The organism is Nonomuraea turkmeniaca (assembly GCF_005889735.1).
GTDB classification, from domain to species: Bacteria; Actinomycetota; Actinomycetes; order Streptosporangiales; family Streptosporangiaceae; genus Nonomuraea; species Nonomuraea turkmeniaca.
Window position 1 is genome coordinate 1 of record NZ_VCKY01000019.1, and the last position, 55,590, is coordinate 55,590.

Sequence of the window (55,590 nt, forward strand, 5' to 3'; positions counted from 1 at the left end):
GGCACAACTCACACGATCACGGACATCCTGCGCTGGTCAGACTGGCGCCGCCGCCACCAGGCCACAGCCCGGCATTGCCACTACCAGCGCAGATCCGCACCATGATCGCGAAGTGTCACTGGAGTACTAGACCACAAGGAGCTCGCCACGGCGCTGGGCCTGTCGCGCAACGTCGTACGCGTCAGGCTCCACCGCGCCCGTCGGCGCTTTTCCCGCGCCCTGGCCCAAGCGGGCATGCATTCAACGCCGGAAAGCCGGCTTGCGCCGGCGGAGAGGCCGCTGTGAAGAACACCGACAAGATCGACGCCATGACCAGAGCACTGGCCCGGGTCACACCCGGCCAGCCGGGAGGCCACCCCTCCGACGCGGAGGCACAAACGCTACTGACTTTGATCACCGCCGAGGATCCCACCACAGCCGCCCCCGAAACGCGCCCTGCCCGTCCCCACGGTGTCCGGCGCCTCCTGCTGGGCGTGACCGCCACGACCGCGACCGGCAGCAGGTCCGCACACCGGTTCCGGCCTCCTCGCGTGAGCATACGCATGATTACCGCCAGCGCACTTGCCGCCGCGATCACCGCGGGCGCGCTCGTCATGGGAAACCCCGATGGAGACGACGGAAACGACGCCCCCCGCCATCTCGTTCCTGGCCTGTCTATCCCCGCCGCCAACGCGCAGACGGTCCTGCACAGCGCGGCGCAGGCTGCCCTGCACCGAAAGTTCACCGCCCCCCGGCCAGACCAGTGGGTCTACATCGAGACGCGCGTGCAGGGCGTCGGGAAGCCCGCCCCGGGCGAGGTGCAAACCCCGCGAACGCCGCTGGAGACCCACGTGGACCGGTCATGGACCCGGGCCGACGGCAAAGAGGTAGCCCTCTTCGAGGACGGCAAACTGGTTCGCTCGCCGACCGGCGGCGGCATGCCTCCAGTGGACTATGCCACGGTGGCGGCACTCCCCACGGATCCCGATGCGCTGCTGGCGTGGATGTACGCAAATATGGGCGATCTGCACAATTCCGAGGAGGACCGGCACAACTGGGCCTACTTGCTGCTTGGCTCATTGCTCGCCCAAAACCTCGTGCCTCCGGCACAGGAGGCGGCCGTCTACCGGACCATGGCCAAGATCCCCGGGGTGACGGTGGCCCCGGACGCGGTCGACGTCGATGGGCGCCCGGCGGTGGCGGTGGCTCGTGTCGAAGACGGTTGGGTGAGCCATGAACTGCTGCTCGACCGCTCCACCTACACCTACCTGGGCGAGCGTGCGGTCGCCAGCGCGGACTACACCGCTCCAGAACCGGGCGTCCGCATGGAAGAGGGCCGGAAGATCATCCACAAGGGGCACTCCTACACGATCAAGAAGGGGACGATCATGACACTCGCTTCCCGTCTGGACATTGGGGTCACCGATCGGCCTGGGGCAAGGATCTGAGCGGTGGTCGCCGACGCCGGTGGGTGCTGGCTGCGGCGTCGCTACTGCTGGCGCTCCCCTCGGCCGCCAACCTGGCCGGCGGGCTTAGCTGGATCTGGACGCCGTGGCTCCCGTTGCCACTGCTCGACCTACTGGCGCGGGTGGGGCTTCTCGACGCGTGGCTGGTAGCTGATCTCCTCGCCGCCTCGGGCACCCTGGCGGCGGCCGGAGTGGCAGCGCAAATCGCGCAGGAGCGGACCGTCAGCGCGCTGATACTCGCCGCGGTTTCGGCGATCAGCCTCGCCGTCGCCATGATCGGAGGCGGCTGGCTCCCCACACAATACGGCGTGGCATACGCCGCGGCGCTGATCCTGCTGCGAACCTTCCCAGGCGGCACGGCTCTGATCAAGTGTTAGACGACGTTTGATGTGACGACGATCTGGGGTATCGGCGTCACGGTCATAAGTATCGCCTGAGAGGACAAGGCCGGTCTTGTCCTCTTTCGTGTGGGCGACAACGTACGCAGGTCCGGGACGGAGGCGGCCCTCCCTATGACGACCTCGACAGTACGCGTAACCGCATCCTCGTGTTGCCTTGGTGGGTGACTATGCCCAAGATCGCCTAGAGGTTCGAAGACACTCTCTAAGCGTTATCCGGGCCGTAGAGCGCGGCGATGTCCTTGGCAGTGGCCCACCGGCTGTAGGTGGGCGACTGCGGCCAGCCGTCGGGCGAGTCTTGCCACTCCTCCTGCCGCCCGTACGGGAGCAGGTCGATCAGCGCGAAGGTGTGGCTGAGCTGCTCGGTGCCCCGGCCGTTGGTGTGCCAGGTGCGATACACGGTGTCGCCATCGCGCAGGAACACGTTGACGGCGAAGCCTTCGCCGGGCGGTGCGCCGACGTCGGTGCCGAACGGGCTGTTCGCGGTGGAATACCAGGGCATCTTGTTCCCGACCCGCCGCTTGTAGGCGAGTGCCTCGTCGATCGGGCCCTGCGTGACGATGACGAACCGGGCATCGTAGTTGTCCAGGAACTCCAGCCGGGTGAACTGCGAGGTGAACCCCGTGCAGCCCGGGCACTGCCATTCCTTGCCCGGGAACCACATGTGGTTGTAGACGATCAGCTGTCTCCTGCCTTCGAAGACGTCCGCCAGTCGAACCGGTCCGTCCTCGCCCTCGAGGGTGTAGTCCGGCATCCTCACCATTGGCAGGCGGCGGCGCTGGGCGGCGATGGCGTCGAGTTCCCGGGTCGCGGCCTTCTCCCGGGCACGCAGTGCTTCGAGCTGACGCTGCCAGGTGTCGGCGTCGACGACCGGCGGTAGTGCGTTTGTGCTCATGGTCCCTCACTGATCAGGTGCGCAGCTTGCAGTGTGTAGGGGTAGACCTGCCCCGTTCGCCGAATTCATCGGTGGCCGGCCGATCCGATCGGAAAAGCCACGGAACGTCGATTACCGCGGCAGCTATGCCGTTCCCAGCGACTGCCCGCGCCGGATGCCCGCGCCACGCCCTGTCGCCCCGCCAGCGCCTTCCCTCCGCAAGGTCACCGGCTGAATCGCCACCCATCCCGATGGGGTCAATCTCGGAAGTGGTGAAGGTCGTGGTGAGAGAGCATGTCGCATCCGGCGGTCCGCACCGCTTTCGTCGCAAGGATCGGCGGAATCGCCCCCGGCGTCCATTAACCGTGCTCCACTCCGACGGACGGGCGCGGTCAGCGCGGGTAGCAGACGTCCTCCCGGCTGGACTGCGGTGGTGCAGGGAAGGGGTCTGATGGCTATCCGCAGTTGGCCGTGGTGGCCTGCTGATACAAGGGTGTGCGCCGTCGGCGTGTCTGCCGGTGGGCTGCGTAGCAGGATACGGGCCAGGCCGAGGGCCGCCGCTACCTCGGCGTCGACGTCCTGGCCCGCAGCCGCATGACGCTGATCAACACCACCGAGCAGAGCGCGGAGGCCATCACCAGTGACACCGCCGGCGCGATCAGCGCCTAACCAGCACACGATGAAGGATCAACCGCCGTACACCACGCCGCGGGACTTGGCCGTTGACGATTTCGCACGAGCGGTGATTCTGTCGGTACGACGCGGGCTGTAGAAGTGCCTGTCTCGGTGCGGGATGCGTGTCGTTCGCCAGGGCGAATTTTGCTTGACCGAGACGGTGCTCTCGCCGTCAATCACGCGGACTCGCAGATGCAGAGTTGAAGCGGCGTATCCACGGCAAATGGCCGGCCGGACCAGTCGCCGAAGCGCTCGACGAGCCGAAGGCCGCCGAGCGAGACGAGCAGCGGCAGCTCCTGCGGGAAGATGCTCCTTATTTCGAGCGGTGCGACGACGAAGTCGGGCTCGGAGTCAGTCGAGAGGTACCACGTCCCGCGTGTAACTTGCGCGGGCGCATCGTAGATCTCAGCGACATCGACGCTAACGTTGCCACGGCCAGGATCCATGAACGACAACGACTCCCGGGTGCGCCGCACGCCATCGGCTTCGGCAAGGAGGCGCACGCTCGGGTTGAATACATCGAAGACGAACCGTGCTCCAGGTGCCAGGTGCCTTCGAACCGACCGGAAGCAGCTCACCAGATCCTCAGCCTCATGCAGATGCAGCAGGGAATTGGCTGTGATGAACACGAAGTCGAATGTGCGGCCCAGATCGAAGGCCCGCATGTCGCCCTGCATCCATTCCACCGCCACACCGCGCTCGTTCGCCTTACGCTGAGCCTCAGCCAGCATGTCTGACGAGAAGTCCAGGCCGACGCACGGATGCCCGTCGGACGCGATGGGGATCAGCTTATGCCCGGTGCCGCATCCGAGTTCCAATACGCGCCCGCCTTGCCGATTGGCGTCGCCCCGGTAGAAGTCGACTGCGGGCCCGCCGCCCGGGAACATGAGGTCGTACAGCCTCGCGTGCGAGTAGAACGCTTCACTCATGAAGCGCCTCCTCCTTTCCGACTCATCCGCAGTTGGCCGTGGTGGCCTGCTGATTCAAGCGTGTGCGCTGGCGGTGTGTCTGCCGGTGGCTGCGTAGCAGGATACGGGCCTGGTAGTGCCGGTGGTTGCGGTACCCGCGTCCGGTGCGCTTGATGTGCTTGATCGCGGTGTTCGCGGCCTCGGTACGGGCGTTGGTGACCCGGGTTTCGATGAAGGTCTCGATCTCGTCCCACCAGTCGTTGATGGCCTCCCACAGTCGCCAGGCCTCGGGCAGGTCAGCAGCCACGACGGTGATGCCGAGCAGGCACCGGCCTGGACGCGGACGCGGTGGAGCTCCTGCTGACCAAGCCGGTCGAACCGCTCATCAACGTGCAGATCAGGCACCTGGGCGGGGCGCTCGCCGAGCCGGGCGTCGGGGCCGGTGCCAGCGGCGCGGTGGCTGAGCCGTACCTGCTCGGCCTGCTGGGTCTCGGCCTGCCGCACGCGGCCGACGCGACGCGCGCCAAGCAGGCCGAGGCCGTGGCCGACCTGGAGGCCTACATCAGCGGCCGCAAGCCGTACACCCTGCTGTCCCCCGGTGACACGGCGGCGAAGTCCTTCTCCAGCAGCGCGCTCGCGCGGCTGCGGGAGATCAAGCGGGCCCGTGACCCGCACAACGTGTTCCGCGAACTACCCGGTGCTCGGATAGATCGGTTCCCAGCAGGTCACGGCCCCTCCGCCCCACCGGGGCGGCGGGGGCCGCACCGAACCCGCGTGACGGATGTCGCCGCGAGCACTGTGAAGGGCACACCCACACAGGAGGGACTCGCACAATGAGGGGTTGCCAACCTGAATTGACTGGTCACTGGGGCTGGCCTGTCGGGGTTTGCGACCTCGAGATCGTCTGCCAGTGTCGGGGGTGCTCGCCAGAGAGAGCGGATGGCGTGGAGAGCTTGACGTCGTCTCCGAAGCCGACGCGTGTGGCCGGGGCGGCGATGGCCTGCCGCCAACCCCTACGTAACAGCAGCTCAGGGCCATATTCGACGGAAATTCCGGCTGGTTCTGATCTTTGACAGGTAAGCCGGGTCGCGAGCTTTCGAGGCGGCCGCCGTGAGCGAGCTATGCGAGGAGACCGGCATCCGCGACGTGGGGTCGCCCCAGGTCACCGCCGTCGTGCTGGACCATTGCGGGGGAGTGGTGCGGGTGACGGCGGCGGTGACCATGGAGTTGGGGGCGACGCAGCCCGCGCCTGAGCTGACGGAGCCGCAGGTGTTCCGCTCGTGGCGCTGGTTCGCGCCCGATGACCTGCCGTCGCCGCTGTTCCCGGCAACGGCGCAGGTCATGAACGGCTCAGGCGGCGGGTGCTACTCCGTGACCGGCTGACGTGAGCGCCCCGCGGGGTCTGCGACTCGATGTGCTCGGGTTCGCATTGTTGTCACCGGGGGCCTGGCCGCGCTGGTGTACGGATGGTCAGGGGCCGACGCGTTCGTGGTCCTGTACGCGTTCCACCATCGTCCCCGAGCTGCTCTGCAGCCGAGGCCGGCACGGCTGCGGCCTTACCAGGCGAAGGCGCTCGCATACTAACGGGCGAAACGCCCGCGGGCGACCAGTTCCACCGTCACCAGGATCGCCGTGGCCTCGCCCGCCAGCAACGCCACCAAAACCACGAGCTGCACGATCCCCGCCTCGATCGGGCTAGCCCCGCCGATCAGCATGCCCACGAACGCCCCCGGCAGGGTGACCAGCCCCACGGTCCTGGTCTGATCCAGGGCAGGCACCAGCGCTTGAGCCGCCGCGGGTCGGCAGATCTCCAGCGCGGCGTCGCGTGGCGTGAACCCCAGAGCCAGCGCCGCCTCCACCTCCCCTTTGCGCTGAACCAGATCGTCCATCGCCCGCCGGCCGGCCAGGGTCGTGGCCGTCAGGCAGCCGCCCAGCAGGATCCCCGCGACGGGGATGACGACGATCCCCTCCGTGGAGATCGTCCCGCTCGTCAGCAGGATGGCCAGTACCGGCACGGTGCCCGCGGCGATCGGCACACCGGCCCACCACAGCTCCCGGCCACCCGCGATGCGCCGGCCCGCGGTGAACGTGGCGACGCCGTACATCAACAGGATGAACGCTGCCACCGCCATGGAATAGGCCACGACCCAGGCGATCACCACCGATACCGCGCCAAGCTGCAGCGCCGCTCTGAGACACGCGGTCACCACGGCTTTGCCATGGCCTAACCGCCCGGCCCAGGCCATGAGCGCGCCGAGCGCCACCAGCAGGAGCAGGACGAGCGGCAACCACGATGTGAGGGAGATCAACGACGAGCTACGCACGGCAAGCAGTTTCCCGCGACCCCAGGCCAATTCCCACTCCACCCCAACGCAGCTCGCGTAGCGCGGCTCGACCACGGCCGTGAGCAGCTCCTCACGAGTGCGGAAGTGGTGGTGGACGGCCGCCTTGATGATGCCCGGCTCGGCGGCGATCACTGGTCCTCGTGCCCCTCACGGCACGCCTCATGATCTGGACGCCCTTCGCCCTTGCCTGCGGCGACGACCTGGCCATCGTCTCGCCTTACATCACCCCCATCATCCGTAGGTTCGGCAACTGAACGCTCAACCTCACCCGACCCGACCAAGCCCTACCACCCGGCTTGATGGGGAACCTCGCGTCCTGTTCGCTCCCACGGCCAACTGATCGAGGTCCGCGCGGCAAGGCCGGCCGGCCCGCCGCTCCCGGGTGCCCACTGCGTCGCGGCCCTGGGCCGTTCAAGGATTGGCTGCGTGCGGTTGATGCCCTGTAGGGTGACGATCATGGCTTGTCGCATTTCCGAGCTGGTGATCGAGTGCCGGGATCCGCAACGGCTGGCGGCGTTCTGGTGCGAGGTGCTGGACTTCATCGTGCTCGACACCGAGGACGACGGCGCGGTGGAGATCGGACCACGGGAAGGGTTCGGCGGATTGCAGCCGACTCTGGTCTTCAGCCCCACTACCGAGCCCAAGACGGGCAGGCCGCGGCTGCACTTCGACGTCAACGCCACCGACCGCGATCAGGACGCCGAGCTCGAACGCCTCCTGAAGCTCGGGGCGCGCCCGGCCGACATCGGCCAGACCGGTGAGGAGCCCTGGCACGTCCTGGCCGACCCCGAAGGCAACGAATTCTGCCTTCTGCGAGCCCGCCTGAGCTGAGCACCGGCCCGCACCGGCAAACGCCGGAACCACACCCTCAGAGCGTTGCTCCACGGGATGTCGTTATGGATCCCGGCGGAGTGCTGTTCCTGCTGAGCCCCTGGCTGGGCTTCTGCCAGGGGTCTATGGACGACGCCGACGGAGATTTCGACTCCGGCGGCGATGGTGTGGACGGATTCTCCGCGCTGGCGGCGGGCCAGGATCGCGGCTCGTTTGTCGTCGTCGACCACGGGGCTGCCCCCGCGCCCGCGGTGTTCCCCGCCGCCGGGAGCAGCGGCGGCAGCAGCGCCCACTGCTGCCCCGGCGTCCATCTGCCCGGTTGAGGGTTTCGGTACTTTCAGTGGATTTCATCGATCTCGGGGATGGAGCGGCGGGCCAGGCGTTCGGTGTGGGAGGAACGGGCCGTCGGCCGGTCAGTCGAAGGGGTCTTCTCCTGGGCCAGGCCGTTGAGCACGGCGCGGGCCACGCGCTCGGCCTGGAGCTCGACGGCCCGTGAGCCGTCGATGTGGACCAGCCCGTCGGCGAGCAGCACGGCGAGTCCGTGAACCGCCGACCAGAACACGAATTCGGCTCCGGGGCGTGCCGGAGCCGGCAGGCCGCCGGCTTCCACGAGCCGGTCGAACTCCGCGGCGAGCACGTCGTGCGGGTGGGGGGCAATGGAGGAGTCCGGGCCGGTGGCGCCGGCGCGCAGGACGAGCCGGGCGACGGCCGGGTCTTCCACCGTCCAGCTCACATACCCGCGGCCGATGGCGATCAGGCGCTGCTGGGGGTCGGTTCGCCGGCCGGGCGCCCGCTCGCAGTCCTGCCTCAGGCGGTCTCCGAGCCAGGCGAGTGTCCGTTCGGACAGGGCTCGGACCAGCGTGTCGCGTGAGGCGAAGTGATGGTAGGCGGCGCTGGGGCTGACGCCGACCCGCGCCGAGGCCTCCCGCAGCGACCAGTTGTCGGTCCCGCGCTCGCGTACGAGCGCCTCGGCTGCGTCCAGCAAAGCGCTGCGCAGGTCGCCGTGGTGATATCGCCCCTTGCTCACCCCCTGATCTTAACACCGCTCAGATCCCTGGTACGCTGCAGATCTCAACACTGTTCAGATTGGAGCCGAGTTCATGTGCGCCCCAGATTCCCCGCCGTCCGCCATCACCCCAACCGCGGGCAAGAGCACAGTCGCCGATGTGCGGACGAGCCCGCCGCCGATCGTGCGGGGGGAGCCGGTCGAGGTGTCCGACGGCGTGTACGTCATCCCCGACAACCGCGTCGAACTCGTCCCGAACGTCGGCATCGTCGTGGGCGAGCACGCCGCGCTGGTCATCGACACCGGCATCGGCCCCCGCAACGGCGCCTACGTCCTGGAGCGGGCCAGGCGCCTGGCCGGTGAGCGGCACCTGTACCTGACCGTCACGCACTTCCACCCCGAGCACGGGTTCGGGGCGCAGGTGTTCAAGGGTGCCGCCACGATCGTCTACAACGCCGCCCAGCGGGCCGAGCTGCACCGCAAGGGCGCCGCCTACATCGACATGTTCAAGGGTTTGAGCCCGGCCGTCGCGGCCGAGCTCGAGGATGTCGAGCTCGTCGATCCCGACCTGGTCTACGAGGGCGAGGCCGAGATCGACCTGGGTGGACGCAAGGTGGCCCTGCGTGCCGTCGGCCCGGCGCACACGGGCTCCGACCAGGTCATCGTCATCGACGATCGGGTGCTGTTCGGCGGCGACCTGTTCGAGACGCGTATCTTCCCGATCGCCCCGTACTTCCCGCCTCACGACGTGGACGTCGACGGCGAGCGCTGGATGGGCGTGCTCGACGAGCTGATCGCCCTTGGCGCCGAGGTCGTCGTCCCCGGCCACGGCGAGGTGACCGGCCCCGGGCTGCTCGGCGACGTGCGCGACTACCTCGACTACGTACGCGGGGAGGCCGGGCGGCTGCGGGCGGCCGGAGCCTCCGCCGACGAGGCGGCCGAGGTGATCGACAAGGAAGCCCGCGCCCGCTGGTCCACCTGGGAGCGGCCCGAGTGGATCGGCTTCGCCGCCCGCGCCTTCTACGACAGCGCCGGGCGGTGATGGCCGCGCCGGCCACCAAGGCCGACCAGGCCGTCGAGGCGCACTTCTCGCCGCCGCGCGGGACGATCGGCCAACTCCGCGTCGCTGCGCTCCACGCCGCCCTGGCGATGTCGATCCTTACCTCATGTCCTGCGCCGTTGACGATCGGGCGCGTTCACCGTTACTGAACGGCGGGATGTTGTGGTTGATACGGAAAAGGTGGTTCGGGTCGTACTCCGCCTTCAGCGCGGCCAGCCGCCGGTAGTCCGCCTCGGTGTAGGCCCGCCTGACCCGCTCGGGAGCCGAGTCGTGGTCGAACAGGAACCCCGGAAGCATGGCGCCGGTGTCCCACCGCCGGAGCCGTTCCAGCACCTCGTCGGAGGCCTGCTCGGCCGGAGCCGGCATCCGCATCCACAGGTGGAAGGCCGCGCCCTGGGTGCTGACCGCGTGCGAGCGGCCGGGCGACCGGTTCAGCGCCCCACCCAGGTGACGTAGCTCGATGCCGGGGAACGGCCCGCCGGGCGTCGACGGGTCGATGAACGAGACCAGCTCCTCCACGGCCTCGTCATCCAGTTCATGCAACAGCGCGCTGCGCAGGTGCGCTCTGACCGGGTTCTTGGGGTCCTGGTAGATCTCGGTGATCTGCGTGTACGGCATGGCGCCGCAGGTGTCCTTCTCCGGGCCGAGCGCGCGCAACGGCTCCACCAGCTGCGCACCCCGCTCCTCGTCCCCCGTGTAGACCACTCGGAACTGCACGAACGAACGGCCGCGGAACTCCTCGGGCAGCTGCGGCGCGTCAGGGAAGCGCAGCAGCGTCACCGAGGACGACATCTCCTCCGGCTGCTCCTTGACCCAGGCCAGGTAGGAGCCGAGCACGTGAGCGGCGTACCTGGGGTCCTCGCCCGGGTAGCAAAGCTCACCACCGTAGATGGTGCGCAGCGGCAGCAGCTCGATCTCGGCCGCGACCACGACACCGAAGTTGCTCTTGCCACCCCGCACCGCCCAGAACAGGTCGGGCTCCTGGGCCGGCGAGACGGTGCGGAGCAGGCCATCGGCGGTGACGATGTCGAGCGAGCGGACGTAGTCGGCGGCGAAGCCGTACGCACGGCAGGTCAGCGGGAGCCCGCCGCCGGTCAGGTAGCCCATCACTCCGACCTGGCCGGAGGAGCCGCACAGGGGCGCGAGGCCATGCTCGGCCGCTGCGGTGAGCACCTCACCCCACCGCAGCCCGGCTCCGATCCTTGCAGTGCCGGCGCGTGGGTCCACCGACAGCTCGCGCAGCTCCCCGGTGGCGATGAACACGGCTCCATCCGCAGGCACCGACTTGCCGTGCCCGGTCGACTGCACTGCAACCGGGCGTCCTGCCTTCGCCGCGAACCGGACGGCAGCGGCCACGTCATCGGCGTCGGCGGCGACCACGACCGCCGCGGGCCGGTGCTCGACCGTCAGCAACCAGCCGGAGCAGGCCTCCTCAAAACCTTCGTCACCGGGGTAGAGCGTGCGCCCCCGGATCGGCGCGCCCAAGCTCACCACGTCGTGCCAGGCCGCCTGCCCGCCGGCGAGGCGGTCGCCGGTGAACGCGGCCGAGGTGGTGGTGTGCACCAGCACGCCGTCGGGGGAGTACACCCTGACGGTGCCGATCCCGCGATATACGGCACCCTCGAGGTGGGCCTCGACGTGGATCTGCACGCGGCCCGAGCGATCTGCGGCCGGCGTGAAGATCTCGGTGAGCTCGTAGGCGAACCGGCCGGGCTGGTCTGCGCTCCAGACCCCTGTGCCCACGCTGCGGGGGGTGCGGAGCGCAACTGTGCCGTCGGGTGCGAACGAAATGGTGGAGGAGTCGGTCTGGTCGTCGTGGTGCACCAGACCAGTCCAGACCCCCGTAGGGATATGGAGCGCGTCGGCCACAGGGTTTGTATCCAGCATGTCAGCTATCCGCCTTTCCAGCATGTCAGTTATGCGCCTTCTCGAAGGACTTCGCCTGGTCGACCGCCCGTACTAAGGTCCTCAGCGGGCAGGTCGCCCCAGAGCCCCTGGATGATCGGGCCGAGGACGTTGCGGACCTTCGCCCACCGGGCCTGCCCCGCCTCGCGTGCCTGGGCGCTGCCGTCCCTCCGTCACGCAGGAGTCCCGCGGTGGTCAGCTCGGCGATGCGCTCGGCCACCGACTGGGGTTCGGTGATGCCGGTCCCGGCGAGGTGCCGCTCCAGGATCGTGTTGAGGGCCTTTTCGGGCTGGCCGATGAGCGCGGCGCCGAAGGCTTGGGTGGTGGTCATGGCGATGCCCAAATCCGTTCGCTGAATTAACGTTTACTTCACTAACGTTTTTGGCGAGAACGAACCTACATCGTTAGCCGGACTAACGCAACAGGTAGGATCGATGCCATGACCAGCAGAGCCGAAGCCGCCGACATGCCCCCCGGCGAGACGAAGACACCGGACAGGCTCCGCCGACGGGCGAGCCGACTGTTGTCACAGGTGGCCACCCAGTCCGATCGGCTGATCAACGAGGGGCTGGGCCAGGTCGACGCCCGCAAGTGGCACTACGCCGTGCTTGCCTCGTTGCAGGAGTACGGCCCGGGCAGCCAGGCGACGCTGAGCCAGCGCACCGGCATCTACCGCAGTGACATGGTCGGCGTGCTCAACGAACTGGCCGAGCGCGCGCTCGTCGAGCGGGCGCCTGACCCCGACGACCGTCGCCGGAACGTCATCACGATCACCACCCAAGGCCGCCGGCACCTGCGCCGACTCGACGAGGTCCTGGACGACCTCCACGACGAGCTGCTCGCACCGCTGACCCCTGCCGAACGCGACCAGCTCGTGCGGTTGCTCATCCGCCTGCTTGACCATCACGCGCAGCAGGCACCGCACTCCCCGATCTCCTGACTGACAGGGCCTCCAGGCGGGCGTATTCGGTGGGTAGTGCGTAGCGGCCGCCGCACTGCCGGCCCCCTTTCAGCCGGCACGGGCCTGGAGCCAGTCGGAAAGGGCTTGGCGTAGGGACGAACGGGCAGGTGGCGGATCTTGCCGCCGTCACGGCCCTTTGCCGCAGATGCGCAGATCACCCTTGCGGGCCGAGAGGCGCGCACGTCGGCCAGATCGAGGCCGACGACTTCGAGATGCGCAGCCAGTGCCTCACACCCGGAACGTGCGGCGGTAGGCGTCCGGCGGTACGCCGATCGTGCGGTGGAAGTGGCGGCGCAGTGTCGTCGCCGTGCCCATGCCCGCGGCCGAGGCGATGGTGTCGACGCTGTCGTCCGTGGTCTCCAGCAGCTCCTGCGCGCGGCGGATCCGCTGCGTCAGCAGCCACTGCAACGGGGTGGTGCCGGTTACCGAGCGGAAGTGGCGGGCCAGGTGGCGCGAGCTCATGTTCGCCTGGCGGGCGAGGTCCTCCACGGTGAGCGGCTGGTCCAGCCGCCGCATCACCCAAGGGAGCAGCTCGGCCAGGGGATGGCCGTCCTGGGCGGGCACCGGTGTGGTGACGAACTGGGCCTGGCCACCGGCCCGGTGCGGCGGCACGACCAGGCGGCGGGCGACCACGTTGGCGATCGCCGAGCCGTGGTCGCGGCGGACCAGATGCAGGCACAGGTCCATCGCTGCGGCCTTGCCCGCAGACGTGAGCACGCTGCCGTTGTCGACGTAGAGCACGTCCGGGTCGACCTTCACCCGGGGATGGCGCGCGGCCAGCTGCTCGGTGTGGGCCCAGTGCGTGGTCGCGCGCAGCCCGTCCAGCAGGCCGGCGGCGGCGAGCACGAACACGCCCGTGCACAGGGAGACCACCCGCGCGCCCGACTCGTGGGCTGCGCGCACCGCCTCGACCAGGTCGGCCGGCGGGTCCTCGTCGACGTCCGCCAAGGCGGGAACGATCACGGTGTCGGCGTGCGCCAACCGATCGAGCCCGCAGTCCGGCTCCACGAGGAACCGGCCGACCCGGACGGCGTGCGTGCCGCACACCCTGACGTCGTACCAGGGACCTGGCACGGCGTCCGGGGCGGAGCCGAAGACCTCATAAGCCAGGGCCAGCTCGAAGTGCAGCATCCCGTCGGTGGCGGCGACCGCGACGGAGCGCGGGAAAGAGCTCATGTCGGGAATTGTACGGGTCATGTCGTTTCAGACACTAGGCATCGATGGACCGACTGGGACAGGATTCACGCACTGAATCACTTCGAAGCACGCGGGAGCAGGCATGGGATCGAGTCGGAACGTGGCGGTGTTCGGCGCCTACGGACACACCGGGCGGTTCGTGGTCGCGGAGTTGTGCGAACGCGGATACGTCCCGTTGCTCCTCGGTCGCGACCAGGACAAGCTGCTGGCGCTGGTGGAGGCCCACCCCGGGCTGGAGGCGCGGCAGGCGTCGGTCGACGATCCGGCCTCGCTCGACCGTGCGCTGAACGGCGCGACCGCCGTGATCAACTGCGCCGGGCCCTTCGCCACGACCGCCGCCCCGCTGGTCGAGGCGGCGCTGCGCGCCGGCATCCCGTATGTCGACGTGGCGGCCGAGATCGAGGCGAACGTTGACACGTTCGCGCACTTCGCGGAGCGCGCCCGCGCCGCGGGCACCGTGGTGGTCCCGGCGATGGCCTTCTACGGCGGCCTCGGCGACCTGCTGGTCACCACCGCGATGGGCGACTGGACGGCGGCGGACGAGGCGCACATCGCCTACGGCCTGAGCAGTTGGCACCCCACTGCCGGAACGCTGGCTGCGGGCGCAGTCTCGGGGCAGCGACGGGGTGGCCGCCGTGTCCGCTACACGGGCGGCCGGCTGGAGTATCACGACGACGCTCTGCCGACCCTGGAGTGGCCCTTCCCGGCTCCGCTCGGCCCCCAGAGCGTCATCGGGGAGTTCACCATGGCCGATGTCGTCACCGTTCCCAGCCACGTCGCAGTCCCGGAGGTGCGCACCTACATGACCGCCAAGGCGGCCGAGGACCTGTCCGCGCCTGACGCCTCGGCACCGACCGCCGTCGACGAGCGCGGCCGCTCCGCGCAGACCTTCGTCGTCGACGTCCTCGTCCGCTCCGGCGGCACGGAACGCCGCGTATCCGCCGCCGGTCAGGACATCTACGCCATCAGCGCGCCACTCGCGGTGGAGGCCGTCGACCGCATCCTCACCGGCCGGACCAGGACCACCGGCGTCGCCTCCGCGGGCGCCATCTTCGACGCCCCGGACTTCCTTCGCGCGTTGTCCTCGCACCTCTCGCTGCACGTCCCGCTCGACACACGCGTTTGACCGGCGACCCATGCCGGGGATCCAGACCATGGTCGGTGCGGTCGATGGGCCGGCCGATCACTCGTGCGGGGCGGCCGTCCGGGCCGAATACGGAGGTCAGCCTTCCAGACGCGACGCACCACCCCGCATCACGGCGCGAAGCGGGCGAGGAACCCGATGTGGTTACCGTCGTCGAGCGTGAAACAGCAGAACCGACCGGTCCGAGCCGGTGGACACTGGTCCGCCCGGCGGCGAGTCGGCTGTTCCTGCCCTGCTACGCAGGCGAGGACGGTGTGCGGCCGGCATCCCGCCTCACGGCGTGGGTGCCGGGCCGACCAGGGGCTCGATGGAATCCCACGCGGGAGGCTCCGGCCACCCGCCCGCGGCGTCCGGCTCCGCCGAAGCCGAAGCCGAAGCCGGATCCGGATCCGGATCCGCTGCCTCCAGGCCGATGACCGCGCAGGCCAGAAGGTGCTCGCCGGGCGGCAGGTCGCCCTTCAGCGTGGGGATCGTGGTGCGCGGGGCGAGCACGTTGGTGCCGGGCAGGGCCGTGACGAGGGCTCCCTCCCGCCGGCCGGACAGGTCCTCGATCACGCACAGGCCGTCCGGCGAGTCGAGCCTGGCCCGGCCGGGGCCGATGTCGGCCCGGGTGGGCGGCCGGTCGCGGCTGACCGCGAAGGCGCCCTCGGCCGTGCGCAGGGCCCGCCCGGTTCTGATCCGGTGCACCCGCACGTGCCACGGGGGCAGCGCCACCAGCCAGGTCTCGATCTCCACGTCGTCCCAGGGCGTCCAGCGCGCGTGCAGCACACCGTCGGAGGCGGAGGCGTCGTGCGGCAGCTCGCACGGCCGCCAGTGCTCGCCGTCCTCGCTGAGCGCCAGCGTGCTGTCGAAGGCGCCCTGTTCGAGCCCCAGCGTCCCGGCGGGCACGCTGAAGCCGAAACGCGTGGAGTAAGCGAACTTGGCGTACTTGGCCGCACCATGCCGGGCCCACGGGTTGCGCTGCCCCGCGCTGAGCAGCACCACGTGCCGTCCCTCCTCGCAGCGCAGCAGCGCCACGCCGGCCTCCGGCTGGGTGCTGACCTCGGGCAGCGGGGGCGCGTCGGCCTCCTTGGCGGTCCAGAACGGGTGCTCCGCGGGCAGGGCGAGCGGCAGGAACGCCTTCATGGCCCAGTACGGCGAGCCGGGCGCGTTGTACTGCTCGGCCATGTGCGGCTGGGGGTAGCCGTAGCCGATGGTGAGCAGCCCGGCGGTGTCGCGGATGGGCTGGCGGTCCCACCAGCGCAGGTTCCGCAGCAGGTGCCCCTTGGTCACCTCCCAGGGCAGCGCCTCGACCTCGGCGAAGGCCAGCGCTCCCCAGAACGCCGACTGCGCGAAACGGTAGGTCAGGCTCCTGCCGAACGGGACGGCGACCCCCTCGCTGGTGAACCAGTGCTGGAAGTCCTGGGCGAACGCCGCGGCCCGCTCGCGGAAGCGCCCAGCCCTGGCCGGGTCGTCGCCGAGCGCCGCGTAGATGAGGCCGTAGTAGTGCATGGCGAACGGGATGTAGTAGTCGCGCTGCCACGTGGGCCCGTCGGAGTACCACCCGCGGCCGAGGTCGAACTGCTCCAGCCGGTCGAGCCTGGCCGTGTTGGCGTCGTGGTCGTGGGAGACCCCGACACGGTCGAGCCCGAGTCCCACCATGACCGGGAAGAACAGCCAGTTGTTGTTGTTCGGCTCCACGGTGACCGCGTGCCGCAGCCAGGCGGCCACCGTGTCACGCTGCCGGCCGGTCAGCGGGTCCCAGATCTGCTCGGGGGCCAGGGCGAGCGTCAGGCCGATGGCGGCGGTCTCGACCAGCCGCTGGTTCCGGTCGAAGACCGCGCCCCAGTAGTCGGGATGCTCGGGGTCGGTCCCGGCGGCGAGCCCGGCGCGCCAGAGCTCCCACTGATCGAACGCCCCGCCGCCGGCCGCCAGCGGCGCCAGCCCCCACAGCGGGCGTGCAAACGCTTCCAGCTCGGAGGCCGCCTGGTCGTAGTGCGCTGTGTTGAACCCCAGCCGCAGCCGCCCTCCGCCCGGGCTGAACCGGGAGATCAGCGGTGCGACCAGGTCGCGAACCTGATACCCCAGGTCGTCTCGATCACTGCCAGGCCGTGCTGCGCGGTCGTCGGTGTCCACAGGTCCTCTCTCGTTTCAGGAAAGCGCTTTCAGAGAAAGGGTTCCCGCCGCAGCCCCCACTTGTCAACAGCCCGGCCGTCCGGCCGTGGAGGGCGCGACCGTACGGTCACCCGGCCAGTTCCCTGGTCACCGGGGGTGGCGCGGTGCTGTCGCGGACGTGCAACTCCATCGGCAGGTACACCGGCTCCCCGTCGTGCCCCTCGGTCATGAGGGTCTCGAGCATCTCGGCCGCCTGCTTGCCGAGCTGCCCCCGGGGCGCCGACACCGTGGTCAGGCCCGTGTGCGCCACGTGGTCCAGCGCGATGTCGTCGAACCCGACCACCGACAGCTCCTCGGGAACCCGCACCCCGAGCTCGCGCATCCGGGTCACCGCCCCCAGGGCCACCAGGTCGTTGTAGGTGGTGACCGCGGTGGCGCCGGTGCCGGCCACCTCGGCGGCGGCCTCGTACCCGCAGCGGCTGGTGGACCCGCACGGCAGGATCGTGACGGACAGACCGAACGCCTTGGCCGCCTCCAGCGCCCTGATCCGCTCAGAGTTGGCCCAGGACACCTCGGGCCCGCTCAGGTAGGCGACCCGGCGATGGCCCAGTTGCGCCAGGTGGCCGCAGATCAGCATCATCCCGCCGAAGAAGTCGGCGGAGACGGCGGGCGCGGCGAGGCCGGGGACGATCCGGTCGAGCAGGACGAGCGGGTGATCCCGGGCGGTCAGGACTACCAGGTCCGAGCGCTCCATGCGGGGGGAGCAGAGCAGCACCCCGTCGCAGCTGCGCATCAGGTCCTCGACCAGGTCGTGCTCGAGCGAGGGGTCCTCGTCCGACTCCATGACCATGACGCGGCGCCCGTGGGAGCGGGCGACGGCCGAGACGGCCTTGAGCACGCCGGGAAAGTAGGGGTTGGCGAGGTTGGGGACCAGCACGCCGATGGTGCCCCATTCCCCGCGGGCGAGGCCCTGCGCCGCGGCGTTGGGCCGGTAGCCCAGCTGTCTGACCGCGTCGTGGACGCGCGCCGCCAACGAGGGGTCGACCTTGGCCGTGCCGTTGAGCACGCGGGAGACCGTCGAGGCCGACACCCCCGCCGCGGCCCCGACGTCGCTGATCGTCACCCGGGTCGGGCGGCCCTGCCGCAGATTACGCACCTGCTCCTCCTACCCCCGTGAAGCGCCCGTCAGCCGAGCAGCCCGCGCAGATGATCCAGATCCCTCCGTACGGCCGCCACCGGGTCGGCCGCCGGGTAATGGACGTGCAGCGACAGCGCTCCGGTGTAGCCGCGTGCGCGCAGCCCAGGGATGATCTCCGGCCAGCGGACCACGCCCCCGTCCGCAAGCGGTTGCCACTCGCACACCCAGCCGTCGGCGGTGGATCGCCAGACGGCGTTCTTCACTCCCATGCAAGCCATCCGATCGCCCAGCAGATCGACGTTGAGTGCCCATGCCTCGCTGCCCTCCTTGGCCTGGTTGCCGGGGTCGGCGTAGAAGCGTACGTCGTTCAGGTCGCCTGCGAGGGCGAGGGCGAGCGAGGCGGATGGATGGATCGTACCGTGATGCAGCTGGAGCGCCAGCTGTACGCCGTGCCTGGCGGCGAGGCCGGCCAGGCGGGCCAGCGCGGCCCTGGCCTCCTCCAGCTGGCGGCGGTATCCGGCGGCGGGGTCGTAGCGGTAGAAGCCCGCCCGCACGAGGGGGACGCCGGTCTCGCCGCAGGCTGCGATGATCCGTTCGGCGTCCGCACCGGCGTCGAGCAGGTCGGTGGTGACGACGTCGAGGGTGAGCCCGCGGCGCCCGAGCTCCGCGGCGACGACGGCGATGCCGCCGGGGTCGGCGGGACCGACCGTCTGTCCCTCGCGCACGACGAGGTCCGCCCCGTCGGCGCCCACCGAGGCCACGGCCTCGGCCAGCCGGGCGGCGTCGATGGGGCCGAAGGGCTTGGTGAAGGCGAGCAGGCGCACATGTACTCCCGAGGTAAGAAAACGCTTGTAGAGCTTCGCTCAAAGGACTGACTGCCGCAACACTCGTCGCGGCCTCACCGGTACCGATACTGTCGAAACACCCCTGGTAAAGCAGCTCATCGGAGGCATCGGCGGGCTGCGACAGCGGTCGTCGGACGGATCTTCGCAACCGAGCGTGGATCTGAAACCGCTTTCTCACAACCCTTGAATCGGATTATGAGCCGGGTTACTCTCGACGAACCCTCGGGCAAGCGCTTACCCGCTGTCCGTGCACCCCTCTGGCCTCCGCCTCTTAGGGAGGGCTCCATGAATCCTCATCGGCGTGGCACCGCCGTGATCATCACCGCAGCCATCGCATCACTGCTCTTGGCGGCCTGCGGCACATCGACCAACAGCAGCAGCAGCAGCGGCGGTGGTACGCAGACCACGCTAAAGATCTGGGACTTCTCCGCCGAACAGGTGCAATTCCACAAGGACATCGGCGCGCAGTTCACCAAGGAACATCCCAACATCAAGATCGAGTGGCGCTCGATCACCCAGGCCGACTACATGAAGACCCTGCCTTTGGCCTTCCAGAGCAACCAGGCGCCGGACATGTTCTACTGGAACGCCACCGGGCTGTCCGAACTGCTGGACCAGAAGTGGATCCGCCCGCTCAGCCCGGACGGGACCGTCCCCGCCGACTTCACCAAGCGCTGGCCGGACGGATCCTTCCTGGACGGCATCAACATGCAGGACGGGAAGACGTACGGTTTCCCGTTCACGGAGAACCTGTACTGGGGCTCCGGCTACATGTTCCTCAACAAGCAGGTCTTCCAGCAGGCCGGGCTGGACGTCAACAACCCGCCCAAGACCTGGACCGACCTCAAGAACGCCTGCGCGCAGATCAAGGCCAAGACCAAGGCTGAGTGCATCGCCGCCCCCACCAAGGGCGAGGACATGCAGCGGATCTGGTACGGGCTGGTCAGCAGCGTCTCGACCTCGTCGACCGACTTCTTCGACTACAAGACGGGCAAGTTCAACCTGACCGCGCCCGGGCAGCTGAAGACCTTCGCCTTCATCCAGGAGCTCAAGAAGGCCGGATACCTGGCGCCGGGCACCAACGACAAGAACTTCTCCCGCCAGCAGTTCGCCGCCGGACAGGCCGGCATCTACTTCGACGGCACCTGGATGCTGAGCGTGTGGGACAGCCAGGGCTTCAGCAGCGACAACTACGTGGTGGCGCCGCGCGTCGACCCGGACGAGGGGCAGACCGGCGCGGGCGGCCGCACGTACGACGGCAACAAGTACTGGGTCAGCTCGCAGACCAAGCATCCCGACGCCGCCTGGACCTTCATCCAATGGATGACCGACCCGAACGGCTACTTCGTCCAGCAGTACTACAAGAACGCCTTCGGCACCCTGTCCTACGTCGACAACCAGAAGATGGTCAGCCACCCGGTGCTCAAGCAGATCATGCAGATCGGCGCGAAGCCGGGCTACCGGGTCCAGCTCCCTGAGCCGCTGCTCAAGTGCCCCGACATCGCCAAATCCAAGGCGTACGTCAACGCGCTGACGAAGACCCCCGACGCGGAGTGGGAGGCCATGAACGAGGCGCTGGTCAGCGGCCAGCCTCTGGCGTCCGTGGGCGCCGCCATCGTCAAGCAGCGGCAGACCGCCCTGGAGGAAGGGCTCGAACAGGAGGCGGCCAGCGGCCTGAAGGTGTCGATGGACTGCTACACCTTCCCCGAGTGGGACAGCACCAAGGACTACACCTCGGACATGTACAAGAGCTAAGACCGGACGGCGCCGCCGGCCACGCGCGCCGGCGGCGCCCTTCCCCCTCGTGAGGACATCCATGACAACCATCGCCCCTGCCCCCGGCAGGGAGAGGGTGACGGAGAGCGACCGGTCGCCCGCCCAGCGTGCGCCCGAGCGCGTCGATCACTCCCGCGAGCGCGTCCGCGGCCTCGACAGGGTCTGGCTGCTCGTCTTCCTGGCCCCCTTCCTCCTGCTCTACCTCGGCTTCACCATCTGGCCGCTGATCGCGACGATCTACTACTCCTTCTTCGACTGGTCAGGCATCGGACCGATCGAAAACTTCGCCGGGGTCGACAATTACGGCTCGATCCTGGCCGACCCGCTGTTCTGGGTCTCAGTGGTCAACACGCTGATCTTCGCCCTCCTGACGACCGTCATCAAGCTCCCGATCTCGCTGGTGGCGGCGATCCTGCTCACCCGCAAGTGGCTGCGTGGCAAGCGGTTCTTCCGGACCGTATTCTTCGCGCCGCTCATCATCCCCGTCGCCATGGCAGGCCTGATCTTCACCTACCTGCTCAACCCGTCCAACGGCGCCCTGAATGCGATCCTGCGCGACCTCGGCCTGGTCGACGAGGGGTTCGACGTGTTCGCCAACCGGTGGAGCGCGCTGCTCGTGCTCGTGCTCGTCTCCATCTGGCAGATCTTCGGCCAGTACATGATCTACTGGATGGCGGCGCTGCAGAACGTGCCGGAGGAGCTCTACGAGGCGGCCGCCATCGACGGCGCGAGCGAGTGGAAAAAGCTCACCCGCATCACGCTGCCGATCATCAAGCCGGTCGCTGTGATCATCACCCTGCTCGGCCTGGTGAACGCCATGCACGTCTTCGGGCTGGTCGTCACGCTCACCGCGGGCGGGCCCGGCACCAGCACCTACGTGGTGTCCTACTTCATCTACCAGAACGCCTTCGGCAGGGTGCCGTTCGACTACGGCTACGCCTCGGCCGCGGCGCTGCTGTTCTCCGTCATCGCCTTCGTCCTGGTCTCCGCCCAGGGCCTCGCGGTCCGCCGGGCCCAGCGGCTCAGGAAGGAGTACGGCGTCTGATGACGACGACCACTCAGGCCACCCGGCGCAGCAACACCGTGCGGGCCAATCTCATCGCCCTGCCGATCCTGCTGGTCGTCGGGCTCGTGTGGGTCTATCCCTTCCTGTGGACGATCTCGGCCGCGTTCAAGACCCAGGCCGGGATGTTCACCAGCGGCTCGAGCCTGGTGCCCGACCAGCTGAACTTCGACAACTTCGTACGGGCCTGGGTCAACGCCGGGTTCTCCGGATACTTCTTCAACACGGTGCTCTACTCGGTCGTCTCGACCTTCATCGAGCTGGTCAAGGCGGCCCTGTGCGGCTATGTGCTGGCCAGGTACGAGTTCCCCGGGCGCACCCTGCTCTACCGGATGATCGTGGGGACCCTGTTCATCCCGGTCGCCTCGATCATCGTTCCGCAGTTCGTGCTGATCGAGAACCTTGGCCTGCTGAACACGCGGGCCGGGGTCATCCTGGCCATGTCCGGCGGCGCGGGCGCCCTCTACGTCCTGCTGTTCGTCGGGTTCTTCTCCAGCGTCCCCACCGACCTGTTCGAGGCGGCCAAGCTCGACGGGGCCGGCTTCCTCAAGACGTTCGGCCTCATCCTCCCGCTGGCCAAACCGGTCATCGCGGTGGTGGTCATCTTCCAGTTCATCAGCAGCTGGAACGAGTTCAACATCCCGCTGGTGTTCACGCTCGGCCAGCCCGAACTGCAGAACCTCGCCGTCGGGATGATGTCCTTCCAGGGCGAGTACGCCACCGACTGGACCGGGTTCGCCGCCGGGATGACGATCTCGTTCCTGCCGATGCTGATGATCTTCCTTTTCTTCCAGAACTACTTCACGCGCGGCCTGGCCGGCGCCACGAAGGGGTGACACTCCGCTTGAAGATCACCGCCGGTGATCCCTCGACGGTGAAGCACGGCGCGTTCGCCTACACCTGGGACATCGTGGGCGACCCCGCGGGGGCCGAGCGCATCGCCGGCCTCGGCGTGAGCACGGTGACCCTGCAGGCCGCGTACCACTCGGTCCGGGCCACCACCCCGTGGCATCCGCGCCACCGCATCGTGCAGGCCGACCACGCGGCGGCCTACTTCCGGCTGCGCCCCGAGCGCTGGCGCGGGCGGCTTCGGCCGTATCCGCCGAGCTGGGGGGTGCCCGACGAGGACAGGTTCGGCACGGCGCTGGCCGCGCTGGCGGGGGCCGGGCTGCGGGCCGAGGCCTGGCTGGTGCTCACGCACTCCTCGGTGCTGGGCCGCGAAGCACCCGACCTGACGGTCAGGAACGCCTACGGCGAGTCCTACTCCTACGCGCTCTGCCCGGCCCAGCCCGCCGTCCACGACTACGCGATCACCCTCGTGCGCGAGGTCTGCGAGCAGTACGACGTGCCCGCGCTGATGCTGGAGGCGTGCGGCTGGCTGGGCGCGGAGCACGCCGGCCACCACGAGAAGACCTCCGGCGCCCATCTGTCCGCCTGCGGCAGGGCGCTGCTGTCCCTCTGCCTCTGCCCTGCCTGCGGGGCCGGGCTGGCCGGGCGTGGCCTGGACGTCGAGGAGCTGGCGCGCGACGTGCGCGCCGCCGTGGACAGGGAGCTCCAGCAGGGCGTCCCGGCCGGGACGAGCCTGGACGAAGCGCTCGGCCGCGAGCGCGCCCGGGCCCTGTACGGTCACCGCGGCCAGGTCATCGCCGACCTGGTGCGCGATGTGGCGGCGGGGGCCGGTGGGCGCGAGCTGCTGCTCATGGCCACCGACGATCCGCAGGTCACCGGCCCCGACGTGGGGATCGACCTGGCCTCCTTCGACGCGCCGGTCGACGCGTACGTGCTCAAGTGCTGGGGCCAGGAGGAGGCGGCCCTGGCCCAGGTGAAGGCCGCGGCGAGCCGCACCGGGGTCCCCATCGTCGCCAACCTCACCGTGCTGGAAGACGGCCACGCCCGGATCCCGGCCCTGGCCGCCGACCTCGTCGCCGGGGGCGCGCGGCAGCTACGTTACTACCACGCCGGGCTCGGCTCGCCCGCCCGCCTGGCCAGCGTGCGAGCGGCGGCTCGCTTGAAGGAGAGGCAATGCTGAACGGCCTTTACGTGATGGATCCGAACCGCTTCGACGATGTCTACGGCCCGCAGGCCCGGGCCGCGATCGAGCGGCACCTCGCCATCGCCTCGCCCCCGCTCACCGCCGACCGGCTCACTCCCGACGTGCTGGCCCCCCTCGAGGTGCTGGTGACCGGGTGGGGGGCGCCCAGGCTGGACGCCGAGCTGCTCGCCGCCGCGCCCAAGCTCTCGCTGGTGCTGTACGGCGCGGGCTCCATCCGCCCGCTGGTCACCCCGGAGATGTGGGCCAGGGGAGTGCGGGTCACCTCGGCGGCCACCGCCAACGCCACCCCGGTCGCCGAGTTCGCGCTCTCGCAGATCCTGTACGCGCTCAAGCATGGCTGGCGCTACGTGCTGGCCGCGCGCGCCGCCGCCGCTCCCGCCCCGCGCGGGCCCGAGACCGGGGCCTACGGCGCGGTGGTCGGGCTGCTCTCGCTCGGCGCCACGGGCCGGGCCACGGCGCGGCTGCTCGCCCATCACAACCTCGTCGTGCAGGCCCACGACCCGTACGCCGACCCGGCGCAGGCGGAACAGCTCGGCGTACGCCTCGTCGGCCTGGCGGAGTTGTTCGCCACCTCAGACGTGGTGAGCCTGCACGCGCCGCTCACCCCTGAGACGCGCGGCATCGTCGGAACCGGGCTGCTGGAGTCGATGAAGCCCGACGCCACCCTGATCAACACGGCGCGCGGCGGCCTCGTCGACGAGACCGCGCTCGTGGACGTGCTGGGCCGGCGGACCGACCTGTTCGCCGTCCTCGACGTCACCGACCCGGAACCACCCGTCGCGGGCTCGCCGCTGTTCACGATGCCCAACATCGTCGTCACCCCGCACGTTGCGGGCAGCCTGGGCCACGAGCGGCGCCGCCATGGGGAGGCGATGGCCGAGGAGCTCGCCCGCTACGTCGCGGGCGAGCCGCTGCTGTACGAGATCACCGAGTCCGGCCTGGCGACGAGGGCATGAGCACCAGCAGTCGCCGCGGCCTACGCACCCTGGTGCTGCTGCCGCCGCACGATCCGGCCACCGCCGGCTGGCCGGATCGGCTGGAGCAGGCGGTGCCGGAGCTCGTCGTGCTCCAGCCGCGGACCAGCGAGGAGGCGGCGCACGCGCTGGCGGAGGCCGACGCCGCCTACGGCACGCTGCCCGCGGACCTGCTGGCGCACGCCGGGCGGCTGCGCTGGCTGCAGGCCCCGCAGGCCGGGCCGCCCCCGGGGTTCTACCATCCGGCCCTGGTCGCGCACCCCGTGCAGGTCACCAACATGCGTGACACCTACACCGACCACGTGGCCGCGCACACGCTGGCGCTGGTGCTCGCGCTGGCCAGGGGCCTGCCGAGATACGTCCGCGACCAGGCCCGCGCGCGCTGGGCGCCCGACTGGGACCCCGGCGCCGTGCTCCCCCTGGGCGAGGCCACCGCCCTGGTGGTCGGGGTGGGCGCGGTCGGGGCCGAGGTCGGCAGGCTGCTGGCGGCGTTCGGCACCAGGGTCGTGGGCGTGGACGCCCGGCGCGGCGGCCCCGTGCCGGGCTTCGCCGAGGTGCAGCCGGCCGACGCACTCGACCGGCTGCTGCCCGCGGCGGACCTGGTCATCCTGACCGTTCCGCACACCCCCGCCACCGAGGGCCTGCTGGACGCGCGGCGGCTGGCGCTCGCCAAGCCCGGGGCGTACGTCGTCAACATCGGCCGCGGGCCCACCGTCCGGCTCGACGACCTGGCCGCCGCCCTGTCCGCGGGACGCCTGGCCGGCGCGGCCCTGGACGTCTTCGAGACCGAACCGCTTCCCGCCGATCACTCGCTCTGGCGGCGTCCCGACGTGCTCATCACTCCGCACGTGGCCGGCGTGGGGCCGCATGCCGGCGAGCGGCGCTTCGCCGTCCTGCTGGAGAACGCCCGGCGCTTCGTGGCCGGGCGGGAACTGATCAATCTGGTCGACAAGTCTGAATGGTACTGACATGATCAAAAGACGAAACTTCCTGCTCGGCGGCACGTTAGTCGCCCTGGCTCCGCTCGTGCCCGACCTGCCCGCGCTCGCGAGCGCCGGCTCCGGCTTCGCCGTCCAGACCGTCGCCACCGGCGTGGCGGCCAAGAGCGACCGGCGCGCCATGGCCGGCGGCCTGTACGACCCGGTCGCGGGCAAGACGTTCATCTCCTGGACCGGGGAGAACACTCATCCCTACGTCGCCGCGTACGACCACGCCACCGGCACGTGGACCCAGCCGATCAAGGTCGGGCAGTCGCCGAAGGCCGACTCGCACCATTACCCGGTGATGATCCAGGCCGACGACGGCCGGCTCCTGGTCTTCTACGGTTCGCACAACAGCGTCCAGCGGCTGGCCATCTCCCCGCCGCACACCGTCGAGGGGAACTGGACCGACGGGACCATCGACGCCGCGCCGCGCTCGACGTACCCGATGCCCGTCAAGGCGAGCAACGGCGACATCTACCTCTTCTTCCGCTCGACCCCGCACAACGACGACCCCTCCCTCCCCACCGACTACCGGCCCATCCACTACGTCCTGTCCACCGACGACGGCCGTACCTGGACCCACTCCCAGGACCTGGAGGGCATCCCGTACGCCATCGGCTCCACGGACCGGCCCGACAACTGCAACGAGATCTACATCGGCGAGATCGAGGTCACCCCGGCGCAGGGAAACGTGCCGGAACGTTTCCACTTCGTCTGGACGCTCGCCGGCGGCGGACCCGGCCGCCACGAGCACGACTACTACCACCGCAACCTGTACTACGCGGCCTTCCAGCCCGGCGACCGGCATTTCTACAGCGCCGCCGGCGACGACCTGGGCGCCGGAGTGGACTGCGGCGCCGCCTCCCGGCTCCCGCTCGTCCTGGAGACCGAGCTGAAAAGGGCGAAGCCGCTGTCACGGGACGTCGGTTACACCCACCTGGTCGGGTCGATGGCGGGTAACCGTCCGGTGCTGCTGTTCATGCTCCAGGACGGCGACACCACCGTCGTGCACGCGGCCGCATGGCAGGGCCACGGCTGGCGCATCGCCGAGCTGACCAGGGAGGCGACCCTGTTCGACAAGGAGCAGATCTCCCCGACCGCGTTCCGCGTCTACGCCAACCCCGCCGACGGAACCTCGGCCGTCTACACCTACATCCTGGAGAACGGCAGCCACTGGCGGTCCGAGGCCAGGGTTCCCACTCCCACCAGGATCCAGCGTGCCAGCCTCATCGCCGGCTTCCGCGACCCCGCGCGCGTGGTCCTGACCGGCTCGGCCGCCAGCCCCACGGTCCCCGCAGGCGGCATGTTCGTCCTCGGGATGCCGGGCACGTGAACCGGATAGCACGCGTCGAGACCTTCACCGTGGCCCTGCCCTCGCTGCGCGACTTCTCCGTCGCGGGCGGATCCGTCGTCCAGGGCGGCCGCCCGGCCGTCAGAGTCCTGGTGAAGGTCACGGCCGACGACGGCGCCACCGGGTGGGGCGAGGCCACCCCGATCCCCTCCTGGACGTACGAGACCACCGAGTCCATCGTCTCCACGATCGAGGGCTACCTGGCCCCGGCGGCCGTCGGCCGCCCGCTGTGGGACCTCGACGGGCTCTGCCGCGCCTTCGACCGCACCATCAGCAAGGGCTTCTCGATCGGCATGCCGCTGGCGCGCGCGGCGGTCGACGTGGCCTGCCACGACGCCTTCGCCCGCAGCCTGGGCCTGTCCCTCGGCGAGCTGTGGGGCCGGCGCAGGCGCGACACCATCGAGCTGGCCTGGATCGTGGCCACCGAGTCGGCGGCCACGGCCGCCGACTCGGTGACCGAGGGCCGCGCGCACGGTTACCGCCACCTCAAGGTCAAGGTCGGTCTGCACGACGAGGACGAGGACATGGCCATCGTGGCCGCCGTACGCGCGGCCGCCCCCGACGCCGTGCTCTGGGTGGACGCCAACCAGGGCTACACGGCCGCCGCCGCGCTCCGGGTCGCCAGGCGACTGGCCGACCTGGACATCGCCGTCTTCGAGCAGCCGCTGCCGTCCAACGACATCGCCGGTCTGCGCCGCCTGCGGGACGCCAGCCCCGTCCCGGTGGCCGTGGACGAGAGCCTGCGCCACCCGAGCGACCTGGCGACGTTCGTCCGGCTCGACGCCATCGACGTCGCCGTCGCCAAGGTGCAGCGCTGCGGCGGGCTGACCCTGGCTCTGCGCCAGTGCCAGCTCGCCGAGGACTGCGGCCTGGCGATCATGGGCTCCGGCCTCACCGAGTCCGACGTCGGGCTGGCCGCTTCGCTCCACCTGTTCGCCGCGTTCGGCGTGGACACACCGGTCGACCTCAACGGCCGGCAGTTCATCGCCAGCCCCTACGCCACGGATCCGGTCATCACCGTCGCCGACGGCGTCGCCCACGTGCCCACCGGCCCCGGCCTGGGGATCGGCGTGGACGAGCAGGTGGTCCGCGCACTCGCTCTTTGACGCGTCCACACGCCGTCCCGGGGTGAGCAGCCGCGTCAGCCCGTCGTCCAAGGCCGGAGCTTCTCGGGGTTCCGTACTCCCCAGATGTGCGTGATCCGGTCGCCTGCGATGTCGAACGCCATCACCACCACGGTGACGCCATCCTGCTGAGCCACCAGACCGGGCTGGCCGTTGACCGTACGCTCCAGGAACATCAGGCCGGGTGCCTTGTCGGCGATCTCCACCAAACCGCGCGCGATCTGCTCGCCGCCTTGGACGGGGTGGAGCAGGGCGCTGGCGAGGCCGCCGCCGTCGGCGACCGCCGTGGCGTCGGGGGCGAGGACGCTGATGAGGGCGTCGATGTCCTTGGCTTCCCAGGCCTTCTTGAACTCCCTGACGATGCCGGCGCGCTGGGCTGCCGGAATCGCGGGGGCCTGCGAGGCGCGGATGCGGCGGCGGGCCGAGGAGGCCAGCTGGCGACATGCCGCCGGCGTACGGCTGACGATCTCGGCCACTTCTGCGAAGGAGTAGCGGAAGACGTCGTGCAGGATGAACGCCACGCGCTCGGCCGGCGTCATCGATTCGAGCACGACGAGGAAGGCCATGTTGATCGACTCGTCGAGGGTGACCCGGTCGGCCGGGTCGACCGTGGCGCCGCCTGAGCGTCCGTTGATCCACTCCGTACGGTCGGGCAGCGGCTCGGGGATCCATTCGCCCACGTAGCTCTCGCGCCGAGCCCGTGCCGAGCCGAGCAGGTCGAGGCAGATGCGACCGGCGACCTTCGTCAGCCAGGCGCCGGGCGACTCGATGGCCTCCTGTCGCTGCCGGGACATGGCGTACCAGCGGGCGTAGGTCTCCTGTACGACATCCTCGGCATCGGCCAGGGTGCCCAGGAGCCGGTAGGCGAGATTGATCAGGTGACGTCGCTCGCTCATGATCGCGCTCAGGCTCGGATCGAGCCGGCCGTCTCCTGGCTGGGATGGGGTCGTCATGGTGTCGCCGGCTTTCCTTTGTCGCATCTGCCTTCACCAGATCGACGAGACAACCCCCCGGAATGTGAGGTTGACGCGTCGCCTCACATTCCGAGGGGTTATGTCGTCGTACTGCTGAGACGAGCACCCATCCCGCGAACACGAAAGCTCAACGACATCATGACCGACGTCCCGTCCCGCGGACCGGACGCCCCGTGTACCACGACCGCTACCGACGCACCTCTCATGACCGGCTCGGAACTGAACGGCTGACGACCTCTTCCTTTCTAGGAGCGACCAAGCATGACCACCACGAGCATGCTCAGCGAGCTGACCGGCGACTACGTCCTCGACACCGCCCACACCCGGATCGGCTTCGTCGCCCGGCACAGGATGGCCACCAAGGTGCGCGGGCACTTCGAGGAGTTCGAGGGCAGCGCGCATCTGGACGGCGACGACCCGTCGAAGTCGAGCGCCGAGCTCACGATCCAGGCGGAGAGCATCCAGACCCGCAACCCGCGGCGGGACGACCCCCTGCGCAGCGAGTTCCTGGACATGCGCAACCACCCGACCATCACCTTCACCTCGATCGGGGTGAAGCAGGTCGACGAGACCAGCTTCAAGGTCACCGGTGACCTGACCATCCGCGGCGTGACCAAGCCGGTCACCGTGGACTTCAAGCTGACCGGCGCGGAGAACGGCCCGCGGGGCTCCTTCCGGGTCTGCTTCACCGGCAGCGTCACGATCAGCCGCAAGGACTGGGGTGTGAACTGGAACGCCGCGACCCAAGTCCTGGTCAGCGAGAAGGTGGCGCTGGAGTTCGACATCGCCGCGATCCGGCGGCCCTGACCTGGCCGGCTTCATATCGGACTCGCGGAGGCCGACGCGATCGGCCGACCGTCTTTCGGCGCGGGAGCGTCGGTTGCGGCGGCGGCGTAGCGGCGGGCCAGCTGTGCGAAGGCGTCCTTGAGCTCGGCCGGGCCGACGACCTCGATGTCGGCGTCGAACCTGCCGATGGTGGCGGCCAGGCCGGCCCATGACCATGAGCCCAGGACGAGCCGGCAGCGGTTCGGGCCGAGCTCCTCGACGACTCCGTCGCGGCTGTGGCGGGACGCGGTGGCGGCGGGCAGGTGGAGGATCACCTCGCCACGGCAGGGCCAGTCGCCGGACTCGTCGGAGCCGCGGAACCTGCCGGCCACGAAGGCGGCCACGTCACCTCCGGGCAGCTCGCGCGGGGTGAAACGGGGTCCTGCGGGGCTGCGCGGGGTGATCCGGTCGGCGCGGAAGGTGCGCCAGTCCTCGCGGTCGAGGTCCCAGGCGACGAGGTACCAGCGCCCGCCCCAGATGACGAGATGATGGGGCTGCACCCGGCGCGGGCCGTCGCCGTCCACCCCGGGCGAGGACGCGGGCGGGTAGTCGAAGCGCAGCACCTCGCGGGCGTGGACGGCGGCGCTGAGCGTCACGAGCACGCTGCTGTCGACCTGCGGGCCCGGCCGGTCTGCGGGCCGCTCGACGGCAGTGACGTGGAGGGTGTCGATCCGGCGGCGCAACCGTGCGGGCATGACCTGCCGGACGGTGTTCAGCGCGCGTGCCGCGGCTTCCTCGATGCCGGCGCCGCTGGCGGTGGCGCTCCGGAGCGCGACGGCCAGAGCGACGGCCTGCTCGTCGTCGAACAACAACGGGGGCAGCTCCGTGCCGGCGCCGAGCCGGTACCCGCCGTCGGGGCCTTTGGTGGCCACGATGGGGTAGCCGAGCTCGCGCAGGCGCTCGACATCGCGGCGCACGGTGCGCGGGCTGATGTCCAGCCGCTCGGCCAGCAGCGCCCCGGGCCAGTCCCGGCGTGCCTGGAGCAGCGACAGCAAGGCCAGCAGTCGCGCTGAAGTCTTCGGCATGATTTCCATTGTGCCCGGAGAAGCGGACACAACCTGGCCGCTTGTCCGGCGGCTGTTGTCGCGTGCCGGACAACGACGCCCGCGCGATCCGCCCTGACCGGCACGACGCGCGGGCGGCGTCCTGCGTTCTATTGCGGTCCTGCTGGGGGAGCGGTGGGCTCCGGCCGAGGGCGTGTGTCGTGCTGGGGCGCCGTCCAGTTGGAGAGCAGTTGGAGGGCCTGGGCGGTTGCGGAGCCCGGTTCGACGTTGTAGACGCACAGGGTCTGGTCGGGGTCGCCGGGGGGCTGGAAGGACTCGTACGAGAAGTGCAGGTCGCCGACGAGGGGGTGGTGGTAGTGCTTGGTGCCATACGTGCGGCGCAGCACGCGATGGTCGTTCCACCACGAGCTGAACTCGGGGACGCGCAGGGTGAGTTCGCCGACCAGGTCGGCGAGCTGGCGGTCGTGCGGGTAGCGGCCGGCCTCGAGGCGGAGGACGGCGACGGTTTCGGCGGCGATGCGCTCCCAGTCGCCGGTGCGGTCGCGGGCTTTGGGGTCCAACAGGTAGTAGCGGGCGAGATTGCGCTGCGGTGCGGGAAGGGCGTCGAAGTCCGTCAGGACCTCGCGGGCGAGGCGGTTGGAGGCCAGGACGTCCGTGCGGCGGCCGAGGACGAACGCGGGCACGTGGTCAAGGGTCTGCAACATCAGATGGAGCCCCGGCCGCACCCGCTGCGGGCTGATCGGGGCCCGGCGGGCGGGGCGTGCCAGCAGGTCGATGAGGTGTTCACGTTCGGCGGGGTCGAGCTGGAGGGCACGTGCGAGGGCCTCGGTGACCTCCGGCGAGGGGTTGCCGGCGCGGCCCTGTTCCAGGCGGGTGTAGTACTCGGTGCTGACACCGGCCAGCCGGGCGACCTCGTCGCGGCGCAGGCCGGGCACGCGGCGAGCCCGGCCGTCGGCGGGCAGCCCCGTCCGGTCCGGAGTGATCCGGGCACGGCGTGAGCGCAGGAAATCGGCGAGCTCGCGACTACGGTCCATACCTCCAGTGTGGCCAGACCGGATGCGCCGCACTCCCGGCAGGGTGGCCCTGCCAGTACCTCCCTCGCGGATACCTGCCTGGTCAGGGCACGTTCGGGCGCCCCAGGAGCGCACGGCAACTGGTGTTCTGGTGAGGGGCGGAACACGGCGACCGGCCGCGATCCCGTCCCGCTCACTTCACTCACCCCGGAAGGTGTGCACCATGACCACGCAAACCTCTGCCCGTCCCGTCGCCGGCCGCGTCGCGGTCGTCACCGGCGCCTCCAGCGGCATCGGCGAGGCCTCGGCCGAGCGCCTGGCCGAGCTGGGCGCAGTTGTCGTCGTCCTGGCCCGGCGAGCGGAGCGGCTGGACGACCTGGTCGACCGGATCGAGAAGAACGGGGGTCAGGCCCTTGCTCTGGCCGTCGACGTGACCGATGCGGCGGCGGTGCGGGCTGCCGCCGACCGGGTGGCGGCCGAGCTGGGCGGCGCCGACCTGCTCTTCAACAACGCGGGCGTGATGCTCCCCGCCCCGGTGGAGGAGCTGGCCACCGACCAGTGGCAGCGCCAGATCGACCTGAACGTCTCCGGTCTCATGAACGTCATCGGCGCGTTCATCCCGCAGCTGGTGGAGGCCGCCCGTGAACGCGGTGTGGCCGACCTGATCAACACCTCGTCGATCGCGGCCCAGAACATCTTCCCGACCTTCGCCGTCTACTCCGCGACGAAGGCGTACGTCACCCATCTGTCCCGGCACCTGCGGGCCGAGCTGGGGGCGAAGAAGGTGCGGGTCTCGGTGATCGAGCCCGGAATCGTCGGCACCGAGCTGCAGAGCCACGTCACCGACGAGGGAGCCCTCGCCTGGCTGGAGGGCTCGAAGCAGACGATGGAGTGGCTCACGCCCCAGGACGTCGCGCAGACGGTCGGGTTCGTCGCGAGCCTCCCGCCGCGGGCCAACCTGCAGCAGGTCACCATCATGCCCACCGGCCAGCCCAGCTGACCGTCCCCTTGTTGCCGCGCGGCCGCTCGGCGCGGCGGCCGCGCAGCCGCCATTCGGCTTCTCCCGCGAACGCTGGGCACGTGAGCTAGCGCGTGTCCTGTGGATCATGGAGTCGGGTCGCGGAGCCAGATCCTGATCGAGGCGACGTCGATGGTGCCCTGGTAGATCCGCTTGCATTTGTCGGTGCGCAGGGCCACCGCCCGGTTGTTGCGGAGTTTGTTCACGCAGCGTTCGACGGTGTTGCGCTCGCGGTACCGCTCGGCATCGAAGCCGGGTGGTAATCCGCACGCGCTCCAGCACGCGCCGGAAGTACGGGCTGTCCCCATGCTGACCAGGACTGACCATCGTCGCGATCGGGCGGCAGGCGCCGCGGTGCCATCCAGGACGACGTCGACGGCCATGACCTCACGGCGTAGTCCGGTTCCGATGGACGGGCGAGGACCTCGAAGACCCTCACCGCCACTTGTCCCTGGGTAGAGATGCCATGGTTTCACCATGGCAGATCCCAGGTTTCAGCTGGGTCGCAGCCACTGCGACCCAGCTGGAACCGGCCGCCGCGTACAACCGTCGGCATGAGTCAATTCACGCCTCACCGAACCAGGCAACAGGCCGGGCGGGACGGCTTCCCTCAGTTGCTCCGCGCGGAGTGGACCAGGTTCCGCACCGGGCTGGGCTGGGTTCTCACGATGGCAGCCTCCGTGCTGGTCACCGTGGCGCTCGGGCTGCTGATCGCTGGTGGCGCCCGCACCGCCTGTGCGATCGGGGCGGGCGAAGGTCCCTGCCCCCCGCCTTTGGTTGGACCTGATGGCACGGCGGTAAGGGACAGGTACTACTTCGTGCACCAGCCGCTCCAGGGGAACGGCAGCATCACAGCCCGTGTGTCGGACATGACCGGGCAGGTCAGGCTGCAGGACACCGTGCCCGGGGTGCACGCCGGATACAAGGAGGCGGTGGTGCCGTGGGCGAAGGCCGGGCTCCTCGTCAGGCAGAGCCTCAAGCGGGGCACGCCGTACGCCGCAGTCATGATCACCGGCGCCCACGGTGTGCGGATGCAGCACAACTATGTCCACGACGTGGCCGGTAGTCCGGTACAGGGGCCACGGTGGCTGCGGCTGACCAGATCGGACGACACCATCACCGGCTATGAGTCGGGCGACGGCCAGAGGTGGACCGAGGTCAGCACGGTCACTTTCACCTGGCTGCCGGAAACGGTGGAGATCGGGCTGTTCGCCACCGCGCCGGGCGTGCAGTGGGAGACTGCGAAGGCCTTCGCCCAGGCCACCGCCACCTTCGATCAGATCGAGCTGCGGGGGGCGAACGGCTCGTGGCGACACGACGACGTTGGCGTCACCATGAAGGAGGACGGCAAGACCCCGCATCATCCGGGCGGGGTCGTTGAGTCCGGCGACAAGCTCATCGTGACCGGGGGCGGTGACATCGGGCCCGCCACGGTGGAAGGCGGCATGCGCGCCGACTTCACGCTGATCGGCGGGGCCCTGGGCCTGATCCTGGTGCTCGTGGTGGCGGTCACGTTCTTCACGGCGGAACACCGGCGCGGGCTGATCGGGACCAGCCCGCCGGCCGCTCCGCACCCAGCCCGGCTGCTCGCCGCCCAGGCCGCGGTGATCGGCGCGGTCGCGTTCGTGGCAGGGCTGGCGACGGCGGGGGTCGTGGTCCCTGCCGGCCTGGCGATGTTGCGTGCCAACCAGAACCCGATTCAGCCGATCACCCTCGGCACCGAGCTCCGGGTGATCTTCGGCTACGCGGCGCTGACCGCGGCCGCCGCTGTTCTGGCTGTTGGCCTCGCCGCGCTGGTCAAGCGGGCCATTGCCGCCATCGGGCTGGCGATCGCGCTGGTCGTCGTGCCCTACCTGCTGGGGACTGCGGGTCTGGCGCCGTGGCTGTTGGCGTTCACCCCTGCCGCCGGGTTCGCGATCACGCAGAGCGTCCCCACGTTCGCTCATGTGGATGTGAACCCGTCACTGCTGCTGGGGGGCCACTACCCGTTGCCGCCCTGGGCAGGTTTGGCGGTGACCTGCGGGTACGCCGGTGTGGCCCTCGGGGTGGCGCTTGCGGCACACCGCAGACGACCCCCGGGCTAGGGCCTGGCCGTCTCTACGAGCGCGACCTCAGCGCTGGATGGGGCGTCCACAATCGAGTAGATAGGCGGAAAGCCGAACTTGGCCACCAGGCTGTGGCCGCCGCCGAAGGCGGTGATTCGCGCGATGCCCGCAGCGGTCATGGTGAGGACGCCAAGTCGGGGGTCGAGGAGGAAGTCCGCAGGAATTGGCGGCAGCGCGCTACGGAGGAGGTTATGTCGTAGTGGGCGCTGTGGTCGAAAGGGATGACGGACGTCGCCAGGGAGCCTCGGGGTCGGCCAGCGTTTCGAGGATGAGTTCGCACCACGTGATGGCCGCGTTGGCTGCTAGATGGGCATGCCGGGGGCGGAGCCCGTGTCGGGCGCTGGCGGGATCGTCGTGTTGCTCAGCTCGCCGGATGCGTTGGAAGCCGTCGTGGATGGCGGTGGCGTGGGTGAGGTTCGCCAGGGCACCAGGGCGAATGTCGACCCCGACGTTGGTGATGTGACCGTCGTCGTTGATCCTGTAGCCATCGCGTTCCAGCTCGCGCCGAGCCCGGTGATCAATGGTCTCGGTGGAGCCCAGGAAGTGATCCTCCAGGAGACGTTCGATGACGCGTAAGGCGCGAGCCACATGGCGTTCGTCGGCCCAATCGACCGCGTCGAGGTAGGACTGGAACAGCCGTTGCCGATCGCCTGACACCGCCTCGATTTCAGGCGCTCGTACGTGAGCGGGTGGGGCGCGAATCCTTCGGCTTGCCACAGGTTGGTCTGGCAGAAACTGACGGCCTCCCTGACTGCCCTGCCGATCGTGGCGCCCACCGCCAAAGCGCTGCGCGACCTGCGCCGCAGGGTCGGTAGCGCGCCGATGCGCAGCTTGTTCGAGGTGCTGTGCGGGCCGCTGGCCCAGCCCCGAACCCCCGGAGTGAGGTTCGGGCCCTACCGGACGGTCTCCTTCGACGGCTGCAGCTCGCTCAAGGCGCCAGACACCGTCCACAACCGGGCCTGGCTCGGCAGCCCGAGGACTTTTGGTGGCCCTGGGACGGCTTTCCGGCCGTTGCGTGCCGAGGTCGACAGCGGCCTGGACGAAGGTGCGCTTACCCTGCTTGCGGCGTGCCGTACTTGGCAAAGCGCTCCTGCAACTGCTGTAGATCGTGGGCGGTGGCGAGCGACAGAGTCAGCAGCAGCCGCGCCTTCTGCGGGAGCAGATCTTGTGCGGCGATCACCCCGGGCACCTCGGCGTGGACGGCTCCCGTCGTGTTGCGATTGGCCGCGACAAGAGCCACGCCCCGCTCAGCCGCCGCCTGCGCCTCCTTGAACTGCTGCGGAGAGGGAGTGCCCGCGAACACCAAGCCCTTGGCGCCCGCGTCGGCGAACGCCTTCACCGACTCCCCGCCCGCCTGCGCGTAGGCGTAGACGATCTCGGTCTTCGGCAGCCTGTCACGTGAGATCTTGGACAGATCGAAGGGTGTCTTCTCGCAAGGTCTCGCCGGCGCGCGCAGCAGAGTAACTCCCTTGTCACCGATGGTGCCGAGCCTGCCGGTCTCGGGCGCGGCAAAGGTATTCAGCCGCTGCGTACTGGTCTTGGTGACCTCCCTGGCCGCGAAGATCTCGTCGTTCACCATCACCACACTCCCGAAGCAGCGTGTCCGGCCACTCGCCGCCAGCCGTAGGGCGTTGTAGAGATTGGGCGGCCCATCACTGCCGATAGCCGTCCAGGGCCGCATCGACCCGGTGACCACGACGGGCTTGGTACTGCGAAGCGTGAGGTCAAGCCAGTAGGCCAACTCCTCCATAGTCTGCGTGCCCGTCGTCACCACGACCGCATCAGCCGCCTCGAGCTGCTTGTCGACCAGTTGTGAGAGATCGTGGTACTCGGCCAGGGTGTATTCACTCGACCCCTGAGCACCGAATTCCTTCACAGAAACCTCGGCAACCCTCCCGGCCTCCGGCTGCAGGAACTTCACCAGATCAGCGGTAGGCAGCCTGGCCGGCTTGTAGGTCTCGAAGCTCACCCGACTGTCCGCGGCTCCCGCGATCGTCCCACCGGTCCCGATCACCACGACCTTCGGCTTGGGGGCGCTCGTGGCGGCCGTCGCGGGCACAGCGGCGACGAGGGCAGCAGCCGCAGCGGCAGCCGCCAGGATCTTCTTCATCATCAGAAACGACCTCTCAAAAGCGGCGTTGCCTCTGAGTTTCAAGGAGCCGAGCCTCAAGATCAGTCATGCGTCCGGGCCTCGTTGGGTGGGGGCAGCCCTACCTCCAAGACGTACGTGTCAGGCGACACGGCCCCCGACCCGCGCACGGGTGAGGTCTCAGAACAGGGGTCCGGCCAAGGGGCGAGCAGGCTGGTGAGCTCCGCGGTGGCGTCAGGGGAGGGCTTGACGTAGCGCCGCAGATTCTCCGGCTTCTTGCGCCGGGACTTGGCCATCAGCATCAGCAGACTCGCACCGGTCTCGCCCAATTGGCTCAGCGCCGAGTGGCGAAATTCGTAAGGATCCCACCCAGTGCCTGGGGCCGGGGCGGCCGTGGGTGACCAAGACCGGGCCGCGGGTTCGGCCTTTGAGGCGGCCGCGCTCACGGGCGGCGGCCTGGCCTTCCAGGGACTTCTCGGGCACGTACTCCCGCTCGGATTCGGCCATTCCGGCGAAGAAGGCGAACAACGCCGCGACGTCGAGGGCGGGGCCGGCGTCGATGAGCAGGTTTACCGTCCCACCGGCCAGCGCCGCCATCTGCTCGTGGTGGGCGCCCGCGCCCTGGATGGGGATGAACCCGCACATCACGGGGTCCAGGCCAGCGAAGTGGTCGCCGTCGCGGACAAAGGTGAAGGAGCGGGTGAGCCCGTCGAACCGCAGCGGGACGATCATCCTGCCGCCGGGCGCCAGCAGGCGGCCCAGGGGCAGTCCCAGGCACCGATGGTGACGAGGATGACGTCGAACGGCCCCAGCTCGTCGGCGGCGTGCTCGGCATCCCCAAGCACCACCTTCACGTGCGGGTAGCCGGTCTCGGCGAGAAAGCGGTTGGCGCGTTCGGTGACGAACGGGTCGATGTCCACGCTGATCACCAGCCCGTCCGGCCCGACGAGCTCGGCGATGAGCGCCGCGTTGTAGCCGCCGCTGCTTCTCCAGCCCCCTGGGGACTGTTGTATTTGGGGTCTCCTGAGTGAGCGCGAGTAGCCTGCGGAGGGAAGAGCTCCTTCTAGCTACTGGCGTATCGCACTTGTCCCACCAGCACGCTGAGCAGCAACACCGCAATGACGATGGATGCCAAAGCGACGCGGAGCCCGATCAGGCCGCTCAATGCACCGATCAACGCCGGTGCGGCGATCGACGCCCCTGGCATCTGCCCGAGCTCCACCATCGAGACTCCCTCACTCGGGGACAGTCCCTCCTGATTCCCGGCAAGGGTGTAGACGCTCGGATTCACGCAAGCCATTCCGGCCGCGAGTAAAACGAATCCGGTGATCGCCGCCACCGGAGTGCTGATCAGAAGACAGACACCGAATATCCCCGCCGCGAACAAGGTGGACATCCGCACGAGACGGACCATGCCTAGACGTGCCGTGGCCCGATCCACCACCAGCAACGCCGCCACGGTGCCGGCGGTAGCAGCAGCGGTGTAGGAAATGCCTCCGGCAACCGAACCCGCGCCCATGGTGTCGGACACGTAGATGGCGTTCCAGAGGATCGCTGACTCGGACACATACCCCGACAGGAAGGCCATGACTGTGATGGGCAGCATCCGGCGATTGAACCTTCTCCGTAACGACATCCGGAGCGTCCCGGTTCTCTCACTCACGTCCTTGGGCAGCCATCGAGCCGTCGCCGCCAAGCACAGTCCGAGCAGTCCGCTCATGGCGGCGAACTGAACCCACGGCCGCACGTCCAGCGCCGTCGAGATCGTGCCGGTCGCCCCGCCGATCAGCGTCCCCAATCCGAAGCAGGCATCGAAGCTGCCCATGAGTGGCCTGCGGTAGCGACGTTGAACGTGCAGCGCGAGTGCGCCCATAGGAATGTCCATGATGTGGGCGACGAGGGCCCATGTCGTCAGGCCGAGCACAACGCCCGTGAAGCTGGTCGACAGCGCTATCAAAGGCACCGTGAGGAGCACGAGCCCAGCACCGGCGACGGCAAGCAGACGGTCATGGACTCGCCCTGCCAGTAGGATGATCGCGCATAGCCCGATGACATTGCCGATGCTCGGAACGGTGTTCGCCAAGCCCCAGAGGGCGTCGTCCGCACCCACCTGCCGACGGACATCGGGGACCCGGGCGGCCCACCCGCCGATGGGCATGCTCATGATCAGGTAGAGCAAAGCGACGGCTAGGCGGGCCTGCCGGCTTTCTCGTCGCTCACTTGTATGTTGCGGAGCTTCTTGAGGCTTCAATCAGGATGTGCCGCATCGGTATCGCGCCAGCCTGTCTCTGGCATGCCCAAGCTCCTCCGTGACCGTCGCGGGTCGTGCAGGAAACGCTTCCTGCACGTGGCAGGGTTGCTGTGAAAACGCTATGAACGGACCGAAGGTCCCGTCAACCCCGTGTGATCAGGCTCCGTGGCATCGAGACACTATTGCTCCGACCGTGCTTCTCTCGCCTGTGTCTGGCCTGATGGGCGAGTAGGTCACGGCCGTAAGGGTGTGACATCCGCTACTCCTTCAGAACGACGGATTGCTGGTGGCACCAGATAGACAGCTCATTGATTACTGCTGCGTAAAGCTCGAGTCGCTCCTCAAGTTTTTCTCGACGAACTTTCTGAAGTTCCGACTGGAGGCGAAGGTTCTCGGTTTCCAAGGCTTGAAAGGCCGGAGGGAGTTTGGCGTGTTCCCGTGCGAGCTTTTGGAATTGGGCCATGAGGTCTTGATGCTTGTGGGTGAGCACCCATCGCTTGACGCCGGCCTCGGCCGCCAGTTGAGTGACGGTGAGCGCTCCTGTGGAGCGGACGGGTTGACCGGCGAGCAGGCGCTGGGCGGCTGCCGTGATCGCGTTTCGTTCATCGTCGTTTGCCTGGCGTGTGGACGAAGTACGGGCTGTCCCCATGCTGACCAGGACTGACCATCGTCGCGATCGGGCGGCAGCGCCGGTCGGCGACCAGGCGAATCTTGGTGCTGAACCCACCCCGAGAGCGGCCCAGCGCCTGCTGACCCTTCACCGGTTTGTGATCTACGGCGTCCCCTTTGGCGGGAAGTCGGTCGGCGGCGCCAGGCGCGCTCCGGCGGCATGCTGGTGGGCGCGCACCACGGTGGAATCCACGCTCACCGTCCAGTCCGCACCCTCCTCTGCATCGCATCCGGCCCGTAACCCGTCCAGGATCTTCGCCCAGGTGCCATCCATCGACCAGCGGCGATGCCGGTTGTAGACGGTCTCCCAGTTCCCATAGCAGGGCGGCAGATCACGCCAGCTGATGTTGGTCCGCGTCCGGAAGAACACCCATTGATCACCATCCGGTGATCAGCCCCACGACCACCCTGACGCGGATCGACGGGCAACAACGGCACCAGCCGCTCCCACTCCTCATCCGTCAGATCATGACGACTCAGACGCTCCTCATCCACACGGATGATCTACACCAAAGCACCATCAAAGATCTACGGGACACGCCTAGTAGCCCGACGGGCGCACCAGCCCCGTTTCGTACGCGAAGACCGCCGCCTGGGTGCGGTCGCGCAGCCCGAGTTTGACCAGGATCCTGCTCACGTGGGTCTTGACGGTCTGCTCGGCGACCACGAGGCGTTCGGCGATCTCCGCGTTCGACAGGCCCTGCGCGATCAGCGACAGCACCTCGGTCTCGCGTTCGGTCAGGTCGCCGACTCGCTCCTTCAGCGGGGTGCGCGGGGCGCCGGTCACCCGGGAGAACTCGGCGATCAGACGCTTGGTGACGTTCGGTGCGAGCAAGGCGTCCCCGGCCGCCACCACCCGGACCGCGTGGGCCAGTTCGGCCGCCGACGCGTCCTTGAGCAGGAAGCCGGACGCGCCCGCGCGCAGCGCCTCGTAGACGTAATCGTCGAGGTCGAAGGTGGTCAGAACCAGAACCTTCACGGTTGTGTCCGACTGCCCGGCGATGCGGCGGGTGGCTTCGATGCCGCCCAGCTCGGGCATGCGCACGTCCATCAGCACGACGTCGGGGTCCAGTTCGGCGACCTTCGCGACGGCGTCGAGGCCGTTCACGGCCTGGCCGACGACTTCAATGTCGGGCTCGGCGTTGAGCAGCACGGTGAAGCCCTGACGGACCATGATCTGGTCGTCGGCAATGAGCACGCGAATGCTCGTCATGGGGTGGCCTCGATGCCTTTCTGCGAGTCGACGGGCAGGAACACGCTCACTTCGTAGCCGCCGTCCGGCGTGGGCCCGGTGACCAGGTCGCCGCCCAGCATGGCCGCGCGCTCGCGCATACCCAACAGCCCGTGCCCCGCGCCAGGCGAGGGCGGCACCGCCGCCGCGGGCGCGGCGTTGGCGACTCGGATCGTGAGGGCGTGCGGGTGGTAGCACAGCCGGACCGCCACCGGCGCGCCCGGCGCGTGCCGCATGGCGTTGCTGAGCGCCTCCTGCACGATCCTGAACGCCGACAACTCCACCCCGGGCGACAGCGGGCGCGGTTCGCCCGCGGTCTCGGCGGTGAGTACGACGCCGGCGCCGCGCACATTTGCGAGCAGTTCGTCGAGCCGGTCCAGTGTGGGCTGCGGCGCGTCTCCAGGTGTGTCCTGCGCGCGCAGTACGCCCAGGATGCGGCGGAGCTCGGTCAGCGCCTCTACGGCGTTCTCGCGAATGCCCGCGAGGTTCTCCTTGAGCTCGTCGGGTGGGTTCTCCACCAGGTGCGGCGCCACCTGTGCCTGAATGGAGATCACCGACATGTGGTGCGCCACCACGTCGTGCAGTTCGCGGGCGATCCTGTTGCGCTCCTCCAGCAGCGTGCGGCGTGCCCGCTCCTCGGCCGTCAGCTCCTCCTGTGCCTCCAGCCGGGTACGGGTCGTCCTGAGCACGCGCACCCCCGCCCCGACCGTGACGGCGACCGCGTCGACCACCAGGGCCACCAGCACATCGCCGCTCCAGCTGCCCTCGGGGATGAACACCACGCACACCACTCCCACCAGCGTGGTGATCGCCAGTGCCTCGGCCGCGACGCGGGGGCGTACCCGGAGAGCCAGCAGGAACAGCACTCCGGCCTGCAGGGCGACGCCAGAGCCTGTCCACGGGAAAGCCAGCACATCGGCATACAGGATCCTCGGCGGAACCGGCCCCCTGGGCGTCCCCGAATCCACCATCCAGGGGAAGCTGTCGCTCTGCGAGAGGTGGGTCATTCCCGTCCTGGCGCCGATGACCGTGACGGCGATCGACGCCCACCAGGCGGGCAGCGGGCGCCACATCGCGATCACGAGGATCGCCGCCTGGACCATGGCGAGCAGCGGAACCGTCGGGTCCACCTCTTCTGCGTTGGGGAACATGCCCATGACCAGCGCGTACAGGATGACCAGCACGTGCGGGAGCCGGGACAACCAGCGCGGCCTCGCCATGCGGGGAAGCGGATCGGCGGCCGTTGCCCACAGGTCAGCGCGCAAGGTGCCCAGAACCCTTCGCAGCCTGCCCACCTCGACCTGTGTCCTTTCTACCTTTTGTCCCTTTGGCCAGAATGATCAGCCTATCGACGCGACGCAACCGGCTTCGAGCGTGTTCGTCCTCGCTCGTAACGGTGGAACGCGGCGCAGCACACCAGCAGTGCCCCCGCGAACACCGGCAGCCAGGCCACCCGGGCGAGGACCCAGCCTGGCCCATCGGGAGCGGTGTGCAGGCCGGGCAGTGTCCCGCCCTCGAGCACTCCGGCCCACAACCTCGTGCTCTCGGCGAGCGAGCCGACGGAGGTGACCGCGATCATCGCGGTCTGATGCCACAGGAAGATCGTCATCGCGGCGAGGTTCGACAGCGCCACCGCGGCCCAAGCCGCCGGACGGCGCATCAACCGCCCCAGCGGAGCGAGCAGCAGGAGGGCCGCACCGCTCTGGGCGAGCCCGAAGGTCACGGCGGCCAGGGAGGGCGGGTCGAGGTTGGACACCGGCGCCCCCGGCACACCGACCATGGCGGCGGGGTAGCCGCCCCAGACGACGAGTGCGGCGGTGACGGCCGTGCCCCCGAGCAGCAGCGCCCAGCCGGTCACGCGCCCCCGCAGGCGGCCTCGGGCCCAGGACGCCCCGAGGCAGTACGGCACCAGCCACCCGGCCGCCACGCTGACCCACCAACTCGTGCCCCCGCCCGGTTTCACGAGCCCGCTCAGCGGGTCCGCTCCCTGCGCGGGGGCGCTGACCGGGACGGCGCCGAACCTGGTCAGATCAACACACACGACAACGGCGAGTGGCCACACCGGGTGCAGTCTCGACACCAGCGGGGTCGCCGCCGTCAACGCCGCGAAGATCAGCAGGAACCACATAGGGGACAGCACCAGCTTGACCAGGGCCTGTACGCTCTCCAACCTGGCCCCGCCGGCCAGCATCGTCAGGGCCGCCATGCCCCACACCACCACCACGGCCGCCGCCGGCCGGAACAGCCGGACTGTCCGCCGCACGAGCCAGCGCCCGTACGGCACGCCTCCCGCCTGGGCACGAAGGTGGCTCCGCGTTCCCACCAGCCCGCCCACCAGGAAAAAGACCGCGAGTGTCTGGAACATCCAGGAAACCGGGGCGAGCTGCGGCATGGACCGCAGCGGGCTGGCGACCCGCACTGTCCCGCTGTCCACGACCAGCGCGGTCACCAGCCAATGACCGGCCACCACGCCGAGGATGGCCAGCGCGCGCAGAGCGTCCACGGCGCGGTCGCGATCGGGCGGCGTCTCGGCGTCGAGCCGGGCGACAAGGTCACGCATCGTTGTCAGCCCCGTCCGGACACGATGAGCGCGAGGCTCGCCAGTGCCGTGGATCCGGACGCCAGGTAGTCGCTGTGCCCGCCGCCTCCCGCCGCGAAGACCCGGGCGCCGAACCCGGGCGAGACCGGGTCTCCGCCCAGCCCCACCGTGCCGAACGGCAACTCGATGGACACGTCCGGCAGCGCGCCGACCCAGTCCCCGGCCGTCCGCCCGGCCCACACCGTGGCCGAGGTGCGCATGGCGCCGACGTCGGCCACGCCCGCGCCGGGGCTGCCGAAAAGGACGATGTCGGCGACGTCCAACCCCGGCGCGGCCCGGCCGCACACCACGGAACCGTACGAGTGGCACAGGAGCGAGACCCGTGCGCCGGGCCTGGCCGCGCGCAGCTCCCGTACGAAGGCGCGCAGGCCGGGGGCGGCCCCGTCGGCGCGGCTGGGGGTCATCGCCTGGAGGCTGACGCTGCTCGGGGTGGCGTACCCGAGCCAGGCGATCACCACCGACCGGTCGCCGAGCGCGGCCCGGAGCCTCATGGAGCCGCCGCGCAGCAGCCCGTACTTGTCCAGGTCGATGCCGGCGCCCGGGACCAGCACGGCGATCCGCTCGGCATTGGACAACTCGCCGAAGACCTCCACGGTCCGGCCGCCGTCACGACCGTCGAAGGACAGGAAGTGCCGCGCGGGATCAGCCATCTCGCGCAACCTCGAGGCTCGCCAGTGGTGGCCGTGCCGGGTCGCCGTCCGCCCGGCCGCCAGGATCTCCGCGCGGCTGGCCGCGTACCGCTCGGCGAGTGCGGCCGGGGTCGCGGCGCCCAGCGGGGGCGCAGGGGCGGGAACGGGCGCCGGCACCGCCCCGGGCCGGGACACGCCTGTCACCGGCCCCGCCACCGAGGCGGCGACCAGTGTTGCGAGCAAATGGCTGCGCAAGCGGCTGCCACGCGAGCGGGTCACCATGGGCGGTGGTCCTTCCGTGCCGGAGATCGTTGCTCGGCATCGAACGTATGGATCACCGCGTGTAGGCCGCCTCCCGCTGCAGAGTGCACATTTCGCGTAGCTCTGACGTACTACGGGGTGCAGACGCCGCTCGCGTCACGCCATCCCGGTCCGTGCGTCACCAGGACGGTCCGCCGCGGCTGTGGCCCGGGAGTGGCCAAGAGCGCCGAAGACCCGGAGGGCCGGGGTCAGACTCCGAACGCCGCCGCGTAGCGGATGGTGCCGGTCGGCACGGGCCGGGTGGGGTCGAAGACGAGCGCCATCATGTACTTGTCCTCGACGTCGAAAGGCGGCCGGATGGAGTGGCCGGAGGCCGGGGTGAAACCGAAACGCGGGTAGTAGTCGGCGTGGCCGAGCACGAGCACGAGGTTCTCGCCCTGCTCACGGGCGGCGTCGAGGGCGGCGCGGATGGCGGCGGAGCCGGCGCCCTGCCGCTGGTACTCGGGCCTGACGGCGCACGGGCCCAGGGCGAGCGCCGGAGAGCCGTCGACATGGCAGCGGGTGAGCAGCGCGAATCCGGCGATGGAGCCGTCAGGCGCCTCGGTGACCCAGGACAGGCCGGGGATCCACGCCTCCGGGTCGGCACGCAGCGCCTCGACCAGGTCGGCCTCGAGAGAGGTGGGGAAGGCGGCGAGGTTGACCTCGCGAATCTGGGCGAGGTCGGCGGCGGTTTCGCTGCGGGTGATCCAGGAAGTGGTCATGGGAGTCTTCGAGTCCGTCCGTGCGATCCGGGCCGGTGCCAGGCCGGCCTCGCGGTGTTCTGCGAAGGCGTTGTCGAGTGCTTTCGTCCATCCGTATCGGGGCAGGCCGACTTCGGAAGGATCCGTGAAGAGATTTGGCAACCTGAGACACCTTGCGGGAAGGGGCCCCGACGAGACGCAGACACCACCCTCCTCGTCAGCCAGGCGGCTCACGGCGAGGGGAAGAGGTGGGTCAGACTGGGGCCAGGGACGTGAGGAATGTCCGGGCGCTGCACACGGCAGCGGTCTTCACCGCGGTCATCAAACCTCACCTCCCTCTCATCCAGGAATCCCAACACCAAACGATCAGCAGCCTAGCAGAACGCCTGTCGCGGGTTCCTGCGCCGGAGGGCCAGAACCCGCGACACGATCGGTCTCCTCGGCCGGCGACGACGTCTTCGCTAGGAAGCGCCGATACCACCGCGCTCTGTGACCAGGGCCCATACGGTCACCCGCCAGAGCGCCTCGAAGAGGACACCAACGCTCATCTTGCTCGCGCCGGCCGTACGGTCGACGAAGGTGATCGGCACCTCTGCCACCGTGAGTCCGGCACGTACGGCTCGCAGCGTGAGATCCACCTGGAAGCAGTAACCTCGCGACTCCACGCCGCCGAGAAGGATCTTCTTGAGCGCGGCGGCCCGGTAGACGCGGAACCCGCCCGTGGCGTCGGCGACGGGAAGGCCGAGCGCCAGCCGGACATAACGGTTCGCCAGTCGTGAGAGCAACTCCCGTTTCCGTGGCCAGTTCGCCACGCGGCCGCCAGGCGCCCAGCGTGAGCCGACCACGACGTCGGCGTGCTCCGCCGCGTGCAGCAAGGCGGGGAGCCGCTCAGGAGGATGCGAGCCGTCGGCATCGATCTCCACCAGCAAGTCGAACCCCCGGGCGAGTCCCCAGCGGAATCCCGCCAGGTACGCGGCGCCCAGCCCTTCCTTGCGTTCCCGATGCAGGACGTGCACGCCGTCGAGTTCGGCCGCGAGCCTGTCTGCGATCAGGCCCGTCCCGTCCGGGCTGTTGTCGTCGACGACGAGGACATGGGCGGCGGGTACGGCTGCGCGGATCCTGCGGACGATGCCGGGGAGGTTGTCGCGTTCGTTGTAGGTGGGTGTGATGACCAGGACGGTGCTCATGGTTGTTCCTCAGCTCGCGTGCTGGAAGTCGGGCCAGGCGGTCATCCACGAAGTCCGCGGTCCTGAGCAGACCGTGATGGGCAGGCCCTGCTCCTCGTTCGCGACTCCGGTGCCGTGATCGATGACCCCGGCGGACGCACAGAGCGCGAAGCGCAGCCGCAAGCGCTCGGGCGGCAACCCCACGGCGACGACCGTCTGCGCCGTCTCTGGCGGCGGCCCTTGGTACCACAGCTCGTTGTGACCGCTGTAGACGGGAATGTCCGGTGCGAACCGGTCCAGTGCACCGGCCTCGCCATAGTTCGAGGTGAGCACGATCGTCCCCGACGGCTGCGCCCGGTGCACGCCGGACACCTGGGCGACGAACTGCGGCCAGCCCACCGACTCCCTGGACACCTCGTTGGGCGAGGAGCTGAGCGCCGGCAGCGGGAGCAGCGGCAGCGCCACCACGATTCCGATGACCGAGGCGCCGAGCAGTCCCCACCACACCGTTCGGCGCCGAGCGACCCGGCTCTCCATCCACGCGGCGGTGGGCACGCAGCCGGCCACGAAGGCGAAGATCAGGCTCCCGGCCACATAGTCCGCCCGTCCTCCTGACACCAGACCGAGCAGGATCGTCACCAGGGACGCGATTGCCAGTGGCCGGGTTTCCTGCCGCCGGCGCAGCCAGAGCCATCCGACGACGGCGATCACGAACGCTCCCACGCCGAGCAGCGCCACCAGCATGGGCACGAACATGATCCGATTCACGGATTCGCTGAGCGTGGCAGCCATGGTGAGCTGAGGCCAGCCGTTGGCGGCCTGGTAGAGAAGGTTCGGAGACGCGATGACAGCGGCCAGGACCGCCCCGGACCAGAACCATCTGTCGCTGAAGACGGCACGCGGCCCCTTCACTGCCAAGCCGACGGTGACGAGCAGGCCGGTGGCCAGCCCGGTGATCAGCAGGACGATGAGGTGCTTGTTGAACGTGGCGGCTCCCGCGATGGCGCCGGCCGCCACCCACCATCGCCCGTCGCCCCGCAGCAACGCACGGAGCACGAACAGGATGCAGGCCGTCCAGAACACGAAGTCGGCCGATTGGGTCAGCAGGGTGTGCCCGACGAGCAGGGGGAACATCCCGGTGCCGATGCCGGCGGCGGCGAGCGTCTGCGCGCTTCCGCGACCGCCGAGCTCCCGGGTGATCGCGGCACCGATCAGGATCAGCATTCCCGCGCACAGCGCAGGGACGACCCGTAACCCTACGATGGTGTCCCCGAACAGCTCCGTGGACAGCCGCGCCAGGAGCGGGGTCAGCGGAGGCTGGTCGAAGTAGCCCCAGTCGGGAGACTGGCCGAGCAGGCGGAAGTAGAGCTCGTCGCGGTGGTAGCCGTACCACGGGCTCAGCATCAGCAAGGTGACCACGACGACGCCCGCGATGGAACCGACGGTCCGCCAGGCGAAGGCCGGGAGCGAAGGAGCGGTGATCTGAAGACGGGGGGTTTGAAGAAGCATGCCCCCACGGTTTCCGATGGGCCCGCTGCCTGTCGTCTGGCCGGGAACAGAACGTGGAGTCAGACTCCAGGCATAGACGGCGGCTCCCCAGGGCGGACCACGCCGTGGTCGAACGCGAAGACGACCGCGGCGGCCCGGTCGCGCACCGCCAGCTTCGTGAAGATCCGGCCGACGTGGGTCTTGATCGTGCCCTCGCCGACCACGAGATGACGGGCGATCTCGGCGTTCGTGAGCCCTCGGCCGATGAGCTTGAGCACGTCGAGCTCGCGAGAGGTGAGCTCGCCGAGCCGCCGAACCGCGTCGGGGTCGGTCACCGGATCTGTGCGATAACGTCGCAGGACCCGCCCGCAGACGGCGGGATCCAGCCAGCCGTCGCCTGCCGCCACCGCCCGGACGGCACGCTGGATGTCCTCGGCCGGAGCGTCTTTGAGGCAGAATCCTGACGCGCCCGCCCGCAGAGCCGCCGCGAGAACGCTGTCCTCGCCGAACGTGGTCAGCACCAGGATGCGAGACGTGGGATCGGCGGCGAGGAGAGCGCGGGTGGCCTCGACCCCATCCATCCGCGGCATGCGAATATCCATGACCACGGCGTCGGGCCGAACCCGCGCGACCTCCCCCAGCGCGGCCTGGCCGTCGGCCGCCTCACCGACCACGTCGAATCCGTACGGCTGGCGCAGGATCGTGCGCAGTCCTGCCCTGGCGAGTTCCTGGTCGTCGACGAGCACCACCGAGATCATGCCGGCAGCTCCGTCCGCACGACCCACCGGTCGTCCTCGGGGCCGGCCGTGACGTGGCCACCGACCATGCGCACCCTGTCGGCCATCGCGCGAAGTCCCATGCCGCCATTGTGCCGAGATGGGCGGTCAGGCATGGGATTGGTGACCGTGGCCCGCACCGCGCCCTCCTCCGATATGCGTAGCCGTACCTCCACGCAACACCGCGGAGCGTGGCGGCTCGCATTGGCCAGTGCCTCCTGCACCAGCCGGTAGAGCACCATCCCGGTCGTCGGGCTCACCTCCGACAGCTCACCGTCGACGCTCGACTCGAGTTCCAGACCCGCCGTCCGGTATTCCTCGAAGAGCTCGGGAAGCCGGGGCGCGGTGGGCTGAGGAGCGACCACGGCGGAATCGGAGCCTTCCTCGGCAAGGACACGGACCACCTTTCGCAGCTCCGCCATGCTCTGCCGGGCCAGGCGCTCGGCCTCGGCGATCCCCGCCGCCGCTTCCTTGGGCTCGTGCTCGATCGCCAGCCGTACACCCCCCAGATGCAGCACCGTCACCGCGAGCGTGTGCGCGACGATGTCGTGCAGATCGGCGGCGAGCCGCTGCCGCTCGGCCAGGGCGGCGGCAGCGGTGGCGGCGCTCTCCGCCCGGTGCAACCGCTCGCCCACCTCAATGCGGTAACGCGCGGCCCAGCCGCTCCAGAAGACGAGCGTCACGGCGGCCAGCCAGTTCGGCCACCCGGGGTCGGGCGTGGTGATCGCCGCCGCGACCACCGCGGAAAGCGAGGCGAGCCACATGACGATGCCGGACCAGAGCCGCAGGGTCAGCGCCACGAACGCCACGTAGAGCACCAGAACGAACCAGCCGATGCTGTTGACCGCGAGCCCCGTGAGCGCTGCTATGGCCGCGGGAGCCAGGAGAGCGGCCACCTCGGCGCGACGGCCCGGCCCCGCACGCACGATGACGAGACACAGAACGGCAAGGGCGCCCCCGCCGGCGAACGGCCAGGCACAGCCGCAGCCACGCATGATCGTTTGCACCCACGACAGCCCAACCAGCAGCATCAGCAGCCCGAGGCCGGCCGATAACAGCCAGCGGGGAGTCACCACCACCCGCCCATCGTAAGAACCGCCGATTCCCCGCGCATCCACCCAGAGTGATACCCGCCATCTACCCACGGTCAGAGAGGCGATCTACGCGAGCCAACACAGAGGACCGGCCGCCCGCACCACGTCTCAACCTCGTACAGGCCGTAGCCGCGCGTCGGCGGCGTCCCGGAGAAGGTGGTGCGCTGATCTGTCGGCCGATGCATCCTCAGGGCTCACTCGGCGACTGAGGCTGCGCTGTGGCGTGGCCCCAGGTAGCGCCAGAAGAAGTCGTTGAGCACGGTGATGCGGTTTCGCCCGCCCAGCAGGTACGCGATATGCACGAAGATCCACGCCAGCCAGGGAAGCAGGCCATGCATGGTCATGCCGTTGCGCAGCTGTATCACGGCCTCAGCACGGCCGACAATCGCCATGATGCCGGGGTCACGGTAGGAGAACGGCCGAACGGGGCGGCCCTGGGCGGCGGCGAGGATCTGCCGGCCCACATGTTTGCCCATCTGGATGGCCGGCTGGGCGACCTGCGGCAGCGGCTGGGGGGACAACGCGAGGTCCCCGGCGACGAACACCTCCGGATGATCCTCCAGGTTGAGCGCCTCGGTGACGATGACCCTGCCGCCCTTGCCCTGCGGCAGGCCGCAGTCGGCGACCTCCTTGGGCGCGATGACGCCGGGCGCCCAGATGGTGACGTCGCTGTGCAGCCGGGTGCCGTCGCCGAGGATGACAGCGTCCGGTTCGACCGCGGCGACGCTGCTGCCGAGCCTGAGGTTGACGCCGCGCTTGCGCAGCGCGTTGGCGGCGGCGTCACGCAGGCGCGGCTTGTAGGGTGCGAGCACGTAGTCGAACCGCTCGACCAGGGTGACGCTGATCTGCTCGGGCCTGATCTCCGGGTGAGTGAGCGGGATGGTACGCCGGCGCAGCTCGGCCAGGACCCCAGCCGTCTCGACGCCAGTGGCGCCACCGCCGACGATGACGACGTGGGTGCTGGAGCGCTTGCCCTCGGCGGTCTCTTCCAGGCAGCGCTGTATCCGCTCCCGCAGGGCGACCGCGTCGCGGACGGAGTACGTCGGCATGGCATGCTCCTGGGCGCCTTTGATGCCGAGCCAGCTGGTCGTGACGCCGGTGGCGAGCACGAGGTAGTCGTAGTCGATGGCGGTGCCGTCGGCGAGCTCCACCCGTTTGTCGTCGAGGTGCAGGTTGCTCAGCCTGGACACACGGACGCGCATGTTGGGGTAATTGCCGGCGAAGGTGCGCAGGGGGTAGGCGACGTCCCCGGCGTTGATGCCCGCGGTGGCGACCTGGTAGAGCAGCGGCTGGAAGGTGGTGTACGGGCGGGGGTCGGCAAGGGCGACGAGCGCGCCGCCGCGAGCGAGCACACGGGCCGCGTTCAGCCCGGCAAAGCCCGCGCCCACGACCACGACGCGGGGCCTGACCGGTCGCCCCGCCGGGCGCGGGCGGGCTTTCCCACGTTCCACCGGTGTCTTCACAGCGCTCTTCAGTGGGGCCAACACACGGGCAAGCACGAGGCCTCCCTCGGTCACGTCTATGGACGTAGCGTGCGAATCGATCTTTACATGCTCCTGTTCTGCAGGTTAAGCGTCGAGTGTCGGTTGGAGCGGGACTTGCGCCGGTGTGTCGCCCAGGATCACCCGGACGCGGCCTTGGCCAGGATGTCCAGGCTCATGTTGGGCTGATGCGCATGCGTGCCGGCGCTGCCGGCGTGCTGGGCTGGGCCACCTTCCACGCCCACGAAGAACGTGGTCACACTGACGTCGCCCTCACTGGACGATCAACACGAACGACACATCTCACGTTCTTCTCGGCGTCGGCGTGGATGTCATAGCACTTGGTCGGTGATGCGCTGTGCCTGCGCGCGGCCGACCGCGGCCGTCCGGTGGAGGTAGTCGGCGATCAGGGCAAGCTCCTCGTCGTCGTAGCGGTCGAGCGCCTCGCCGAACGCCTTCCCCGGGATCTCCCAGGCCGAGCTGATCCGCGCGCGGGCTTCCGGAGCGAGGGCGACCAGTGTGCGCCTGCGGTCGTCGGGGTCGGACTGCCGTACGACGAGGCCCACCTTGTCCAGGCGGTCGACCAGGCGAGTGGCCGCGCCAGGAGTGAGGCCGGTGAGACGGGCGATCTCGCCGCTGCTCACCGGGTCCGACTCCAGGTCGAGCAGCGCCACGCACTGCAGGTCGGTGGGGTGGATGCCGAGCCGGTCCGCCATGGGCTGGTTGAACAGCGTGTACGCCGAACCGTCGCACGCGGCCGAGTTCGCCGCCACGGCCGCCGCCGTGCTCGCCGACCCCGCGCTCGGCGGCCGGCCGTACACCGTGACGGGACCGCAGTCGCTCACGTTCACCGACCAGATCGGCATCCTGTCCCAGGTCACCGGACGTGACATCGCCATCAAGCACGTCAGCAGGCAGGAGTGGAAGGCCGAGATGGCCGAGTACATCGACGGGCCTGTCGGCGACGCCCTCCTGGACTACTGGCAGAGCTGCGACGGCCGCCCGGCCGAGCTCACCCCGGTCGTGGAGGACCTGACCGGGCGGCCCGCGCGCACTTTCACCTCGTGGGCCGGAGAACACCGGGCCGCCTTCCTCAACTGAGCGGAAGCCTTCACCGCGATGCGCACTTGCCCGAGCGGGGGGCCGCACATTGTCCTCGTGCAGGAGCACCAGGACCAGCAGCAGCGCGAGGATGGGACGTCCACCGTGAACCCGATCCGGCGGCGCAGGCGTCGCGGCAGACACTGTCCGACGACGTCCGTTGGACGATCATCGGAGGAACCGCCTGGTCACGCACCTATGAGGGGAAACGAGCCGTCATCGCCGAGCTGCTGGGGTCGCTGGCGGAACAGAAACCGCTATTGCTGGGCACGTGGCCACCTCAGGCCTCCGGGAGGCCGGACTCGGTGCGATCGGCATCGAGCAGGTCGCCGATCAGCGTGACGGTGGCGGCGGCGACGTCCCGCAGTGTGGCGTCGGAGATCGTCGCCTCGCTCTCGAAGGCGCGCCGGACGGTCCCCGCCAGCAGGTCTGCCCGCTCTTCCCGCCCGCCCGCGGGGGCTGCGCCTTCGGCACGCAGGAAACCCTCGAACGTCGCCTGAAAGGCGTAGCCGATCTCATCCACCTCCATGCCGTCGCGGAGCAGGCCGTGCTCGGCGAGCAGCGCGAGGTAGTCGCGCGCCATGACGCCGTGCCGGTCATCGCGGGCGGTGCCGGGGGAGCCGGCCAGCTTGCCGAGCACCTCGGGATCCTCCAGCAGGAACCCCCGCAGCAGCGGCCTGTTCACGATGGCCAGGAAGTAGACGCGCGCGAAATGGTGCAGGAGGCACGCCTGAGGGTCCTGCCTCAGTGCCTGCCGTAGCTCGTCCATCGCGGAGAGCACCTCGCGCGCGAAGACCGCGCTGAACAGCTGCTCGCGGGTCTTCCAATGCAGGTAGACGGTGCCCTTGCCGATGCCGGCCCCGGCGGCCACGTCGTCCATGGTCACCCGCCGGTAGCCGTGACGCAGCAGCAGGTCCGCCGCCACATCGAGGATCCGTGCGGCCCGTTCGGCCCGCTGCCGGGGGTCCCGGAGTCGATCGGCGCTGGTGCTCACGCAGAGACCATATGACCAACTATGAGATTTGGTCAATTCGAATCCGTCAGTTGACGGAATTTGAAAAATCGTCATATGGTCACGATCGAGACAACGGCGGTCCTGCGACAGGAGTGCGTCATGAACATCAAGGGCAACCCGAGGGTCCTGATCTCCGGAGCCGGAATCGCCGGCACGACGCTGGCGTACTGGCTGGCGCGGCACGGATTCCGGCCCACCATCGTCGAACGCGCGGCGGGCCTGCGATCCAGCGGCAACCCGGTGGACGTGCGCGGCCCAGCCGTGGAGGTGGCCGAACGTATGGGCGTCATGCCGCGGCTACGCCAGGCCGGCACCCAGGTGACGGCGATGAGCTTCGTCAACGGCTCCGGCCGTCAGGTGGGCCGGGTCAACATGCGGGCTATGCAACAGGCGTCCGGCAGCCGGGAGGTGGAGGTGACGCGCACCGATCTGGCCGCGATCCTGTACGAGGCGAGCCAGGACTCCGCCGAGATCCTCTTCGGGGACACCATGACCGCGCTGAGCCAGGACCGCGACGGCGTGGACGTCACCTTCGACAAGGCCGCGCCACGCCGGTTCGAGCTGGTGGTCGGGGCCGACGGGCTGCACTCGGCGACCCGCAGGCTCGCGTTCGGTCCCGAACCGCGCTTCGTCCGCCACATGGGGCTCTACGTCGCGACGATGTCACTCGACGGCTCGGCCGGCAACGAACACGACGTCGTCCTGCACAACGCCCCCGGCCGGTTGGCCTCCATCCACCCCGTCCACGGCCGCGCCCTCGCCGCCTTCATCTTCCGCCACCCGGCGGTGGAGGGCTTCGACCACCGCGACCTCGCGCAGCACAAGCGGATCCTGACCGACGCGTACGCCGGCGACGGCTGGCGCGTGCCCGAACTGCTGCTCCAGGTCCGAGCCGCCGAGGACCTGTGGTTCGACTCCGTCAGCCAGGTGCGGCTCGGCTCCTGGGCGAACGGCCGCATCGCCCTGCTGGGCGACGCCGCCTCGTCGGTGTCGTTGTTCGGCGACGGGTCCACGCTGGCCATGGCGGGGGCGTACACGCTTGCCGAGGAACTCGCCGCCACGCCCGACGACCCGCACTCGGCCTTCGCGCGGTACGAGGACAAGCACCGCGTCCTGGTCGACCCCCGGCAGGGAAACGTCGCGACGGCCGCCGCCCTCATGGTCCCCGCCACCCGCGCCGGAATCATCACACGCAACCTGGCAACCCGGCTCTGGCCGGCCGCGGCCGCCGCCTCCTGGCTCCGTAACCGGATCACCCCGTCTCGCAGCCTCACCCCGGCGGCCACCTGAGAGCTACACCCCCCGGGTTACTCCGAGGATGCCCCGGCCATGAGGCGGGGAAGCGGTCACTTCTCCGGGGCAGCCCAGAGCCGGCCCTAGCGCGAGAAGCCGCGGGCGGCGGTCTGCAACGCCTGGGCGACCGTCGCTTCCAGGACGCCCGGCTCCTCCTCGGCGGCCGGGTCGGTGCGGAAGGCGTAGTGCTCGACGGCCGTACGCAGCGCGACGTTGATCACGGCGGCCTGCACCTCGATGTCCAGGTCAGGGCTGGAAAGCCCGGCCCGCTCGGCGAGCACGGCCGCGAAGACCGGTTCGGCCTCCCGGTGCGCCTCCAGCCACACCGCACGCAGTCCCGGCTCGCTGCCGGTGAGGCGTACCAGATTCAGCAGCGCCGTCCTGTTGGCGGCGACCTCGCCGGCGTCGCGGTTCATGGCGTCGAGCAGCTCCGCCACACCCTGATCGGGGTGCCATGAGCGCAAGCCGCGCGTGGCGAGCTGGAGCCCTCCTGTCAGCAGGGGCAGGACGCAGCGCTCCTTGCTCGCGAAGTACCGCCACAGCGTACGGGAGGAGATGCCGGCCGCGGCGGCGATCTCCTCGGCGGAGGTGCCGGCGACGCCGTTGGCGGTGAACAGA

The 55,590-nt window shown here is 69.7% G+C and carries 56 protein-coding genes and 3 pseudogenes (1 of these 59 only partly in view); 25 read left to right on the plus strand and 34 right to left on the minus strand.

Features of this window, described 5'->3' with window-relative positions; all coding sequences use genetic code 11:
• Positions 1-138: 138 nt before the first annotated feature.
• From ETD86_RS59600 to ETD86_RS07935, 3 genes and pseudogenes are all read left to right on the plus strand, one after another.
• A pseudogene (locus tag ETD86_RS59600) lies at positions 139-285 on the plus strand (RNA polymerase subunit sigma-24); the annotation flags it as partial.
• Positions 282-1,427, plus strand: a complete 1,146-nt coding sequence (locus ETD86_RS07930; RefSeq protein ID WP_138665450.1) for a CU044_5270 family protein — start codon at positions 282-284, stop codon at positions 1,425-1,427. The pseudogene ETD86_RS59600 and the gene ETD86_RS07930, both read left to right, overlap by 4 nt.
• Positions 1,428-1,450: 23 nt before the next feature.
• Positions 1,451-1,822, plus strand: a complete 372-nt coding sequence (locus ETD86_RS07935) for a hypothetical protein (RefSeq protein ID WP_138665451.1) — start codon at positions 1,451-1,453, stop codon at positions 1,820-1,822.
• A gap of 226 nt (positions 1,823-2,048) precedes the next feature.
• On the opposite strand, the gene ETD86_RS07940 is transcribed toward ETD86_RS07935, so the two are convergent.
• The 3 genes and pseudogenes from ETD86_RS07940 to ETD86_RS07950 form a co-directional block, all read right to left on the minus strand.
• Positions 2,049-2,738, minus strand: coding sequence for a DUF899 domain-containing protein (locus ETD86_RS07940; RefSeq protein ID WP_138665452.1), 690 nt, complete (start codon positions 2,736-2,738; stop codon positions 2,049-2,051).
• 830 nt (positions 2,739-3,568) lie between these two features.
• Positions 3,569-4,321, minus strand: a complete 753-nt coding sequence (locus ETD86_RS07945) for a class I SAM-dependent methyltransferase (protein WP_138665453.1) — start codon at positions 4,319-4,321, stop codon at positions 3,569-3,571.
• 22 nt (positions 4,322-4,343) lie between these two features.
• Positions 4,344-4,616 (minus strand): annotated as a pseudogene (locus ETD86_RS07950) (transposase); the annotation flags it as partial.
• Positions 4,617-4,648: 32 nt separating this feature from the next.
• Between ETD86_RS07950 and ETD86_RS07955 the strand changes: the two are divergent.
• Positions 4,649-5,137: a hypothetical protein gene (locus ETD86_RS07955; RefSeq protein WP_211369896.1), complete on the plus strand. Its 489-nt coding sequence runs from the start codon at positions 4,649-4,651 to the stop codon at positions 5,135-5,137.
• A gap of 273 nt (positions 5,138-5,410) precedes the next feature.
• Positions 5,411-5,683: an NUDIX hydrolase gene (locus ETD86_RS54910; protein WP_170222942.1), complete on the plus strand. Its 273-nt coding sequence runs from the start codon at positions 5,411-5,413 to the stop codon at positions 5,681-5,683.
• Positions 5,684-5,880: 197 nt separating this feature from the next.
• Here ETD86_RS54910 and ETD86_RS07960 read toward each other — a convergent pair whose 3' ends face one another.
• Complete coding sequence (locus tag ETD86_RS07960; RefSeq protein ID WP_246147764.1) at positions 5,881-6,777, minus strand: ABC transporter permease; 897 nt, start codon at positions 6,775-6,777, stop codon at positions 5,881-5,883.
• A gap of 324 nt (positions 6,778-7,101) precedes the next feature.
• Here ETD86_RS07960 and ETD86_RS07965 point away from each other — a divergent pair, with 324 nt between their 5' ends.
• Together ETD86_RS07965 and ETD86_RS54920 are read left to right on the plus strand one after the other, a co-directional pair.
• Positions 7,102-7,476, plus strand: coding sequence for a VOC family protein (locus ETD86_RS07965; RefSeq protein ID WP_138665455.1), 375 nt, complete (start codon positions 7,102-7,104; stop codon positions 7,474-7,476).
• Positions 7,477-7,541: 65 nt separating this feature from the next.
• Positions 7,542-7,799 carry a hypothetical protein gene (locus ETD86_RS54920; RefSeq protein ID WP_170222943.1) on the plus strand — a complete coding sequence of 86 codons (258 nt, stop codon included), beginning with the start codon at positions 7,542-7,544 and terminating at the stop codon, positions 7,797-7,799.
• Positions 7,800-7,813: 14 nt separating this feature from the next.
• On the opposite strand, the gene ETD86_RS07975 is transcribed toward ETD86_RS54920, so the two are convergent.
• Positions 7,814-8,503 carry a TetR/AcrR family transcriptional regulator gene (locus tag ETD86_RS07975; RefSeq protein ID WP_138665456.1) on the minus strand — a complete coding sequence of 230 codons (690 nt, stop codon included), beginning with the start codon at positions 8,501-8,503 and terminating at the stop codon, positions 7,814-7,816.
• Positions 8,504-8,642: 139 nt separating this feature from the next.
• Between ETD86_RS07975 and ETD86_RS07980 the strand changes: the two genes are divergently transcribed.
• Positions 8,643-9,524 (plus strand): MBL fold metallo-hydrolase, encoded by an 882-nt coding sequence (locus ETD86_RS07980; protein WP_211369897.1) that lies wholly within the window; start codon positions 8,643-8,645, stop codon positions 9,522-9,524.
• Between the two features lie 117 nt (positions 9,525-9,641).
• Here the strand turns inward: ETD86_RS07980 and ETD86_RS07985 are convergent, their stop codons facing one another.
• Both ETD86_RS07985 and ETD86_RS07990 read right to left on the minus strand, forming a co-directional pair.
• Complete coding sequence (locus ETD86_RS07985) at positions 9,642-11,366, minus strand: FAD-binding oxidoreductase (protein WP_246147765.1); 1,725 nt, start codon at positions 11,364-11,366, stop codon at positions 9,642-9,644.
• Between the two features lie 88 nt (positions 11,367-11,454).
• On the minus strand, positions 11,455-11,778 hold the full coding sequence (locus ETD86_RS07990) for a hypothetical protein (RefSeq protein WP_211369898.1): 324 nt from the start codon (positions 11,776-11,778) through the stop codon (positions 11,455-11,457).
• Positions 11,779-11,886: 108 nt separating this feature from the next.
• Between ETD86_RS07990 and ETD86_RS07995 the strand changes: the two genes are divergently transcribed.
• The gene (locus ETD86_RS07995) at positions 11,887-12,387 is read left to right on the plus strand and encodes a MarR family winged helix-turn-helix transcriptional regulator (RefSeq protein ID WP_138665459.1); all 501 of its coding nucleotides are present in this window, start codon (positions 11,887-11,889) and stop codon (positions 12,385-12,387) included.
• Between the two features lie 249 nt (positions 12,388-12,636).
• Here ETD86_RS07995 and ETD86_RS08000 read toward each other — a convergent pair whose 3' ends face one another.
• The gene (locus ETD86_RS08000; RefSeq protein WP_138665460.1) at positions 12,637-13,584 is read right to left on the minus strand and encodes a helix-turn-helix domain-containing protein; all 948 of its coding nucleotides are present in this window, start codon (positions 13,582-13,584) and stop codon (positions 12,637-12,639) included.
• A gap of 103 nt (positions 13,585-13,687) precedes the next feature.
• Here ETD86_RS08000 and ETD86_RS08005 point away from each other — a divergent pair, with 103 nt between their 5' ends.
• Positions 13,688-14,731 (plus strand): saccharopine dehydrogenase family protein, encoded by a 1,044-nt coding sequence (locus ETD86_RS08005; protein ID WP_138665461.1) that lies wholly within the window; start codon positions 13,688-13,690, stop codon positions 14,729-14,731.
• Positions 14,732-15,022: 291 nt separating this feature from the next.
• Here ETD86_RS08005 and ETD86_RS08010 read toward each other — a convergent pair whose 3' ends face one another.
• From ETD86_RS08010 to ETD86_RS08020, 3 genes are all read right to left on the minus strand, one after another.
• Complete coding sequence (locus ETD86_RS08010) at positions 15,023-16,864, minus strand: DUF2264 domain-containing protein (protein WP_246147767.1); 1,842 nt, start codon at positions 16,862-16,864, stop codon at positions 15,023-15,025.
• A 106-nt stretch (positions 16,865-16,970) separates the two neighbouring features.
• Positions 16,971-17,999 (minus strand): LacI family DNA-binding transcriptional regulator, encoded by a 1,029-nt coding sequence (locus ETD86_RS08015; protein WP_138665462.1) that lies wholly within the window; start codon positions 17,997-17,999, stop codon positions 16,971-16,973.
• 29 nt (positions 18,000-18,028) lie between these two features.
• Positions 18,029-18,805: a sugar phosphate isomerase/epimerase family protein gene (locus ETD86_RS08020; protein WP_138665463.1), complete on the minus strand. Its 777-nt coding sequence runs from the start codon at positions 18,803-18,805 to the stop codon at positions 18,029-18,031.
• Between the two features lie 306 nt (positions 18,806-19,111).
• Here ETD86_RS08020 and ETD86_RS08025 point away from each other — a divergent pair, with 306 nt between their 5' ends.
• The 8 genes from ETD86_RS08025 (at position 19,112) to ETD86_RS08060 (ending at position 28,132) form a co-directional block, all read left to right on the plus strand.
• Positions 19,112-20,581, plus strand: a complete 1,470-nt coding sequence (locus ETD86_RS08025; RefSeq protein ID WP_170222944.1) for an ABC transporter substrate-binding protein — start codon at positions 19,112-19,114, stop codon at positions 20,579-20,581.
• A 61-nt stretch (positions 20,582-20,642) separates the two neighbouring features.
• The gene (locus ETD86_RS08030; RefSeq protein ID WP_138665465.1) at positions 20,643-21,647 is read left to right on the plus strand and encodes a carbohydrate ABC transporter permease; all 1,005 of its coding nucleotides are present in this window, start codon (positions 20,643-20,645) and stop codon (positions 21,645-21,647) included.
• Positions 21,647-22,501: a carbohydrate ABC transporter permease gene (locus tag ETD86_RS08035; protein ID WP_138665466.1), complete on the plus strand. Its 855-nt coding sequence runs from the start codon at positions 21,647-21,649 to the stop codon at positions 22,499-22,501. The genes ETD86_RS08030 and ETD86_RS08035 overlap by 1 nt, the downstream gene beginning before the upstream one ends.
• A gap of 8 nt (positions 22,502-22,509) precedes the next feature.
• Positions 22,510-23,694, plus strand: a complete 1,185-nt coding sequence (locus tag ETD86_RS08040; RefSeq protein ID WP_211369900.1) for a hypothetical protein — start codon at positions 22,510-22,512, stop codon at positions 23,692-23,694.
• Positions 23,688-24,674: a hydroxyacid dehydrogenase gene (locus tag ETD86_RS08045; RefSeq protein ID WP_138665467.1), complete on the plus strand. Its 987-nt coding sequence runs from the start codon at positions 23,688-23,690 to the stop codon at positions 24,672-24,674. Before ETD86_RS08040 ends, ETD86_RS08045 begins: the two co-directional genes overlap by 7 nt.
• On the plus strand, positions 24,671-25,660 hold the full coding sequence (locus tag ETD86_RS08050; RefSeq protein WP_138665468.1) for a D-2-hydroxyacid dehydrogenase: 990 nt from the start codon (positions 24,671-24,673) through the stop codon (positions 25,658-25,660). Before ETD86_RS08045 ends, ETD86_RS08050 begins: the two co-directional genes overlap by 4 nt.
• Position 25,661: 1 nt before the next feature.
• Complete coding sequence (locus tag ETD86_RS56790) at positions 25,662-27,008, plus strand: BNR-4 repeat-containing protein (protein WP_138665469.1); 1,347 nt, start codon at positions 25,662-25,664, stop codon at positions 27,006-27,008.
• Complete coding sequence (locus tag ETD86_RS08060; protein ID WP_211369901.1) at positions 27,005-28,132, plus strand: mandelate racemase/muconate lactonizing enzyme family protein; 1,128 nt, start codon at positions 27,005-27,007, stop codon at positions 28,130-28,132. Before ETD86_RS56790 ends, ETD86_RS08060 begins: the two co-directional genes overlap by 4 nt.
• 35 nt (positions 28,133-28,167) lie before the next feature.
• Here the strand turns inward: ETD86_RS08060 and sigJ are convergent, their stop codons facing one another.
• Positions 28,168-29,103 (minus strand): RNA polymerase sigma factor SigJ, encoded by a 936-nt coding sequence (gene sigJ, locus ETD86_RS08065; RefSeq protein WP_138665471.1) that lies wholly within the window; start codon positions 29,101-29,103, stop codon positions 28,168-28,170.
• A 282-nt stretch (positions 29,104-29,385) separates the two neighbouring features.
• Here sigJ and ETD86_RS08070 point away from each other — a divergent pair, with 282 nt between their 5' ends.
• Positions 29,386-29,931 (plus strand): YceI family protein, encoded by a 546-nt coding sequence (locus tag ETD86_RS08070; RefSeq protein WP_138665472.1) that lies wholly within the window; start codon positions 29,386-29,388, stop codon positions 29,929-29,931.
• A gap of 11 nt (positions 29,932-29,942) precedes the next feature.
• Here ETD86_RS08070 and ETD86_RS08075 read toward each other — a convergent pair whose 3' ends face one another.
• Positions 29,943-30,974: a helix-turn-helix transcriptional regulator gene (locus ETD86_RS08075; protein WP_138665473.1), complete on the minus strand. Its 1,032-nt coding sequence runs from the start codon at positions 30,972-30,974 to the stop codon at positions 29,943-29,945.
• 128 nt (positions 30,975-31,102) lie between these two features.
• Entirely contained in the window at positions 31,103-31,987 is an 885-nt protein-coding gene (locus ETD86_RS08080) for a helix-turn-helix transcriptional regulator (protein WP_138665474.1), read from the minus strand.
• Positions 31,988-32,189: 202 nt separating this feature from the next.
• Here ETD86_RS08080 and ETD86_RS08085 point away from each other — a divergent pair, with 202 nt between their 5' ends.
• Complete coding sequence (locus ETD86_RS08085; protein ID WP_138665475.1) at positions 32,190-32,966, plus strand: SDR family oxidoreductase; 777 nt, start codon at positions 32,190-32,192, stop codon at positions 32,964-32,966.
• A 104-nt stretch (positions 32,967-33,070) separates the two neighbouring features.
• On the opposite strand, the gene ETD86_RS59965 is transcribed toward ETD86_RS08085, so the two are convergent.
• Positions 33,071-33,367, minus strand: a complete 297-nt coding sequence (locus ETD86_RS59965) for a hypothetical protein (protein ID WP_425465619.1) — start codon at positions 33,365-33,367, stop codon at positions 33,071-33,073.
• Between the two features lie 171 nt (positions 33,368-33,538).
• Here ETD86_RS59965 and ETD86_RS08095 point away from each other — a divergent pair, with 171 nt between their 5' ends.
• The 3 genes and pseudogenes from ETD86_RS08095 to ETD86_RS58005 form a co-directional block, all read left to right on the plus strand.
• Positions 33,539-35,068 (plus strand): DUF1349 domain-containing protein, encoded by a 1,530-nt coding sequence (locus tag ETD86_RS08095; RefSeq protein ID WP_138665477.1) that lies wholly within the window; start codon positions 33,539-33,541, stop codon positions 35,066-35,068.
• A gap of 327 nt (positions 35,069-35,395) precedes the next feature.
• Complete coding sequence (locus ETD86_RS54930) at positions 35,396-35,665, plus strand: hypothetical protein (protein WP_211369902.1); 270 nt, start codon at positions 35,396-35,398, stop codon at positions 35,663-35,665.
• Between the two features lie 147 nt (positions 35,666-35,812).
• Positions 35,813-36,058: pseudogene (locus ETD86_RS58005) on the plus strand (transposase domain-containing protein); the annotation flags it as partial.
• 82 nt (positions 36,059-36,140) lie between these two features.
• On the opposite strand, the gene ETD86_RS08110 reads toward ETD86_RS58005, so the two are convergent.
• The 17 genes from ETD86_RS08110 to ETD86_RS08195 all read right to left on the minus strand — a co-directional run bounded on the left by ETD86_RS08110 (position 36,141) and on the right by ETD86_RS08195 (position 52,279).
• The gene (locus ETD86_RS08110; RefSeq protein ID WP_138665480.1) at positions 36,141-37,202 is read right to left on the minus strand and encodes an asparaginase; all 1,062 of its coding nucleotides are present in this window, start codon (positions 37,200-37,202) and stop codon (positions 36,141-36,143) included.
• Positions 37,203-37,412: 210 nt separating this feature from the next.
• Positions 37,413-37,910 (minus strand): hypothetical protein, encoded by a 498-nt coding sequence (locus ETD86_RS56795; protein ID WP_211369903.1) that lies wholly within the window; start codon positions 37,908-37,910, stop codon positions 37,413-37,415.
• Positions 37,907-38,191: a methyltransferase domain-containing protein gene (locus tag ETD86_RS08120; protein WP_138665481.1), complete on the minus strand. Its 285-nt coding sequence runs from the start codon at positions 38,189-38,191 to the stop codon at positions 37,907-37,909. The genes ETD86_RS56795 and ETD86_RS08120 overlap by 4 nt, the downstream gene beginning before the upstream one ends.
• 50 nt (positions 38,192-38,241) lie before the next feature.
• Positions 38,242-39,429: an MFS transporter gene (locus ETD86_RS08125; RefSeq protein WP_342779240.1), complete on the minus strand. Its 1,188-nt coding sequence runs from the start codon at positions 39,427-39,429 to the stop codon at positions 38,242-38,244.
• Positions 39,430-39,688: 259 nt separating this feature from the next.
• On the minus strand, positions 39,689-40,078 hold the full coding sequence (locus ETD86_RS08130; protein ID WP_138665483.1) for a hypothetical protein: 390 nt from the start codon (positions 40,076-40,078) through the stop codon (positions 39,689-39,691).
• Between the two features lie 123 nt (positions 40,079-40,201).
• Positions 40,202-40,468, minus strand: coding sequence for a transposase (locus tag ETD86_RS08135; protein WP_138665484.1), 267 nt, complete (start codon positions 40,466-40,468; stop codon positions 40,202-40,204).
• 171 nt (positions 40,469-40,639) lie between these two features.
• A complete protein-coding gene (locus tag ETD86_RS08145) occupies positions 40,640-41,311 on the minus strand; it encodes a response regulator (RefSeq protein WP_138665485.1) in 672 nt (223 codons plus the stop codon).
• Positions 41,308-42,549, minus strand: a complete 1,242-nt coding sequence (locus ETD86_RS08150; protein ID WP_138665486.1) for a sensor histidine kinase — start codon at positions 42,547-42,549, stop codon at positions 41,308-41,310. Before ETD86_RS08150 ends, ETD86_RS08145 begins: the two co-directional genes overlap by 4 nt.
• A 125-nt stretch (positions 42,550-42,674) precedes the next feature.
• Positions 42,675-43,889: an acyltransferase family protein gene (locus tag ETD86_RS08155; protein WP_138665487.1), complete on the minus strand. Its 1,215-nt coding sequence runs from the start codon at positions 43,887-43,889 to the stop codon at positions 42,675-42,677.
• A 5-nt stretch (positions 43,890-43,894) separates the two neighbouring features.
• Positions 43,895-44,839: an alpha/beta hydrolase gene (locus ETD86_RS08160; RefSeq protein ID WP_138665488.1), complete on the minus strand. Its 945-nt coding sequence runs from the start codon at positions 44,837-44,839 to the stop codon at positions 43,895-43,897.
• Positions 44,840-45,066: 227 nt separating this feature from the next.
• Positions 45,067-45,579, minus strand: a complete 513-nt coding sequence (locus ETD86_RS08165; protein WP_138665489.1) for a GNAT family N-acetyltransferase — start codon at positions 45,577-45,579, stop codon at positions 45,067-45,069.
• 440 nt (positions 45,580-46,019) lie between these two features.
• The gene (locus ETD86_RS08170) at positions 46,020-46,745 is read right to left on the minus strand and encodes a polyprenol monophosphomannose synthase (RefSeq protein ID WP_138665490.1); all 726 of its coding nucleotides are present in this window, start codon (positions 46,743-46,745) and stop codon (positions 46,020-46,022) included.
• A gap of 9 nt (positions 46,746-46,754) precedes the next feature.
• The gene (locus ETD86_RS08175) at positions 46,755-48,233 is read right to left on the minus strand and encodes an ArnT family glycosyltransferase (protein ID WP_138665491.1); all 1,479 of its coding nucleotides are present in this window, start codon (positions 48,231-48,233) and stop codon (positions 46,755-46,757) included.
• A 59-nt stretch (positions 48,234-48,292) separates the two neighbouring features.
• The gene (locus tag ETD86_RS08180) at positions 48,293-48,970 is read right to left on the minus strand and encodes a response regulator (RefSeq protein ID WP_138665492.1); all 678 of its coding nucleotides are present in this window, start codon (positions 48,968-48,970) and stop codon (positions 48,293-48,295) included.
• Positions 48,967-50,067 carry a sensor histidine kinase gene (locus ETD86_RS08185; RefSeq protein WP_138665493.1) on the minus strand — a complete coding sequence of 367 codons (1,101 nt, stop codon included), beginning with the start codon at positions 50,065-50,067 and terminating at the stop codon, positions 48,967-48,969. The genes ETD86_RS08180 and ETD86_RS08185 overlap by 4 nt, the downstream gene beginning before the upstream one ends.
• Positions 50,068-50,276: 209 nt before the next feature.
• Positions 50,277-51,533: an NAD(P)/FAD-dependent oxidoreductase gene (locus tag ETD86_RS08190; RefSeq protein WP_170222946.1), complete on the minus strand. Its 1,257-nt coding sequence runs from the start codon at positions 51,531-51,533 to the stop codon at positions 50,277-50,279.
• Positions 51,534-51,895: 362 nt separating this feature from the next.
• Positions 51,896-52,279, minus strand: a complete 384-nt coding sequence (locus ETD86_RS08195) for a MarR family winged helix-turn-helix transcriptional regulator (protein WP_246147771.1) — start codon at positions 52,277-52,279, stop codon at positions 51,896-51,898.
• Here ETD86_RS08195 and ETD86_RS08200 point away from each other — a divergent pair.
• On the plus strand, positions 52,278-52,664 hold the full coding sequence (locus ETD86_RS08200; RefSeq protein ID WP_246147773.1) for a Rossmann-fold NAD(P)-binding domain-containing protein: 387 nt from the start codon (positions 52,278-52,280) through the stop codon (positions 52,662-52,664). The two genes, ETD86_RS08195 and ETD86_RS08200, sit on opposite strands and share 2 nt — an antisense overlap.
• A 280-nt stretch (positions 52,665-52,944) precedes the next feature.
• Here the strand turns inward: ETD86_RS08200 and ETD86_RS08205 are convergent, their stop codons facing one another.
• Positions 52,945-53,658 carry a TetR/AcrR family transcriptional regulator gene (locus tag ETD86_RS08205; RefSeq protein ID WP_170222947.1) on the minus strand — a complete coding sequence of 238 codons (714 nt, stop codon included), beginning with the start codon at positions 53,656-53,658 and terminating at the stop codon, positions 52,945-52,947.
• A 75-nt stretch (positions 53,659-53,733) separates the two neighbouring features.
• Between ETD86_RS08205 and ETD86_RS08210 the strand changes: the two genes are divergently transcribed.
• Positions 53,734-54,969 carry an FAD-dependent monooxygenase gene (locus ETD86_RS08210; RefSeq protein ID WP_211369904.1) on the plus strand — a complete coding sequence of 412 codons (1,236 nt, stop codon included), beginning with the start codon at positions 53,734-53,736 and terminating at the stop codon, positions 54,967-54,969.
• Between the two features lie 86 nt (positions 54,970-55,055).
• Here the strand turns inward: ETD86_RS08210 and ETD86_RS08215 are convergent, their stop codons facing one another.
• Positions 55,056-55,590, minus strand: the 3' portion of a protein-coding gene (locus ETD86_RS08215) for a TetR/AcrR family transcriptional regulator (RefSeq protein ID WP_211369905.1). 83 nt of this gene lie beyond the right edge of the window; 535 of the gene's 618 nt are visible here — the last part of the coding sequence; its start codon lies off the right edge, out of view; the stop codon is at positions 55,056-55,058.

What these genes read in the sequence shown, in the direction of transcription:
- ETD86_RS07940 (WP_138665452.1), bottom strand. Translation starts at nt 2,738, where the DNA reads ATGAGCACAAACGCACTACCGCCGGTCGTCGACGCCGACACCTGGCAG.
- ETD86_RS07945 (WP_138665453.1), bottom strand. Translation starts at nt 4,321, where the DNA reads ATGAGTGAAGCGTTCTACTCGCACGCGAGGCTGTACGACCTCATGTTC.
- ETD86_RS07965 (WP_138665455.1), top strand. Translation starts at nt 7,102, where the DNA reads ATGGCTTGTCGCATTTCCGAGCTGGTGATCGAGTGCCGGGATCCGCAA.
- ETD86_RS54920 (WP_170222943.1), top strand. Translation starts at nt 7,542, where the DNA reads ATGGATCCCGGCGGAGTGCTGTTCCTGCTGAGCCCCTGGCTGGGCTTC.
- ETD86_RS07990 (WP_211369898.1), bottom strand. Translation starts at nt 11,778, where the DNA reads ATGACCACCACCCAAGCCTTCGGCGCCGCGCTCATCGGCCAGCCCGAA.
- ETD86_RS07995 (WP_138665459.1), top strand. Translation starts at nt 11,887, where the DNA reads ATGACCAGCAGAGCCGAAGCCGCCGACATGCCCCCCGGCGAGACGAAG.
- ETD86_RS08000 (WP_138665460.1), bottom strand. Translation starts at nt 13,584, where the DNA reads ATGAGCTCTTTCCCGCGCTCCGTCGCGGTCGCCGCCACCGACGGGATG.
- ETD86_RS08005 (WP_138665461.1), top strand. Translation starts at nt 13,688, where the DNA reads ATGGGATCGAGTCGGAACGTGGCGGTGTTCGGCGCCTACGGACACACC.
- ETD86_RS08025 (WP_170222944.1), top strand. Translation starts at nt 19,112, where the DNA reads ATGAATCCTCATCGGCGTGGCACCGCCGTGATCATCACCGCAGCCATC.
- ETD86_RS08030 (WP_138665465.1), top strand. Translation starts at nt 20,643, where the DNA reads ATGACAACCATCGCCCCTGCCCCCGGCAGGGAGAGGGTGACGGAGAGC.
- ETD86_RS08035 (WP_138665466.1), top strand. Translation starts at nt 21,647, where the DNA reads ATGACGACGACCACTCAGGCCACCCGGCGCAGCAACACCGTGCGGGCC.
- ETD86_RS08045 (WP_138665467.1), top strand. Translation starts at nt 23,688, where the DNA reads ATGCTGAACGGCCTTTACGTGATGGATCCGAACCGCTTCGACGATGTC.
- ETD86_RS08050 (WP_138665468.1), top strand. Translation starts at nt 24,671, where the DNA reads ATGAGCACCAGCAGTCGCCGCGGCCTACGCACCCTGGTGCTGCTGCCG.
- ETD86_RS56790 (WP_138665469.1), top strand. Translation starts at nt 25,662, where the DNA reads ATGATCAAAAGACGAAACTTCCTGCTCGGCGGCACGTTAGTCGCCCTG.
- sigJ (WP_138665471.1), bottom strand. Translation starts at nt 29,103, where the DNA reads ATGACGACCCCATCCCAGCCAGGAGACGGCCGGCTCGATCCGAGCCTG.
- ETD86_RS08070 (WP_138665472.1), top strand. Translation starts at nt 29,386, where the DNA reads ATGACCACCACGAGCATGCTCAGCGAGCTGACCGGCGACTACGTCCTC.
- ETD86_RS08075 (WP_138665473.1), bottom strand. Translation starts at nt 30,974, where the DNA reads ATGCCGAAGACTTCAGCGCGACTGCTGGCCTTGCTGTCGCTGCTCCAG.
- ETD86_RS08080 (WP_138665474.1), bottom strand. Translation starts at nt 31,987, where the DNA reads ATGGACCGTAGTCGCGAGCTCGCCGATTTCCTGCGCTCACGCCGTGCC.
- ETD86_RS08085 (WP_138665475.1), top strand. Translation starts at nt 32,190, where the DNA reads ATGACCACGCAAACCTCTGCCCGTCCCGTCGCCGGCCGCGTCGCGGTC.
- ETD86_RS59965 (WP_425465619.1), bottom strand. Translation starts at nt 33,367, where the DNA reads ATGGCCGTCGACGTCGTCCTGGATGGCACCGCGGCGCCTGCCGCCCGA.
- ETD86_RS08095 (WP_138665477.1), top strand. Translation starts at nt 33,539, where the DNA reads ATGAGTCAATTCACGCCTCACCGAACCAGGCAACAGGCCGGGCGGGAC.
- ETD86_RS54930 (WP_211369902.1), top strand. Translation starts at nt 35,396, where the DNA reads ATGGGCATGCCGGGGGCGGAGCCCGTGTCGGGCGCTGGCGGGATCGTC.
- ETD86_RS08110 (WP_138665480.1), bottom strand. Translation starts at nt 37,202, where the DNA reads ATGATGAAGAAGATCCTGGCGGCTGCCGCTGCGGCTGCTGCCCTCGTC.
- ETD86_RS56795 (WP_211369903.1), bottom strand. Translation starts at nt 37,910, where the DNA reads ATGATCGTCCCGCTGCGGTTCGACGGGCTCACCCGCTCCTTCACCTTT.
- ETD86_RS08130 (WP_138665483.1), bottom strand. Translation starts at nt 40,078, where the DNA reads ATGGGGACAGCCCGTACTTCGTCCACACGCCAGGCAAACGACGATGAA.
- ETD86_RS08145 (WP_138665485.1), bottom strand. Translation starts at nt 41,311, where the DNA reads ATGACGAGCATTCGCGTGCTCATTGCCGACGACCAGATCATGGTCCGT.
- ETD86_RS08150 (WP_138665486.1), bottom strand. Translation starts at nt 42,549, where the DNA reads ATGGCGAGGCCGCGCTGGTTGTCCCGGCTCCCGCACGTGCTGGTCATC.
- ETD86_RS08155 (WP_138665487.1), bottom strand. Translation starts at nt 43,889, where the DNA reads ATGCGTGACCTTGTCGCCCGGCTCGACGCCGAGACGCCGCCCGATCGC.
- ETD86_RS08160 (WP_138665488.1), bottom strand. Translation starts at nt 44,839, where the DNA reads ATGGTGACCCGCTCGCGTGGCAGCCGCTTGCGCAGCCATTTGCTCGCA.
- ETD86_RS08165 (WP_138665489.1), bottom strand. Translation starts at nt 45,579, where the DNA reads ATGACCACTTCCTGGATCACCCGCAGCGAAACCGCCGCCGACCTCGCC.
- ETD86_RS08170 (WP_138665490.1), bottom strand. Translation starts at nt 46,745, where the DNA reads ATGAGCACCGTCCTGGTCATCACACCCACCTACAACGAACGCGACAAC.
- ETD86_RS08175 (WP_138665491.1), bottom strand. Translation starts at nt 48,233, where the DNA reads ATGCTTCTTCAAACCCCCCGTCTTCAGATCACCGCTCCTTCGCTCCCG.
- ETD86_RS08180 (WP_138665492.1), bottom strand. Translation starts at nt 48,970, where the DNA reads ATGATCTCGGTGGTGCTCGTCGACGACCAGGAACTCGCCAGGGCAGGA.
- ETD86_RS08200 (WP_246147773.1), top strand. Translation starts at nt 52,278, where the DNA reads ATGGGCTGGTTGAACAGCGTGTACGCCGAACCGTCGCACGCGGCCGAG.
- ETD86_RS08195 (WP_246147771.1), bottom strand. Translation starts at nt 52,279, where the DNA reads ATGGCGGACCGGCTCGGCATCCACCCCACCGACCTGCAGTGCGTGGCG.
- ETD86_RS08210 (WP_211369904.1), top strand. Translation starts at nt 53,734, where the DNA reads ATGGTCACGATCGAGACAACGGCGGTCCTGCGACAGGAGTGCGTCATG.